Raw genomic sequence first — 45,344 nt, 5'->3', positions numbered from 1 at the left:
CTCTGTGGTAAATCCCCTTTCCTCCCCCCGCGATCTTTTTTATTAAATTCGGGCCGGCCCTGGGGTAGCATGACCACATTTCGGTACGAAACCATGCGCGGCAGTTCTCCGACAACCTCGTTCCCGGTCTGGATCCTCCTCCTCTGTCTGGCCACCACCGTCTTCGGGGTGGCCGGCCACGGGCTCTGGACCCCCGACGAACCCCGGGCGGCCGAACTGGTGAGAAGCATGGCCGCGCCCGGCGCCTCCTGGCTCTACCCGACCCTGGCGGGGAAACCGTTCGTGGAGAAACCCCCGCTGTTCTTCTGGGGCGCCGCCGTCTCCATGAAGAACCTGGGCCCCCTGATCGGAGTGGAAGGGGCGATCCGGGCGGCATCGGCCCTGAGCGCCCTTCTGACCGTGCTCGTGCTCTGGGGGACGGCCCGCTGCTTTCTCGGGAGCGCCCGGGGGGCGGCGGCGGCCGCGGCCCTGGCCACCTCCGCCCTCTTCTTCCAGTCCGGGCACTGGATCGTCTCCGATCCGGTTCTGGCCCTCTTCGTCACCGCCGCGGTCGGCCTGGGCGCGGCCGGGCTGGAGCGGAACCGCGCGGCCCTGATCCTGGCCGCGTACGCCTCGGTCGGCGCGGCTTTTCTGGCCAAGGGCGCCGTCGCCTTCGCCCTCATCGCCCCCCCGGCGGCGGCCCTGTTCTTTCTCTACCGCCGCCGCAGTCCGGGCCGGGGATGGATCCATCCCGCCGGAGCCGTCCTGGCGGCGGCCGTCATTCTGGCCTGGGCAGTCCCCTTCAAACTGACGGGGGGCGCCGAGGCCTGGAAAGCCTGGTTCTGGGACAACCAGGTGGGCCGGTTCCTGGGGCGGACCCCCGAGCTGGGGCACCTGCGCGGCCCCTTCTTTTACCTGGCGCTGCTGCCGGTGGTCTGCCTTCCCTGGACCCCGGTCCTGCTGGGAGCGATCTTCGACCGGGGGAGGCGGAGGGAAACCGCGGCGCCGGGCACCCCGGCGTCCAGGATCCTGATCGTCGCCCTGGCCTGGACCCTCGGGGGGCTCCTCGTCCTTTCGGCGGCCGGAACCAAGCGCGACCTCTACCTCCTGCCCCTGCTCCCGGGCGCGGCCGTCTTCGTCGGCGCCTTCGCCTTCCGCCAGCCCCGGTGGGCCGGGACCTCGCTCCTGGTCCTGGGGTGGATCCTGGTCGCGGCCATGGCCGGGGCCGCGGTCGTCCGCCTGGAATGGACCGGGGTGGGCATGACCGTCGGCGCCGGGTTCGATCCCGTCGCCGCCGCCGGAGCTCTCGCCGCCGCGGCCGTCCTCACCCGGTCCCGCCTGGGAACGATGCCCCGGACGGCGGCGGCGGCCGCCGTCTTCTACATCGTCGCCGCCCTGGTCGCCTTCCCCATCGTCGATCAGGCCAAAAACTACAAACCGGGGATAGAAACCGTCCTGGCGGAACTTCCGGCCGCAGACGCCGCCCGCGTCTGCGCCTGGGACCTGGACGAGACCAGCCGAGGGCTCCTGGGCTTCTACGGCGGCGTCACCCTCTACGACCTTCACGACGAAAACCCGCTCCCCGACCAGATCCCCGCGCTGCGCCGGGCCCTGGCGGGCGAGGACGCGAGGTTCGATCTGATGGTGGCCATGGAAAAACGCGAGCCGTTCCCCCCCGAGGGCGTCGAGCTCGACCCCCGCCGGGTCCGGGCCGAAGGACGCCTGGGGCTGAGGAGACGGCTGCTGGTACTGGATTGCAGACCCGACACCGGGAAAGGACCGCACGATGAGCGCTCAACGCCGTGAATTTCTCCCCTTCTCCCGCCCCTCCATCAACGAGGACGATATCGCCGGGGTGGTGGAATCGCTCCGCTCCGGCTGGATCACGACCGGCCCCAAGACGGCCCGATTCGAGGAGGAATTCCGGGCCTACACCGGGGCCGCCCACGCCTGTTCCCTGGCCTCGGCCACGGCGGGGATGCACCTGGTCCTGCTGGCCCTGGGCATCGGGGAGGGCGACGAGGTGATCACCCCCTCCCTCACCTGGGTGTCCACCGTCAACCTCATCACCCTGCTGGGGGCGCGGCCGGTCTTCGCCGATATCGACCGGGGCACGATGATGATCACCCCCGCCGGCGTCGAGCCCCTGATCACGGAAAAAACCCGGGCGATCGTCCCCGTCCACTACGCGGGGGCGCCGGCCGACCTCGACGGGTTCCGGGCCCTGGCCCGGAACCACGGGGTGCACTTGATCGAGGACGCCGCCCACGCCCTCGGCACCCGTTTCGGGAACGAGCTGATCGGAAGCCGGGGGACCGCCGTCTTCAGCTTCCACCCCATCAAGAACATCACCACCGCCGAGGGGGGGATGGTGGTCGGCGACGACGAGGAACTGATCGAAAAGATCCGGGTGCTCAAGTTCCACGGGCTGGGGAAAGACGCCTGGCAGCGGTACAGCCGGCGCGGCTCGAACCAGGTGGAAGTGGTCGTTCCCGGGTTCAAATACAACATGACCGATCTGCAGGCCTCGCTGGGCCTGACCCAGCTTCCCCGGCTGGAAGGCTTCAACCGCCGCCGGGAGGAGCTGGCGAACCGGTACGACCGCCTGCTCGCGGACGTGGAGGAGATCATCCTCCCTTCCGCCCCCCGCTACCCCCACGTTCACAGCCACCACCTCTACATCGTGTTCCTCGACACCGACAAGGCCGGGATCGGCCGGGACGACTTTCTCACCCGGCTCAAGGAACGCAACATCGGGACCGGGATCCATTTCCGGGCCGCGCACACCCAGCAGTATTACCGGGAACACGGGTTCGGGCCGGGCCTGCTCCCGGAAACGGAATGGGTCTCCGAACGCCTCTTCTCCCTGCCTTTCTTTCCGGAGATGCTCGACTCCGACGTCGACGACGCCGTGGAGGCGATCAAGGACGCCCTGGCCGAAGCCCGGCGGCCCTGAAAAGCCGGGGCGGGCGGAAACTCTGGCTGGGAGCCGGCAACGGTGGTATAACTTTTTCGTGAACGGAACCGACGCAATCTCGGTCAGCGTAGTCGTCCCCGTCTTCAACGAGGAGGCGGTGCTGGAGGAGTTCATCCGGCGGGCGGCGGCCGTCCTGGAAAACCTCGGCTGCCCGGCCGAACTGATCCTGGTCGACGACGGCAGCCGCGACCGTTCCGCCGCCATCGTCGAGGCGGCCGCCGAGAACCACCCCGGGCTGGTGCGCGGGGTCTTCTTCAACCGCAACTACGGCCAGCACATGGCGGTGATGGCGGGCCTGGAAGAGTCCCGCGGGGACGTGGTCATCACCCTGGACGCCGACCTGCAGAACCCTCCGGAGGAGATTCCCCGCCTCCTGGACAAGGCCCGGGAAGGGTACGACGTGGTGGGCTCGGTCCGCCGGGACCGCCGCGATTCCTTCTTCCGCAGGTTCTTCTCCCGGTTGATCAACATCGTCACCGCCCGCGCCACCGGCGTGACCATGACCGACTACGGGTGCATGCTCCGGGCGTACAGCCGCCCGGTGGTCGACGCTCTCGTCAGCTGCCCGGAACGGAGCACGTTCATCCCGGTTCTGGCCAACAGCTTCGCCGACCGGACCACCGAGATCGAAGTCGAGCATTCCCAACGGGCGGGGGGCGATTCCAAGTACGGGGTCTTCAAACTGGTCAACCTCCAGTTCGACCTGGTGGCGGGTATGACCACCTTCCCCCTGCGCCTGCTCACCCTGCTCGGGGTGGCGATAGCGTGCCTGGGGATCGCCTTCGGCCTGGTGCTGCTGGTCATGCGCCTGATCCTGGGGGCGGTCTGGGCCGCCCAGGGGGTTTTCACCCTCTTCGCCCTGCTCTTCATCCTGGTCGGGTTCCAGTTCGTGGGGTTGGGGCTGATCGGGGAGTACATAGGCAGAATCTATAAGGATGTCCGGGCCCGGCCCCGATTTTTCATCCGCCGACGGGTAGGCGTTTCCCGCCTCCCGGAACCGAACGCCGAAACCGGACCGCTACGGGAGCAACGACCATGAGAACCATCGTTTTCGCCTACCACAACCTGGGCCGCACCGGTCTGGCCGCGCTGCTGCGGCACGGCTTCGACGTCCGGGCGGTCTTCACCCACCGGGACGACCCCGGGGAAAACATCTGGTTCGGCTCGGTGGCGGAGGCGGCGGCCGCGGCCGGGATACCGGTCTACGCTCCGGAATCGCTGCGCCACCCCCTCTGGCTCGAACGCATCCGCTCCCTGGATCCGGAGATCCTGTTTTCCTTCTACTATCGGAACCTGATCCCGGCGCCGGTCCTGGCGGCGGCTCCCGGGGGGGGGCTTAACCTGCACGGCTCCCTGCTTCCGCGCTACCGCGGACGCTGCCCGGTCAACTGGGTCCTGGTCAACGGAGAAACCGAAACCGGGGTCACCCTGCACCACATGACCCCGCGGCCCGACGACGGGGACATCGTCGACCGGGAGCGGGTGGAGATCGGGGAAGAAGATACGGCCCTTACCCTCTTCGGCAAGCTGGACCGGGCGGCGCAGAACCTCCTGGACCGGGCGCTGCCGGCGGTCAAGGCCGGCAACGCCGGCCACAGGACCACGAGCTCGCCACCTATTTCGGAGGACGGCGTCCCGCCGACGGCAAGATCGACTGGACCCGAAGCGCGCGGGACATCCACAACCTGGTCCGGGCGGTGACCCGGCCCTACCCCGGGGCCTTCACCGCCGGCGGGGACGCCACGCTCCTGGTCTGGAAATCCCGGACGGCGGAAGGGGTTCCCGGCCGCTCCCCGGGGACCGTGCTCTCCGAGGCGCCTTTCACCGTCGCCTGCGGAGAAGGGGCTCTGGAAATCGTCGAGGCCCAGCCTCAGGAAGGCGTTCCCATGAGCGGGGAACAGGCCGCCCGGGAGTTGGGCCTCGTCGCCGGCGCCCGCCTGGGCGAAACCGCTCTCTCCTTCCCCGAGGCCGCCCCCACCCGGATCCTCATCCTGGGGGTGGGAGGGTTCATCGGAAACGCCCTGGTGGAACGGCTCCTGGCCGCCGGCGGCTACGAGGTCTTCGGGATGGACCTCCACTCCGAGAACATCCGGCGCTTCATCCACGAGCCCTCCTTCCATTTCGTCGAAGGCGACATCGCCATCAACCGGGAATGGATCGAGTACCACGTCCGCAAGTGCGACGTCGTCCTCCCCCTGGTGGCCATCGCCACCCCCATCGAATACGTCCGCAACCCCCTGAGGGTTTTCGAGCTGGACTTCGAGGAGAACCTGCGCATCGTCCGTTACTGCGCCCGGTTCAACAAACGCCTGATCTTCCCCTCGACCTCGGAAGTCTACGGCATGTGCCCGGACGACGAATTCAACGAAAACACCTCCAACCTGGTCACCGGCCCCATCCGGATGCAGCGGTGGATCTATTCCTGCAGCAAGCAGCTCCTGGACCGGGTGATCTGGGCTTTCGGGGCCACCCGGGGTCTGCGGTTCAGCCTCTTCCGCCCCTTCAACTGGATCGGGCCCCGGCTGGACAGCCTCGATTCGGCCCGGATCGGAAGCTCCCGGGCCATTACCCAGCTCATCCTCAACCTGGTGACCGGGACCCCGATCAAGCTGGTCGACGGCGGGACCCAGAAACGCTGCTTCACCGACGTCCGTGACGGGATCGAATGCCTTTTCCGGATCATCGAAAACCGGGGAGGAAAAGCCGACGGGGAGATTTTCAACATCGGCAACCCCGCCAACGAAGCCAGTATCCGGGAACTGGCGGAGATCCTCAGCGACCAGTTCTCCCGCCATCCTCTGAGCGGGATCTTCCCTCCCCCCGCCGGAATGGTCGCGGTGGAATCGAGCAGCTACTACGGAAAGGGCGGCTACCAGGACGTGGTCTTCCGCAAGCCCTCGGTCAGAAACGCCGAAAAGCTGCTGGGGTGGGCCCCCGAAATCGGGATGGAGGAAGCCGTTCATTCCACCCTCGATTTCTTCCTGCGGGAAGCGGCGGAACGCCTCGGCCAGCGCGGCGGCGGCTGAGGCGGGGATGATCGTCGGACTCCGGATCGATCTCGACACCTACAACGGGACCCGCGACGGGCTCCCCTCCCTCCTGGAAGAACTGTCCCGGGTAAAAGCCCGGGGATCGTTTTTTTTCTCCGCGGGCCCGGACAACATGGGGCGCCACCTCTGGCGTTTGCTCAAACCCGCCTTCCTGCGCAAGATGCTCTCCAGCCGGGCGGCTTCCCTCTACGGGCCCGGGATCCTCCTGCGCGGAACCTTCTGGCCGGGCCCCGCGATCGCCGCGGCGCTGGATCCCGATCTCCTGAAACGCGCCCGGAACGACGGGCACGAGATCGGCCTCCACGCCTGGGACCACCGCGCCTGGCAGGCCCGGGCCGACCGGATCGGCGCCGAAGAGGCCGAGGCTCTCCTCCGCCGGGGCCTCGGACTCCTCGCTGCTCTCGCCGGCGGCGACATCGACTGTTTCGCCGCCCCCGCCTGGAAGGGGACGCCGGCCCTGCTCGAGGCGGAAAAAAAACTGGGGCTGCGCTACGCCAGCGACTGCCGGGGGAGCGGATGCTTCCTCCCCCGTCTCGGGGACGGGGCGCCGGGCGTACCCCAGATCCCGGTCAACCTTCCCACGTACGACGAGGTCATCGGGCGCGACGGACTCGGAGACGACGGCTACAACTCCTATCTCCTCGGCCGGATCGAATCTTCGCCCTGGAACGTCCTCACCATCCATGCCGAAGTGGAAGGCGGGGCCCGGCGGCGGCTGTTTTCGGACTTCCTGGCTCGCTCCCGGGACGCCGGGATCGACTTCGTTCCCCTGGGGGAGCTGCTTCCCCCGCCCGGGAACCTCGACGTGCGCCCCGTGGGCCGGGGAACGGTACCCGGCCGCGAAGGCTGGCTGGCCGTGGCGTGACCCCGGGCGCCGCCGTGCCCGGAAAATTTTTCTGTTTTCGAGCTTGACGCCCGCCACCCCCATGTTACTATGTATAGAAACAAAGCCATGAATGCCGGTTCGACAACACGCGGAGGAGCTTTCACCTGGATCTGGCGCGGACCCTAGCCGGGTTCGGCCCGGGCACGCCCCTGGAGCGTCGCCCCGGGGACCCGGCCGGGTCCCCGGGGCTTTTTTCGTAACGACAAGCAAGGAGTTTTTCATGTATTACCCGGACAGAGAACTTTTTCGGCGGAAATGCGGCGAAGGGAACCTGATCCCGGTCTACACCGAGCTGATCGCCGACCTGGAAACCCCGGTTTCGGTCTTCCTCAAACTGGGGGGATCGCCCTACGCCTACCTTCTGGAGAGCGCCGAAGCCGCCAGCGGCCTGGGCCGCTATTCGTTCCTGGGCAGCGACCCGGCCCTGGTCTTCCTCAGCCGCGGAACGGAAGCCGAGATCATCGAAAACGGCGAAACCCGAAAGCTCTCCTCCCCCGACCCCCTGCTCCTGCTGCGGGATATTTTGAAGGGATACCGGCCGGTGCCCGACGAAACCCTCCCCCCCTTCGCCGGGGGCGCCGTGGGTTACTTCAGCTACGACTGCGTCCGTTTCTTCGAGCGCATCCCGGACGGGAACCCGGACGAACTGGAACTGCCCGACCTTTACTTCATGGTCTCCGAGACCCTGGTCGTCTTCGACCGGCTGACCAACAAGATCAAGATCGTCGCCAACGCCCGCGTCGGCGACGACCCCGACGCCGCCTACGACGAGGCGGTCGGCCGCATCGAAACCGTGATCGAGCGCCTGCGGGCCGAGGTTTCGGCTCCCTACTACCAGCCCGCGGAAGTGGACCGCGACGAGCTTCCGGACTCGAACTTCTCCGCCGCCGATTTCGAGGGGGCGGTAAAGCGGGCCCAGGAGTATATCCGCGCCGGGGACATACTGCAGACCGTTCTCTCCCAACGCTTCTGCGCCCCCCTGACCCGGCCCGCGTTCGACTGCTACCGGGCGCTCCGGACGATCAACCCCTCCCCCTACATGTTCTTCCTCAAATTCCGGGACCTGGCGCTGGTGGGCTCCTCCCCCGAAATCAACGTGCAGGTGGTCGACGACCGGGTCCGTGTCCGGCCCATCGCCGGCACCCGACCTCGGGGCGCCTCCCGGCACGAAGACGACCGCCTGGAGCGGGAACTGCTCGACGACCCCAAGGAGCGGGCCGAGCACGTCATGCTCGTGGACCTGGGGCGCAACGACGTCGGGCGCGTCTCGATCCCGGGGTCCGTCCGAGTCGAGGACTTCATGACCGTGGAGCGGTATTCCCACGTGATGCATATCGTCTCCAACGTCGAGGGGACCCTGGCCCCCGGCGAAGACGCTTTTTCCGCCTTCGCCGCCACCTTCCCGGCCGGAACCGTCTCCGGGGCCCCCAAGATCAGGGCCATGGAGATCATCGACGAGCTGGAGCCGGTGCGGCGCGGCCCCTACGCGGGAGCGGTCGGCTACTTCAGCTTCGACGGCAACCTCGATTCCTGCATCACCATCCGCACCATCGTGGTCAAGGACGGCAAGGCCTATATCCAGGCCGGCGCCGGGATCGTGGCCGATTCCGTTCCCGAGCGGGAGTACCGCGAATGCGTCAACAAGGCCCGGGCTCTGTTCCAGGCGGTCCGGCTGGCCCAAGGAGGTCTGAAGTGATCCTGCTCATCGATAATTACGATTCGTTCGTTTACAACCTCAAGCAGTACCTGGCCGAATTGGGGGAAGAAGTGACCGTGCGCCGCAACGACCGGATAACCGGGGCGGAGGCGCTGGAGATGGCCCCGGACCGGATCGTGATCTCGCCCGGGCCGGGGACGCCCGAGGAAGCCGGGAATTCGATCGAGATCATCCGGACCTGCGCCGGGAAGATCCCGGTTCTCGGCGTCTGCCTCGGCCACCAGACGATCGGGGCCGCCTTCGGGGCCCGGATCGTCAGGGCCCGGGAACTCGTCCACGGCAAGACCTCCCCCATCGCCCACGACGGCAAGACCATCTTCGCCGGCCTCGACAACCCCTTTCCCGCCACCCGCTACCACTCCCTGGCGATCGAGGAGGAGTCTCTCCCCGGAGAACTCGCGGTCAGCGCCCGGGCCCCGGACGGAGAGGTGATGGCCGTCCGCCACCGCTCCCTTCCCCTGGAGGGGGTCCAGTTTCACCCCGAATCGATCATCTCGGTCCAGGGCAAGAAGCTGCTCTACAACTTCCTGGCCGGCAAAACCGAACAGATCCCGATCCGGGAGGCGATCGACACCGTCATCAGCGGGCGCAACCTCTCCCGGCGCGAAGCGGCCGACGTCATGGAAACGATCATGAACGGAGACGCCACCGCGGCCCAGATATCGGCCTTCGTCACCGGACTCCGGCTCAAGGGGGAGACGGTGGAGGAGATCAGCGGCTGCGCCGAAATCATGCGGCGCAAAGCCGTGGCCGTGCGCGCCCCCGCAGGCCGTACGGTCGTCGATACCTGCGGGACCGGGGGGGACAAGAGCAACACCTTCAATATCTCCACCGCGGCGGCCCTGATCGCCGCCGGGGCGGGGGTGACCGTGGCCAAGCACGGGAACCGGTCGGTCTCCAGCGCCTGCGGGAGCGCCGACGTTCTCACGGCCCTGGGCGTCGACGTCTCCGCCCCGCCGGCGGTGATGGAAGCCTGCCTGGAGGAGGCCGGGGTCGCCTTTCTCTTCGCCCCCACCCTCCACGGAGCCATGAAGCACGCGATCGGCCCCCGGCGGGAGATCGGGATCAGAACCGTCTTCAACATCCTGGGCCCGCTGGCCAACCCCGCCGGGGCCGACGTCCAGCTCCTGGGGGTCTACGCCGAGGAGCTGACCGAGATCATGGCCCGGGTCCTGGCCTCGCTGGGAAGCCGGCGGGCCTGGGTGGTCCACGGGCTCGACGGCCTCGACGAGATCACCCTCACCCAGGACACCGTCATCTCCCGGCTGGAGGGAGGCAAGGTCAACACCTTCCGCCTGGACCCGGGGCAGTACGGCCTGGATAAGTGCCGCCCCGACGAAATCAAGGGGGGAGCCCCCGAGCGCAACGCCGAGATCGTCCTCGAAATCCTCCGGGGCGAACCCGGGCCCCGGACCGATATCGCCGTTCTCAACGCCGGCGCGGCCATCATGCTGGGGGAAGCCGCCCGGGGTCTGGAGGAAGGGATCGAGATGGCCCGGGATGCCCTGAGGTCGGGAGCCGCCATGCACAAATTGGAAGAACTACGGCGCCTGACCTCCACGGCGGCGAAACCCGGGAAACGACCGTGAACACCGCGGCCGGCTCCTTCCTGGAACGGGTGCGGGGGATCAAGGAAGCGGAGGTGGAACGGCGGCGGGAAGAGCGCTCCACCGCCGAGCTCGCCGCCCGGATCCGGGATCTCCCCCCCTGCCGCGATTTCGCCGGGGCCCTGCGCGCGCCGGGAGTCTCCCTGATCGCCGAAATCAAACGCAGGTCCCCCTCGGCCGGAGCCATCGTTCCCGGAGCCGTCGCCGCCGAAGTCGCCCGCGGCTACGCCGCCGGGGGAGCGGCGGCGATCTCGGTCCTGACCGACGCCGCCGGGTTCGGGGGGAGCCTGGACGACATGAGGGAAGTTCGCGCCGCGGTCGACCTGCCGCTCCTGCGCAAGGATTTCATCGTCGACGGCTACCAGCTTCTGGAAGCGAGGGAAGCGGGGGCCGATGCCGTGCTGCTTATCGCCGAATTGCTCGACGACGGCGAACTCCGGACGCTCTTGGAACGGGCGGCGGACGCCGGCCTCGCCTGCCTGGCCGAAGCCCACGGGCGGGAAGGGTTGGAGCGGGTGGTGGCGGCCGGGGCCGCGGTGGTCGGGATCAACAACCGCAACCTCGCCGATCTCTCCGTGGACCCGGGCACCGCGCTTCGACTCCTGCCGCTGGTCCCGCCCGGACGGGTCCGGGTGGCGGAAAGCGGGATCGACGGGCCCGAACGCGTCCGCGAGGCGGAAGCGGCGGGGGCCGACGCCGTGCTGGTGGGTGAAGCCCTGATGCGGGGGGGCGGAGACGCCGGAGCCGTGAGCCGGCTGCTGGGCGCCGCCCGGAGGAGGTTCGGACCGTGACCCGGATCAAGGTCAAGATCTGCGGACTGACCCGGCCCGAGGACGCCGCGCTGCTGGCGGAAGCGGGCGCGGACCTGGCCGGAATCGTCCTGGTCCCCGCCAGCCCCCGGTTCCCGGGAGAACGGGCGGCGGAGGTGGCGGCGGCGGTCCCCCCCGGCGTACAACGGGTGGGGGTCTTCGTCGACGAGGATCCCGACCGGGTCCGGAGCATGATCCGGGAGTTGTCGCTCGACCTGCTCCAGTTCCACGGCCGGGAGACCCCCGAATACTGCCGCCGGTTCGGCCTCCCCTACTTCAAGGCCTTCCGGGTGCGGCGCACCCTGACGGCGGAGGATCTGCGCGACTACCGCCCCCAGGCGTTTCTGCTCGACGCCTACGTCCCCGGCGCCGCCGGGGGAACCGGCCGCACCTTCGATTGGGAACTGGCCCGCCGGATCGCGGACGAAGGATACCGGGTGCTGCTGGCGGGCGGCCTCACCCCGGAGAACGTGGCGTCCGCGATCGAAAAAGTCGGGCCCTGGGGGGTCGACGTGTCCTCCGGGGTCGAGGTTTCTCCCGGGATCAAGGACCGGGACAAAATCGCGCGTTTCGCGGCGGCGGCGAGGAAAACCGCCGGCGGGTGACGCCGGAAAAGGAAGACCTACCATGCAGACGGGAACCGGATCGGGCCGAAACGGATATTTCGGCGACTACGGGGGACGCTTCGCGGCCGAAACCCTGCAGGAGCCCCTGAGGGAACTGGAACTGGCGTACGGGCGCGCCCGGCGCGATCCGGCCTTCCGCCGGGAACTGGAGGAACTGCTCCGGTCCTACGTGGGGCGCCCCACCCCGCTCTACCACGCCCGCCGGCTCTCGAAAGAAATCGGGGGCGCTGAAATCTACCTGAAACGGGAAGACCTCTGCCATACCGGCGCCCACAAGATCAACAACTGCCTGGGTCAGGCCCTCCTCGCCCGCAAAACGGGAAAGCGGCGGGTGATCGCGGAAACCGGGGCGGGCCAGCACGGGGTGGCCACGGCCACCGCCTGCGCCCTCCTGGACCTGGAGTGCGAGGTCTATATGGGGGAAGTCGACATCCGCCGGCAGGCTCTCAACGTCTTCCGGATGAAGCTGCTGGGCGCGAAGGTGCGGCCGGTCCGTTCCGGGAGCGCGACCCTCAAGGACGCCTGCAGCGAAGCCCTCCGGGACTGGGCGGAAAGCGTCGAAACCACCTTCTACCTGCTGGGCTCGGTGGTGGGGCCCCACCCCTATCCGCTCATGGTCCGGGATTTTCAAGCCGTCATCGGCCGCGAGACCAGGAGGCAGGCCCGGCGCCTCTGGGGCGGACTCCCCGACGCCGTCGTCGCTTGCGTGGGCGGAGGGTCCAACGCCATCGGCATCTTCCACGCTTTCCGCGCCGACCCCGTCCGCCTGGTCGGCGTCGAAGCGGGGGGGGAAGGTCCGGCGACGGGGCGCCACTGCGCCTCCCTGGGGCGGGGGCGGCCCGGCGTCCTTCACGGAAGCTACAGCTACCTGCTCCAGGACCGGAGGGGGCAGGTTCTCGACACCCATTCGGTCTCGGCCGGACTCGACTACCCCGGGGTGGGACCCGAACACAGCTTCCTCAAGGACGAGGGGCGCGCGGAGTACTGTTCGGTCACCGACCGCCGGGCCCTGCGGGCGGCGGTGAAGCTGAGCCGGGTCGAAGGGATCATCCCCGCCCTGGAAAGCGCCCACGCCCTGGCCCGGAGCCAGACCCTGGCCCGGGAGCTGGGTCCCGGGAAAAAACTGATCGTCTGCCTCTCCGGGCGCGGGGACAAGGACCTGGACATCCTCCGCCGGGAAGGGGCGATCGCCGAGGAAGGAAACAAGCCATGACCGCCCTGGAACAGGCATTTTCCCGAAAGCGGAGCCGAGGCGAAAAATCCCTGCTGGCCTACCTCACGGTCGGTTTCCCCGACCTGGAAACCAATTACAGGCAGGCGCTGGAGATGGCCGCCCGGGGAGTGACGGCGGTGGAACTGGGGATTCCCTTCAGCGACCCCACCGCCGACGGCCCCGTCATCCAGGCCGCTTCCCGGCGGGCGTTGGAACGAGGCGCGTCCCTGAACGACGCCCTGGACCTGGCCGCGAAAATCCGGGCGCGCAGTCCCGTCCCCCTGCTCCTGATGGGCTACCTCAACCCCTTTCTCTCCCTGCCGCCGGCCGGGCTTCACCGCCGCCTGGCCGCGGCCGGGATCGACGGGCTGATCGTTCCCGACCTGCCCCCCGAGGAAGCCGGGCGCCTCTTCCCCGCCGAAGGGTCCGCGGAGGTCGACCGGATCTTCCTGACCGCGCCCACCACTCCCCCCCGGCGGATCGCGACCATCGCCCGGGCGGCCAGCGGCTTCATCTACTGCGTGGCCCGGACCGGGGTGACGGGAACCTCCGGGCGCCTCTCCGCCGCCCTGGGAGCCCAGATCGCGCTGATCAGGCGCCACTCCCGGCTCCCCGTCTGCATCGGTTTCGGGATCTCCACGCGCCGCCAGCTCGAGGAGGCGTGGCGGCTGGCCGACGGGGGCATCGTCGGCAGCGCCCTGATCCGCCCTTTCCTGGAGGAGCGGTCCCCCGGGCGGGGGCTGGACCGGTCCCTGAAAATCCTGGAAAAACTCCTGAGCCCCGAATAAGCGGGGACGGCGCGTCCCCAACGGGCCCGCTTCGCTCCCCGGCGATTAGGAAGTTGACTCCCCAAGGTTATTATGAGAATCTTTCTTATTAATTTCATGAAGCTCAAAATCAACATTTTGACCGCCCTGGTTCTGGGGGGCGCGGCCCTGTCGGTCCCGGAGACGTCCTGGGCCTATATCGGCCCCGGGGCCGGGTTTGCCTTCGTCAGCTCCTTCATCTTTATCCTCGGGGCCCTGGCCATGGCGTTCGTGCTCATCCTCACCCTCCCCTTCCGCTCCCTGCTGCGCCTGGCCAGGAAGAAGAAACGCCGGGGGAAGGCCAAGGTCGACCGGGTGGTCATTCTCGGGCTCGACGGCCTCGACCCGGTCCTGGCCGGGGAGTTCATGGACCGCGGCCTCCTTCCCCACCTGGCTCGGCTGAGAGCCGAAGGTTTCTTTTCGCCCCTGGCCACCACCAACCCCCCGATTTCGCCGGTGGCCTGGTCCTCGTTCATGACCGGCACCAACCCCGGCAAGCACAATATCTTCGACTTCCTCCGCCGCGATCCCCGCACCTACCTCCCCTCCCTTTCCTCGGCCGAGATCGGCTCGGGCGGCGCGAAGGGGAAACCCCTGGTCAAGATGCTGCGCAAGGGCGTCCCCTTCTGGAAAATTCTGGGCGAACACGGGATCTTCAGCATCGTGCTCAAGGTTCCGATCACCTTCCCCCCCGAACCGTTCGCCAACGGGATGCTCCTGGCCGGACTATGCACGCCCGATCTGAAAGGCTCCCAGGGCACGTTCACCTACTTCACCACGGCCGCCGCGGACCGAAACCTGACCCAGGGCTACCTCGTCCCCCTCTCCGGGCCGGGACCGGTTTATACCACCGGCATCCCCGGCCCCGCCGATCCCCGCAAAGACCGGGGCGAGCTTTCGGCCCCGCTCACGCTCACCGTCGAGGGCCCCGACACCGTCGTCGCCGAAGTGGGGGGAAAACGGCACGTCCTGAAGAAAGGCAGGCTCTCGCCCTGGATCGAAATTTCCTTCAAGGCGGGCCGGTCCTCGATCCGGGGAATAGCCCAGTTTTTCCTGAAGCAGGCGGAAGGAGACCTCCACCTGTACCTCTCCCCCGTCCAGATCGACCCCGGCCGCCCGGCGATGCCGGTCTCCCATCCCCTGATCTATTCGATCATGCTCAGCAAGATCCACGGGCCCTTCGCTACCCTGGGGCTTCCCCAGGACACCTGGGCGCTGAACGAGGGGGTCCTCACCGACGACGGGTTTCTCCAGCAGACCTACGGCTGCCACCGGACCCTGGAGGATATCTTCTTCAGTTCCCTGCGCCAGGTGAAAAAAGGGCTGGTCTGCTGCGTCTTCGATACCACCGACGTCGTTCAACACGAGTTCTGGCGCTACCTCGAAGACGACCACCCGGCCCTGGCCGGCTCGGCGGAACCTCCACGGCCCGAGGTGATCGAGGAACTCTATAAGAACATGGACGCGATGGTGGGGCGGCTGGCGGGGCGGCTCCGGGAAAAAGACCTGCTCGTCATCTGTTCCGACCACGGGTTCAAGCTCTTCCGCCGCGGGGTCAACATCAACACCTGGCTGCGGGACAACGGCTACCTCGCCCTCAAGGAAGGGAAACGGACGGGGGGAGAATGGTTCGCCGACGTCGACTGGAGCAAGACCCGGGCCTACGCCTTCGGGCTCTCCGGGCTCTATCTCAACCGGGCCGGAAGGGAATCGAGCGGAACCGTGGCCCCCGAGGAAGTCGAACCCCTCAAACGGGAGCTGATCGAGAAGCTCTCCGGCCTGGCCGACCCCGAAACCGGCCAAGAGGCGGTGACCACCCTCTACGACACCGCCGCCGTCTATTCCGGCCCCTTCAAGGGAAACGCCCCCGACCTCATCCTCGGGTTCCGGCCCGGGTTCCGGCATTCCTGGGAATCGGTCTCGGGAAAGGTGGAGGAGACGGTTTTCATCGACAACGACAAAGCCTGGAGCGCCGACCACTGCATCGACCACCGCTTCGTCCCCGGGGTTTTCTTCTGCGACCGCCCGGTCGACTGCGCCTCACCCTCGATCACGGACATCGCCCCCACGGTCCTCGACCTCTTCGGGATCGAACCTCCCCCCAACATGGACGGCCGCGTGCTCGACGTCGCCGTGAACCGGGAGGCGGGGACATGATCCTTTCCCGCCTGCTGACGGCGGCCGTGGCGGCCGGAGTCCTGGGTACGGCGGCGGCGGAGCCGCGGATGATCGTCATCGGTTTCGACGGGATGGACCCGCGCATCGTCCGGGGCATGTGGGAGGAAGGCAAACTGCCCAACCTGAAAAAACTGGCCGACGCCGGCGGGTTTTCCCCCCTCTGGTCGAGTATCCCCCCGCAGAGCCCGGTGGCCTGGTCCAACTTCATCACCGGGATGAACCCCGGAGGCCACGGGATCTTCGATTTCATCCACCGCCGGGCCGATACCTACCAGCCCTACCTGTCCATGTCGGAGACGCTGGCCCCGGAAGGGCTGACCATCCCCCTGGGCAAATACTCCGTCCCCCTGTCGGGAGGAGGAGTGGTCCTCCTGCGCCGGGGGAAGGCTTTCTGGGAATACCTGGAGGACGCGGGGATCCCCGCCACCGTCTTCAAGATGCCTTCCAACTTCCCCCCGGCCGGCGAGAAGACCCTGAGCGTATCCGGAATGGGCACCCCGGACCTGCTCGGCACCTACGGCACCTACCAGTATTTCACCACCGACCCGGCCGACATCCCCGCCGACTACGGGGGGGCGCGCATGGAACTGGTCTTCCCCGAGGGGGACCGGATCGACCAGGCGCTGGAGGGCCCTCCCGACAACTACCTGGAAGGGAACCCCCGGATCATGATCCCGTTCACGGTCTGGATCGACCCCGTCAACCCCGTGGCCCGGATCGATATCTACGACCGCCAGATCATGCTTCCCGCGGGCGACTGGGTGCCCGAAGACCGGCTCGGCCCCCGGGAAGGAGAAGACCCGGAGCAGCGCATCCTCCTCCGTCAGGGGGAATGGAGCGACTGGGTGACCGTCGAGTTCAACCCCCTCCCCCTTCCTTCCATCCCCGGGCTGTACCGCCCGCCCACCGGAATCTGCCGATTCTATCTCAAGGAGGTTCATCCGGAATTCAAGCTTTACGTCTCCCCGATCAACATCGATCCCAAGAACCCGGCCCTGCCCATCGATCTGCCCCGGGGGTTCGCCGCCGAGATCGCCGACGCCGCGGGGGATTTCTACACCCAGGGAATGCCGGAAGAGACCAAGGCCCTGGACAACGGCACCTTCACCACCGAAGAGTTTTACCGTCAGTCCATGATGGTTCTCCACGAACGGCTGCGGCTGTTCGACTATCTCTTCGACCGCTTCGATAAGGGCTTCTTCTTCTTTTATTTTTCCAGCACCGACCAGAACAGCCACATCTTCTGGCACCTGCGCGACCCCCACCACCCCATCTACGACCCGGAGATGCGGGCGAAGCTGGGCGACGTGATCGAAGAGATATACGGAGAAATGGACAAGGTCGTGGGTAAAATCCTGCGGCGCCTGGACGAGAACACCACCCTGGTGATCATGTCCGACCACGGGTTCGGGCCCTTCTACCGCAACTTCCACCTCAACACCTGGCTGAAGGAAAACGGCTACCTGACCGCCGTCGCCGGGGGCGGCATCGACTGGAAGCGGAGCCGGGTCTACGCCCTGGGACTGAACGGGCTCTACCTCAACCTCCGGGGGCGGGAATCGGAGGGGACCGTCAACCCCGGGCCGGAAGCCGACGCCCTCAAGCGGGAACTGAAGGAGAAATTGGAGGCGGTCACCGATCCCGAAAACGGGAAGTCGGTGATCAAGAAGGTGCACATCGCCGACGAAGTCTATTCCGGCGAAAACGTCGACCAGGCGCCGGATCTGCTGGTGGGCTACGACTGGGGCTACCGGACCGGCTACCAGAGCGCCCTGGGAATGGTCACCGACGATATTCTCACCACCAGCACCGAGAAGTGGAGCGGGGACCACTGCGGCGCCACCGAGATCGTCCCGGGCATCCTCTTCTCCAACCGCCCCATCCTCAACCTGAACCCCCACCTCTACGACATCACCCCGGCCATCCTGGAAACGTTCGGGATCCCGGTCCCCGAAACCATGGTGGGAACCAGCATCTTCCGCCCGGCGCCCCCGGCGCGAACGGAGGGCGCGGAGGATCTGCCGTATTTGTAATCCCCAGCAAGGAGGACGGAGCATGGCCAAGAAGATCAAGATCGAAAACGACCTCTACGAGAAACTGAGCGCCTGCGGCCGGGGCGCCGGTTACTCCAGCCCCGAGGAGTTCATCATCCATATCCTGGAAACGACCGCCGCCGAGGTGGCGGACGCCGAAGACGAGGAGAAAGTCAAGGAACGTCTGATGGGCCTGGGCTACCTGGGATAAGCCCGGGCGGGTGTGCGCATGCGCTGGTTGACCGACATCGTAACCGGAATCTTCACGCTCGTCATCGCCCCCCTCCCCGCTCTTCTGGGGTTGGCGATCTGCTCGGCCCTGACCGCCGTCTTCATCCTTCTGGTCTACCGGCTCCTTTCCAACCAGGGGGCCATCAGCAGAAACAAGCAGCGGATCTTCGGGCATTTCCTGGAGATCTACCTCTACCGGGACAGCTCGGCGATGATCGTCAAATCCCTGGGCCGGGTTCTGGGTTCGATCGGCTGCTACCTGGCGTTTTTCCTCCCGCCTCTCCTGGTGGTATTCATTCCCGTTACCTTCATGCTGGCCCAGCTCGACCTCCACTACGGACACGCGCTTCCTCCCGTGGGGACGCCTTTCCTGCTCCGGGCCCAGATCGAGCCCGGCGCCGACCGCTTCCTGGAAACGATCGCCCTGGAAACCGGCGCCGGACTGGAAGCGCTGACCCCGGTTCTGAGGATCGCCGGACTGGGCGAAGCCGACTGGAGAATCGAGCGGACGGGGTCCGGGCCCCAGACCGCGATCCTGCGGGGCAAGGAAGCGGAGATTCGAGCGTCGCTGGATCGGGAGGGGCCCAACTCCCCCATCTATCCGGTCCTGACCAAGGATGTTTTTCCGGAAACCATCCTCCGGCCCGGGCAGGACTACCTCCCCGCCGACGGTCCCGTCGACCGCGTGATCTTCGAGCTTCCCTCCCGGTCCCTGAACTGCGGCCTCTTCTCCCTGCACTGGGCGGCGATCTACTTCGTTCTCACCATCGCCCTGGCCTTCGCTTTCAAGAAAAGCTTCAAGGTCGAATTCTGACCCGGCCCCGGCGCGGCCAGGGCCTTTTCAGTCCGCGGCCAGGGCCCGGGAAAGCACGGCCACGATGCGCTCGGCGGCCCGGCCGTCCCAAAGTTCGGGGACGCGTCCCCGCTTACCCTTCCCGGCCAGGATGGATTCGACTTCGCCCATGATCCGGCGGCCGTCCAGGCCGACCACGATATTGGTCCCCTCCAGGACCGTAACCGGACGCTCGGTCTCCGGGCGCAGGGTCAGGCAGGGAACGCCGAGCACCGTGGTCTCCTCCTGGATGCCCCCGGAATCGGTGAGAACGAGCCGGGCGTCGGCCAACAGCCGAAGAAAATCCAGATACCCCCGGGGCCCGAGCAGGCGGATGCCCGGCGCCGCCAGCAGATCCGGCATGAGCCCGAATTCCTCCAACCGGTTGCGGGTCCGGGGGTGGACCGGGTAGACCACCGGTATTTTCCGGGAGAGGGGGATGAGCGTCGCCGCCAGTGCCTTCAGCGAACCGGGATCGTCGACCAGTTCGGGGCGGTGGAGGGTGAGAACGGCGTAAGGGGCGCCCTCGAGCCCCAGCGTTTCCAAAATCGTCGATTCCCGCCGGGCGCGCGGTTCCAGGCGGCGCAGGGTGTCGATCATGACGTTGCCCACGAAATGGATCTTCTCCTCCCCGATCCCTTCCGCCCGCAGGTTCTCTCCGGCGGCCCGGGATGTGGTAAAGAGAAAGTCGCTGATCCGGTCGGTGAGTATCCGGTTGATCTCCTCGGCCATCTCCCGGTTGCGGCTGCGGAGACCGGCTTCGACGTGGGCCACGCCGATATGCAGTTTGACCGCGGCCAGGGCGCAGGCGATGGTCGAATTCACGTCGCCCACCACCAGGACCAGGTCCGGCGGGGATTCCATGAGGATGCGTTCGAAGCGCTCCAGGATCAGCCCGGTCTGGCGGCCGTGCGGGCCGGAGCCGACATTGAGATCGACCTGGGGGCGGGGCATGCCCAGATCGTCGAAAAACGCCTTGGACATTTCCCGGTCGTAATGCTGGCCGGTATGGATCAGAACCGGTTCGAGGCCGGGCGCCCCGGCCATCGCCTCCAGGATCGGGGCCATCTTCATGAAGTTGGGGCGGGCGCCGACCACGCAGGCGACCCGGGCGGGCTTGGTTTTCATCGCTTCTTCCTTCTCCGGCTCAGTTCGTTCCTGATGGCCCCGGCCACCGCGGCCACGGCTTCGGGGTTGAGGCCTCCCTCCCGGACCACCAGGTCGGCGGACCGGCGCGAAGGCTCGACCAGCAGCTCGTGCATGGGCCGGACGGATTCCAGGTACTGGGCGATCACCGATTCCGCCGAACGCCCCCGCTCCGCCATGTCCCGCAGGACCCGGCGGCCGAGGCGCACGTCCGGTTCCACGTCCACGAAGACCTTGAGGTCGAGCTGCTCGACCAGCTCGGGGGCAGCCAGCAGCAGGATCCCCTCGACGATGACCACATCCCCCGGATGGAGCATCTCGACCCGGGGCAGGCGCAGATGAGCGGAGAAGTCGTAGACCGGCACGGGAGCGGGCAGGCCGGCCCGGAGCAGTCCCAGGTGTTCGGCGAAGAGGGCCCGGTCCAGGCTCTCCAGGCGGTCGAAGTTGATCCGGGCGCGTTGGTGGAGGTCGAGGTGGTCGAGGGGAAGATAGTAGGCGTCGAACTGGATCGCGGCCAGGGCGTATTCCGGCAACAGCGCGCCGAGGTTGCCGGCCAAGGTGGTCTTACCGGCGCAGGTCCCCCCGGCGATGCCGACCATGAGCGGGGAGACCGGATTCGAACCGGAGCGGGGGGTCATCGTTCCCCCAGCAGCGGCGAAGCGGAGAGCAGCACCTGCCCCCCCGGAAGGGGATGGCGGTGCCGGAGGTTCCAACCCTCGGGGAGCCAACCGGAAGCGGTCAGACGCTGCCAGCCCGGGTCGCGCTCGCCCGGATCGTAGTAGGGCCCCAGGTAGAAAGCGGTGATGTAAAACGCTTCCACCGGCGGAACGTAGTAGAGGTTGATCTCCTCGTAATCGCCCACCCGGGCGGGGAGCCAGAGGGAAGAACGGTCCCCGTACCAGGCCACCGCCCAGGGAACGTCGGAAACGATCACCCGGTCGGGAGGAACCGCCGCGGAGATCTCTTCGATCAGGCCGGGGTTGTAGATCGCGACCCGGGGATAGGGAGCGGGGACGAAGCCGCTCCAGGAAGGAAGGAGCACCAGGAAAACGAAGACGGAGAGGGCCGCCGTCCGTCCCCGGGAACCGAAACCGGCGCCCAGGCGCAGGAAAGCGGCGGACACCAGCGCGGTGCCGGCCGGGATGAACGCCCGCAGCCCGCTCTCCCCGGGACGGAAGAGCGTCCAGGCCGCCAGTTCCACGGCGAAAAAGGAGAAGAACAGCCACCGGTAGCGGGCTCGGGGGCCGTCGCCGAAACGGCAGAAGAGGGAGGCCGGGATAAAGACCGAGGCGATATTGCCGGTGAGGAACAGCACCTGTTCCACGCCGTCCCTCAACCCCACCAGGGCCTTGCCCAGCAGGGCCCCCGCCCGGCCCGGGACCAGGAGGCTCCGGCTTCCGAACCCGCGCCAGAGAGTGTGCCCCGGAGAAGCGTCCGTGAACATGTAGACCCGGTACCCGGAGAGGGAAAAGAAGGGATTGCCGACCAGGACCGCGTTCCTGACCAGCCAGGGCAGGGAGACCAGGACCGCCCCGGCCAGGAGCCAGCCGACGCGGGCTCCCCGGCGCCCGGGAGCGAACCGCCAGAGGTAGACTGCGGCCGGAAGCAGCCAGAGACCGAAGGTATAATGCCCCAGGTACCCCAGGCCGACGCAGATCCCGGGAACAAGGGCGGATACCGGGCGGCGCGCGCGGCTCCACTCGGTGAGGACGACCGCTCCCATGACCAACCCCGCCAGAAACGGCGCCGGCGAAGCCGCGGCGGCCTCGTCCAGAAGCGCGGGCGAAACCAGATAGAGAAACAGGGCCAGGGCGGCCTCCCGCTTGCCGAATATCCGCGAGACGGTACACCAGAGAGGAAAAGCCCAGAGCCAGAGGAACACGGCCGAGGTCCCGGCCAGGAGGGCGTCGCTCCGCCCGAAGACCGCCATGGCCGCGGCCAGGACCAGCACGTAGAGCGGAGGGTTGGCGAAATCGGGATGGGCCGTGAAACTGTCGTTGAAACGCAGGCTGACCGGGCGGATGAAACCGGTGGTGAAACCGCGCCCCGACGCCAACCGGGCCGCTTCCTGCCCCAGGTCGAGACCTCCGATCGCTTCGGGGGCGTTCAACCCCACCAGGGGATCGAAAGCCCCGCCGACGGCGGCGGCGGAGATTACGATTCCGGCGACCAGGGCCGCGGCCGTGAGGACGGCGGTTTTCTTCCCGGACGCGGACACGGCCTCAGCCCCCTCCCCCCGCGCCGGCGACGGAGAGAATGACCACGACCGCGCCCACCCAGAGCGCCACCGTCCCCAGCAAAGCCGGATCGGAGAGGAGGACCCGTTCGGGTTCCTCGCCCGCTCCCCGGCACTGCAGCAGAAAGACGTAGCGCAGGAGGCCGTATACCACCAGGGGAAGGGTCAGAAACATCAGGGGACTGACCTCCGCCCGGGTCCTTCCGTCGAGGGTATACAGCGCATAGGCCATGAGGGTGGCGGCGGCGGCGATGGAGATCATCTGGTCGAGAAGGCTCCCGGTGTACAAGGAAAGTTGGGGACGCGTCCCGGAGGCGGCTTCGGGGCGGTCGCCGACCTCACGGCGGCGTTTGCCCAGGGCCAGAAACAGCGCCAGGAGGAAGGTGCAGAGGTAGAGCCAGTTCGAGATCCCGACCCCGACGGCGAGGCCTCCGGCCAGAACCCGGAGAATGAAACCGAGAGCGATGACCAGGACGTCCACGATGGCGATCCGGCTCAGGATCAGGGAGTAGAGCAGCATCAGGACCAGGTAGGCGCTCCCGGCCAGCCCCACCGTCCAAGAGACGAGGAAAGCCCCCGCCAGACCGGCGGCGGCCAGCGGAACCGCGGCCGCCAGGGCGGACGGAACCGGAAGAAGCCCCGAAGCGATGGGGCGCCCCTGCTTGCGGGGGTGGCGGGCGTCGCGCCGGCGGTCGACGACGTCGTTGAAAATATATACCGCCGAGGAGAGGCAGCAAAAAACCGCCATGGTCCAGAGCGCCCGGCCGACTTTGGACGAGTCGACGAAACCGCGGGAAAAGACCAGGGCGGCCAGGACAAAACCGTTTTTCAGCCATTGCCGCGGCCGCATCGAGATGAGGATAACCTTGATCATGAGCACCCCCTCCGCCCTCCCCGCCGGACCGACGGTATTCGGGGCGGTCCCGCCGCCGGGGCGGGTTCGGACCCCGCCCGCGTTGCGCCGCGAAGGAGGCCGAGATGGAGCCGATGGGATTCGAACCCACGACCTGCTGATTGCGAACCAGCCGCTCTCCCAGCTGAGCTACGGCCCCATGTCCCGGTCCAAGACCGGAAACGTTAACGCTTTTTCAGTTCGTCGCCGATCTCGCGCAGGGCGTCGACGAACTCGTCGATATGATCCTCGAAAATAACCAGGCGGATCCGCTGGTGCCGGTCTTCTTCCCGGTCATACTGGGATTCCACGATGTCCACGAACCTGGTCCCGCTTTCCTGCTCCTTGAGGTTGAAAAAGTAGGTGCGTTTCCCGCAGGAGATCCTCTTGCTGTAAATTTCCTCGGTAGCGATGACCCACCTCCTTACGCGGTCTCATTCCGTCTCCCTCCGGACGCCCCGGCCCGCGAGCGCCCGGTCATGAACCTTGCAAGGAAAACACAGATCTCGAATAAAATCAACACCGGAACCGCTAAAATCACCTGGGAGGCAACGTCGGGCGGGGTGAGCAACGCGGCGGCGAGGAGGACTGCCGCCACCACCCAGGGCCGCGCGCGGCGCAGGCGGCGGGCGTCGGTCCATCCCAGGGCGACGGCGCCGAGAACCACGACCGGGAACTCGAAGGCGACTCCGCCGCCCAGGATCAGGGCGGCGGCGAAGGCGACGTACTCCTCCAATGTCCAAGCCGGCTCGATGCCGTAGCCGAGGGCGTAGTCGCGGAGAAAGCGCAGGGAGATCGGGAGCAGCCCGAAGTATACGAAGAACGCGCCCAGAAGAAAGAGGGCGGTGCCCGCGCCCAGGACGGCCGCAGCCGCCTTTTTTTCCCGGGGCTCGAGGCCGGGGGAGACGAAACGCGCCGACATCCAGAGGACGACGGGGAACGCCACGACGAACCCCGCGGCCGCCGACAGCTTCAGGTTCATCACCATCACGCCCGCGGGCGAGAGCGTGCGCAGCGCCGGGGCGCCCGCCGGAGCGAGCCGGGTCAAGGGGAAACGCAGAGCGTCGAGGAGGGAACCGGCGAAAACGAAGCAGCCGGCAGAAGCCGCAACCCAAACAAGCGCCGACCGGAGGATGAGGCCGCGCAGTTCCTCGAGATGCTCGACGAAGGTTTTTTCCTCCACCGGGTTTACTCCGGCTTCTTTTCTTCCTCCGGCGGCGGAGCCTGGTTCTTATCCCCGGAATCCGCCCCCTCGTCCAGGGATCTCTTGAACTCGTTCACCCCCTTGCCCAACGAGCGCATGATCTCGGGAAACTTGCGCGCGCCGAAGATGAGGAAAAGAACGAGCAGCACCAGAGCCAGTTCCCCCCAACCTATTCCGGAAAAAAGCAGTAAGGGCATGGCGGTTTCTCCTTTTGATCCGATTATACCAGCTTCTCCCCCCGAGCAACAGGAGAACGCGGGCCGAGCAAAAGCTTGCGCCGCCGTCGGAGAACTGAAATCATGGGGCGTCCACGAAAACCGCCGCGGGCGGGGAGCGTTACATGAGGATCGGCGCTGTCGATGTCGGGACCAATTCCGTGCGCTACCTGGTGGCGGAGACTTCCCCGGATCGTCCCCCCCGAATCCTGGAGACGGGGATCGAAACTCCGCGGCTGGGGGCCGGTCTGCGCGGGGGAAAGCTGAACCGGGCGGCGGTCGAACGAACCCTGAGCGCCCTCGAAAGCATCGGGGCCGCCCTGGCCCGGAACGGGGTCGAGCGGACGGCGGCGGTGGGGACCGAAGCCCTGCGCCGGGCGGACGGCGCCCGGGAACTGCTGGAGCGGGCGCGGGAGCTGGGCATCGAGGTGGAGGTCGTCGAACCCCGCGAAGAAGCCGTCCTGGCCTGGGAAGGAGCGGTGTCGGGACTGCCGCCGGAGGCGGGGCCGTATCTGGTCGCCGATCCCGGAGGGGGAAGCACCGAACTTATCCGGCCCGGGGTCGCCCCCAAAACCTGGCTCTTCGCCGGGATACCCCTGGGCTGCGTGCGGCTCCGGGACGAAAGCGGCGACGGATACGCTCCGGCGCGGGCGCGGGCGCGCCACCTGGCCCGCCGGCTTCCCCTCGAACTCTTCTCCTCCCCGATATCCCTGGTGGGAGTGGGAGGCACCTTCACCACCCTGGCCGCGGTCAAGCTGGGCCTGGAGACTTACGACGGCGCCCGCGTCCAGGGGACCGAGGTTTTCCTGGAAGAGATCGCCGCCATCGGGCACAGGGTGGCGGCCCTTCCCCTCCGGGACCGGAAAGCGGTGGCGGGACTCCCCGCCGACCGGGCGGACATCTTCCCGGCCGGCTGCGCGGCCGCGGCCGCGATCATGGAGCGCGGAGGCCTGGAGACCGCCGTCGTCAGCGACCGCGGAATCCTCCACGGCCTTCTCCTCCGGGAAGCCGGGGGCGGGATCAGAAATTGATCGCGAGACTGCTGCCGGCGCGCTGATAGTCCGGGATATCGCCGCCGTCGTAATCGGTCCAGATGTAATATCCGCCCAGTTCCAGGGCCGTGGTGATGTTCCAGAACACCCAGAGGTCGAACTCCCGGGTGGAGACGCCGTGGGCGTGGTTCCGGCCGAAGGAGTAGTAGGTCTCGATCCTGAGCGGCTCCAGCTCGACGACGAGGTCGAAGAAGAACTCATCGGCGTCGTTGAGCTCGTCGAGGGGATAGTAGTCGTCGTCCTGCATGGGATCGAACGAATCGAAAACCCCGGCGATAATGTCGCAGCGGTCGTCGGAAAGGTAATACCACCCTCCGCCCAGACAGATCTCCCTCCAGGAAACGGATGCGTGCACCAGCAGTTCCTGAACGTCTTCGTACCCCGGGGCGACGGAATCGGGGAAAAGGTTCCAATGGTAAGCGTAGATGCCGTCGCACCCGATCCTCCAATCGTCCGAGAGCGGGAACCCGAGGATGCCCCGGGCACCGGTCACGGCCATGACGTCGTCCTGGTAGTTGAGGTAGCCGAGCAGGGAGGCATTGTCGGGGATGCTCCAGTTCAACCCGAACGTATAGAACCCGCTCCCCGCCTCCCGGTTGAGATCGCCGACGTCCTCCCACCCCGTGATCCCCTTGTCGTCGAAGCTGGTGCGGTCGTTGTTGATCCACCGGTGGATGGCGGCGCCGTAGAAATCGAGGTTTTCCAGGGGAACCAGGTGGAGCTGGGCGCCTTCATGGGAATCCCCGTCCGTGGAGGGCGCCCGGAAAAGGCCGCGGCGGCCGGCGACGGCCTCCACCCGCGACCCGTCCCCGCCGTAGGAGAGGTACAGTTCGCGCAGGTCCAGTTCGTGGAGGAAAAGCGCGTCGTAATCCCCCTTGTTTTGTTCCCATATCTTCTGGACCCCGAGGGCCCAGACCCCGGCCTGGAAGCCTTCCAGCGACGCGGTCTCGTACTCGAGTTCGACCAGTCCCCAGGCCTCTCCGTAATCGCGGGCGTCGTCCTCGCGGGGCCAGGTCATGTTGAAGGCGGCTCCCACGCGGCCGCCGAGCTCGCCCCGTTTGAGAAAGTCGTAAATAACGTCGCCATCTCCCGCGGCCGGGGGCTCCGGAACCGCCGCCGCCAGGGCTCCCAGGAACACCGCCGACGTCACGCCGATCGTCATGGGTCTCTCCTCCGGGTCCGGGTTGAAACTGGCGCAACCGCCGGTTGCCAACGGCAAGCCGGGTTGCTATCGTCCGATAGTAGCTCCGCGGGGGACGATTGTCCATTCCCCAGGAACCGAACGCGGGGGCAAAGGAGAAAATTCCGGGTCGGCATGAGGAAGATCATCCACATCGACATGGACGCTTTTTTCGCCGCCATCGAACAACGGGACGACCCCCGGCTGCGGGGAAAACCGGTGGCGGTGGGGAGCCCGCGCGGGCGCAGCGTGGTCTGCACCGCCAGCTACGAGGCCCGCCGTTACGGCGTTCATTCCGCCCTCCCCTCCTCCGCCGCCCGGCGGCGATGCCCGTCCCTGATCTTCGTCCCTCCCCGTTTCGAAGCCTACCGGGAAGTTTCGGAAGCGATCAGGGCGATCTTCGCCGCCTATACCGACCTGGTCGAGCCTCTTTCCCTGGACGAGGCATTTCTGGACGTGACCGCCAACCTCAAGGGAATCCCTTCGGCCACCGCCATCGCCCGGGAGATAAAGCTCCGGATCCGCGCCGAAACCGGGCTGACCGGCTCCGCCGGCATTTCGGTGAACAAGTTCCTGGCCAAGGTCGCCTCGGACCTGCGCAAGCCCGACGGACTGACCGTAATCCGTCCGGAAGCGGTGGAGTCGTTCGTCGCCGCCCTGCCCCCGGCCAAGATCCCGGGAATCGGGCCCGCCACCTTGAAGAAGCTGCGGGGACTGGGGGTGAGGACCACGGGAGACATCAGGCTTTTTCCCGTCGAGGAACTCTGCAAACGCCTGGGGTCGTTCGGGCCGACCCTTCACGAACTCGCTTTCGGAATCGACGGGCGGCCGGTCGTGCCCGCCCGGCCGCCCAAATCGATGGGCGCGGAGACGACCTTTCCCCGGGACCTGGCGCGGCTGGGGGAGATGGCCGCGGAGCTGGAGAAACTGGCCGGACGGGTGGGCGAAAGGCTTCGGAGCCGGGGGCGGCGCGGCCGGACCGTCACCGTCAAAATCCGGACCGCCGACTTCCGGACCACCACGCGGAGCCGGACGCTTTCGCGGCCGGTTCAAGGGGGCGAAGAGATCGCCGCGGCGGTTCGGGAACTGCTTCTTTCCCCGCCCCCCGCCGATCCGGTCCGGCTGCTGGGAGTCTGCGTCTCCTCCCTCGACCCCCTCCCCGGAGAGGGCGGGAGCCTTCAGCTCACCCTCTCTTTCTAGCGGACCGGGCCGGCGGAGCTACGCCGGCCCCATGCCCGACCCCAGACCGCTCCCAGGAGGAACCCGGAAACGTGGCCGAGAAAAGCGGTCTCCGGGCCGGCCCCCAGGGAAAGGATCTGAACCAGGAACCAGAGCCCGAGAAAAACCGAAGCGGGAAGGACGGCGGGAGGAAGAAAAAAGGGAACCAGCGGAAGAACGGGCGTAACCCGCCGCCGGGGAAAGAGCGCGAAGAACGCTCCCATGACGCCGGAAACCGCTCCGCTGGCCCCGACCAGGGGCAGGGGCGAACCGGGGTGCGCGAGAGCATGGACCAGAGCCCCGGCGCCCCCGCAGCCCAGGTAAAGGAGGACGAACCTCCAGGCTCCCAGCGCCTCTTCGACGGCGCCCCCGAAGATCCAGAGGAAAAACAGGTTGAGGAGGAGGTGGATGAAGTCCGCGTGGAGGAAGGTCGCCGTGAAGAGCGCGCCGACGCGTCCCGGGATCGGAGGGGGGACCGCCTCGTCCCCGAGGCCGGCGACTTTTTCCGCGGGAAGACGCGACGCCGAGGGGTGGGTCAGGTAATAGGGAACGGAACCGAACCGGGCGACGGCCGCGCCCGGCCCCGTAACGGCCTGGGCCAGGAAAACCAGTGCCGTCGCCAGCACCAGAACGGCGACGGCGGTCGGCCGGCGGATCGTTTTCTCTCCGTCCGGATTCAACGCCTTCCCGGAGACCGCGCCCCCGTTCAGAGTAGGCTCAGGTAACGGTTGTCGTCGTCGACCAGTATGATCCGGGGCCGGATGGGCTCGTCGGTCAATTCGAACCCCATGATGATGACCCGGTCGCCGACCTTGATCCGGTGGGCGGCGGCGCCGTTCATGCAGATCATCCCGGAACCGCGCTCGCCCTTGATCACGTAGGTCTCGATCCGGGCGCCGTTGGTGTTGTCCACGACCAGGACTTTTTCCCCTACCATCAGCCCCGACCGCTCGATCAGGTCCTCGTCTATGGTCACGCTCCCGATATAGTCGACGTTGGCGTCGATCACGGTGGCGTTGTGTATTTTGGAGCGGAGCATCCAGCGCATTTTTTTCTCCAAATCGTTCCGGGGTAGGTAAAATAGCAAACCGCAAGGCGGGCGGTCAACCGGCGAAAACCGGAAAGGAGACGCCATGGACTGGCTGAGCGAGGCCGGGCGGCTGGTGGTGGCCTGGGCGCTGATCCTGGCGGGGCTGGCGGGGAGTTTCATCCCTTCCCTCCCGGGCCCCCCCCTGGTCTTCGCCGGGGTCCTGGTCTACTGCCTGCTCTCCGGGTTCTCTCCCGTCGGGTGGTTGAGCCTGGCGGTCATCGGGGCGATCGGTGCGCTGGCCCAGGTCCTGGATTATCTGGCTTCGGCCGTGGGGGCGAGGAAGTTCGGGGGATCGGCCTGGGGCGCCTGGGGGTCAATCCTGGGGGGGATGGCGGGGATTTTGCTCGGTTCCCTTCCCGGGCTCCTGGTCGGGGTCTTCGCCGGCGCCTTTCTCTTCGAATTTATCTTCGGCGGGCGCGGGGCCCTGCTCTCGCTCAAGGTCGGCGGGGGCAGTCTCCTCGGCTTTCTGGGGGGGACGCTCATGAAGATCGTTTTCAGCCTGGCCATGGCCGGGATATTCCTCTTCGAACTCCTCGCAGGAGGCTCGTAAGCCCGGCGGCGGCATTGCGGGATTGACGGCGGCACCGCCCCTCTATATTATGTCACGGTTGTTTTCCGGCCCCGTAGGACCGCACAGGAACTGAGACAGCCCGGGCTAACCCCGGCGCAGGCAATCCCGCAAAGGAGGACGACGATGGGAAACCTGAAGTATAAAGATTTCATCTGCACCCAGGAATGGGCGAAAGAGGACCTGGACCGGGTCTTGAAACTCGCGTTCGAGATGAAGCAGGACCGCTTCGGCTCCAAATACCTCGACATCCTCTTCCGCAAACAGTTCTTCATGTTCTTCTACAATCCTTCGGTCAGGACCCGGCAGTCCTTCGAGGCCGCCGCCACCGAACTGGGCGCCCACGCTCAGTTTCTGGAACCCAAGAGCATGCGCTTGAAGACGGCCAAGTCCGCGGGAGAAACCGTGGAGGACGCCGCCCAGGTCATGGACCGCTACGCCGCCGGACTGGGAATCCGCATCCTCGAGGATAAGATCGCCGCCTACGGCCAGGGGGACGATCTCCTCCGGGAATACGCCAAATGGGCGAAGATGCCCGTCATTTCCATGGCCCACGACAAGTTTCACCCGTGCCAAGGTTTGGCCGACGTCATGGGCTGGATCGAATGGCTGGCCCCGCAGGGCAAGCTGGCGACCGGTACGCTGGCCACGACCTTCGACCCCGACGCCCTCAAGGGGAAGAAGCTGCTTCTGACCTGGGCCCAGGGGGCTCTCTGCCGTTCCCTCTGCTCGGTTCAGGAAGCCATTCTCATCGGCAGCCGCTACGGCATGGACGTGACCGTGGCCCATCCCGAAGGTTACGATCTCGACCCCGAGGTCGTCGCCGCCGCCAAGATGAACTGCGAAACCAACGACCGGACCTTCGAGGTCACGCACGACTCCGCAGCCGGGTACGACGGGGCGCACGTCGTCTACTCCCGCAACTGGATGAGCCCCGAGGCCTACCGGGACGGAGAGCTTCGGAAGCAGGAAGAGATCGAAAAGGCGCTGGGATATCGGGGCTGGACCTGCACCGCCGAGAAAATGGCCGCGACGGACAACGGCATCTACACCCACCCGATGCCGATCGACCGCGGTTCGGAAGTGACCGACGAGGTCGCCAGCGGGCCCAATTCCTGTATCTACGATGTCGCCGAAAACCGTCTCCACGGGCAGAAAGCGGTCATGGCCGCGACCATGGCCGGTTTCCTCGATTGACGGGCGATCGACCCCTAACCAAGCGGAGAAAGTAAGATGGCAAGAAAAACAGTCGTAGTCGCCCTGGGCGGAAACGCGATCAAACAGGCCGACGAAAAGGGAACCGCGGAAGAACAGCGCCGCAACGTGGCCATCACCTGCGAGCAGCTGGTCAAACTGTTGAAAAAGGGTTACCGCCTGGTCATCACCCACGGGAACGGCCCCCAGGCCGGCAACCTGCTTATCCAGCAGGAAGCGGGCGCGGGGGAAGTCCCGCCCCAGCCTTTGGATATCGTGGGGGCCATGACCCAAGGCCAGATCGGGTATATGTTTCAGCAGACGCTGCAGAACATGCTCTGGCGGGAAAAGCTCCCGATCCCGGTCGCCGCGTTGGTCAACCAGGTGCTGGTCAGCGAAGACGATCCCGATTACCAGGACCCGAGCAAGCCGGTCGGCCCCTTTTACACCAAGGAAGAAGCCGCGAAGATCAAGGCCGAGCGCCCCGACTACATAATCAAGGAAGTCAAACCCGCCAACGTTGAAAAACGTTTCCGGCGGGTGGTGCCGTCGCCCGATCCTCTGAAGAATATCGAATACGACGCCGTGCGGCGGATGGTCAACTCCGGGATCATCGTCGTCTGCTCGGGCGGGGGCGGCGTTCCCGTCATCTATCGGGGCGACGACCTGGAGGGAACCGCGGCCGTGATCGACAAGGACAAGGCCGGGGAAAAACTGGCCGAAGTGGTGGGGGCGGATAAATTCCTCATCCTCACCGACGTCGACCACGCCAAGATCAACTTCGGCTCGCCCGAGGAAAAGAACGTGGAGTGCATCACCTACTCGGCAATGAAGAAGCTCTACGACCAGGGACATTTCAAGGCCGGGAGCATGGGCCCCAAGGTCCTCGCCTGCCTGCGCTTCCTGGCCTGGGGCGGACAGGAATCCATCATCACCAGCCTGGATAAGGCCGTGGACGCCCTGGCCGGCAAGTGCGGGACCAGGATCATCCCGGACCCCGTCTGCTGAGCCGGGTACCCGGCGGCTTTCGCCCCGGCGGCCCGGGCTCGGCCCGGGCCGCCGGGGACAACCTCCAGCCCATTTCACCACGGAACGCAGCGATGAGCTTTGCAATCGGTTTGACATGTATTTCCTGCGGCAGGACCCAGAAGATCGAAGGCATGCAGTACGTCTGTCCGGACTGCGGAGGGAACCTGGACGTCGAGTACGACTACGAGGCCGTCGCCCGCCGGCTCACCCGGGAAAGCCTGGCCCGCGACGACGACCGTTCGGTCTGGCGGTATTGGGACCTGCTCCCCCTCCGCGACCGCTCCCACGTTATGCCCATCCAGATCGGCTGGACCCCGCTTTACCCCGTCCGCCGGCTCGGCCGGAAGCTGGGGATGGAGAAACTCTATCTCAAGGACGACGGCCGCAACCCCAGCGCCTCCTTCAAGGACCGGGCCAGCTCCGTCGCCGTCGGCAAGGCCCTGGAACTGGGTTTCTCCGTGATCGCCGGGGCCTCGACCGGCAACGCCGCCTCCTCCACCGCCTGTCTCTGCGCCAGCCTGGGGATCTCCCCCACCATCTTCGTTCCCAAGGCGGCGCCCAAGGCCAAGATCGCTCAGTTGCTGGTTTTCGGGGCCCGGGTGTTCGCGGTCGACGGCAGCTACGACGACGCTTTCGATCTCTGCACCGAAGTCTGCCGGGAGTACGGATGGTATAACCGCAACACCGGGTACAACCCCTACACCCGGGAGGGTAAAAAAACCGTCTCCTACGAGATCTGCGAACAACTGGGATGGAACCCTCCCGACGCCGTGCTGGTCCCGGTCGGGGACGGCAACATCATCAGCGGCGTCTGGAAAGGTTTCAAGGACCTGCTGGCGGTGGGGCTGATCGACCGTCTTCCCCGGATCATCGCGGTGCAGTCGGAAAAAAGCGGGGCCATCGTCGACGCCCTCCCCGCCGGGCGCGAAATCCGGCCGGTCGCCGCCACCACCATCGCCGACAGCATCTCCGTCGATCTCCCCCGCGACGGAGCGGCGGCCGTGCGCGCGGTCCGGGAATCGGGGGGGACGGGCGTCCTGGTCGGCGATGAATCCATTCTGGAGGCCATCGTCGAAATCGCCCGGGGCGCGGGAGTTTTCGCCGAGCCCGCCGGGGCCACCGCCTACGCCGGCTTGAAGAAACTCCGGGAAACCGGCGGCGTCGGGCCCGGAGAAACCGTGGTTTTTCTCGTCACCGGCAACGGACTCAAGGACGTGCAGTCGGCGATGAAGGCCGTCGGCGAACCGACGCCGATGGCCCCCAGCCTGGAACGGTTCAAGGAGTACATGAGCAAGGAAGGATGAGATGCGCAAGGATTTGATCAGCATCGCGGATTTTTCCCGCGAGGATATCTGCCGGTTTTTCAGCTTGGCGGCCGTCCTTAAAAAACAGCGCCGGGACGGGGTCCGGCATCCCCTCCTGGAGGGCAAGGTCATGGCCATGATCTTCGAAAAGCCTTCCCTGCGCACCCGGGTGACCTTCGAAACCGGAATGTTCGATCTGGGGGGGACCGCGATCTATCTCTCCCCTTCCGACATCGGACTGGGAAAGCGCGAATCGGTCAAAGATACTGCCGAAAACCTGGAGCGCTGGGTCCACCTGATCATGGCCCGGACCTTTTCCCACCGCGCGGTGGAAGAACTGGCGGACTCCTGCTCGATCCCGGTTATCAACGCCCTCACCGATCTGCTTCATCCCTGCCAGGTCCTGGCCGACCTGTTGACCGTGATCGAACATTTCGATCTCGACCCCGCCGACCCCGACTTCGGAGGCATCGATTTCGCCTTCATCAGCGACGGGAACAACGTGGCCAATTCCTGGATCAACGCCGCCGGCGTTCTCGGTTTTTCCTTCACCATTTCCTGTCCGGAAGGATACGACCCCGACCCCGGGATCTGGGCCGAGGCCGAAAAACGGGGAGCCGCCCTGGCGTCCGTCCGGGACCCCCGGGCGGCGGCGGCGGGCAAGCGGGTCATCTATACCGACACCTGGGCGAGCATGGGACAGGAGGCGGAGGCCGAGAAACGGCGGAGAGTGTTCATGCCCTATCAGGTGAACGGGGAACTGCTGGCCCTGGCGGACCCCGGGGTGAAGGTTCTTCATTGCCAGCCCGCCCACCGGGGTTGGGAGATCACATCGGAGGTGATGGACGGCCCCCATTCGATCATCCTGGACGAAGCCGAAAACCGGCTCCATATCCAGAAAGCCATCATGGTCGAATTAGCCAAGGCGGCCGGGGTCGCCTGATCAGGACCCCGAACCGGGGGCGGGGGCCGGAGGCGGAGTTTCCCGGGTCCGGGTCTCGATGATCTTGACCGGCGTTCCCTCGCGGAGATTGTCGAGAAAGGTCAGGATGACCAGGTCCCCGGAAACGACTCCGGAAAAAATCTCGCGGCCGTCGCCGACCAGGGGGCCCGCCCTGACCCGCTGCAGGTGAGCCCGTCCCTCCCGGGCCACCCAAACCCGATCGTCCCCGGACCGAACCCCCTCCACCACGGCCCGGGCGGGAACCACAAAAGCGGCTCCGCGGCCCGGGGCCGAGAGGAAGGTCACCGAAAACGCCCCTTCCCAGGCGCTCTCCGTTTTCATCCCCTCCGGGCGGACCTTGACTTCGAGTTCCCCATCGGCGCCGGGAATGGGGGCGGCGGAGACCACGGTTCCGGCCAGTACCCGGCTTTCGGCGGCGCCGGTTCGGACGAGCGCTTGAGAACCGGGGCCGATCCATTCGGCTGCGGACGCCGGCAGGTTCAAAACCAGGACCGAACCCGCGGGAGAGGCTACCCGCAGCACCATTTCCCCGGGCGAAACCCGGTCCCCCCGCTGAACCGGACGGGAAACCACCAGGCCGGCGAAGGGGGCCCGGATCCGGCAGTCTTCAAGTTGCCGGAGGAGCGGGCTTCGATCCGGCGAACCCTCTTCCACCCCCGAAGCATCCAGGGCCTCGAGCTTCAGGCGGATCGGGTAGGAATCGAGGGAAGCCAGCTCCTCCCCCTCCTCCACCCGGGCGCCCATATCGACCCGGATATCCTCGATCCGGCCGCCCAGGGGAAATGAGAGATCGGAAACGCGCCCCCACTCCCACCGCGCCGGGTAGGTCCTCCCCGAAACCGCCCCGGAAGGAACCCGGAAGACTCTTACCGGCAGCGCTTCCGCGGCGCTTTTTTCCCCCCTTCCGCAGCCGAACACCACGGGCAGGAAAAGCAGTACCGCCGCCCGGCCGACGACCGGTGCCGAAGGGCGCATAAGCGTCGATATCAATCGAGCTGGCGCAGAACCCGCACTTCGTGGGTGCCGACGATCTCGAAACTGGGGGCGTACTGGTTGTTGTTGCGGTAGCCTTTAAAGGTGGCGGTGTATTTCTTGCCTCCCATTTCGATGAGATAATCGGCGCCGACCCGGCAGTTTTCGTGCAGGATTTCCTGGGCGGTGTGCATGGTTCCCTCCTTCCCCTTCGGGGGACGATCTCCCGTATCTTCTTCCCGTTCCTTATTCCAATTCCAGTCTCAGCTGACGTTCCAGCCCGCAGACTTCTTCGCCCAGCGCGGTCAGGCGAATTCCCCGGGCCACCCGTTTTTCCTTGGCCAGGTATCCCTTTTTCTCCAGGGCCTGTATGGCCTTGTGAACGGTGCCGGGGTTGGGGATATCCAGCGCCTCCTGGATCTCCTTGACGGTGGGCGGATAGAGGTTGCCATGGATAAACTCGAAAGCGAACGCCAGCACCCGATTCTGCAAATCGGTCAGAGGAAGCCTGATCTCAATACCCATGGCTACGGTATCTCCTTGCCGTTATGTTACCAATTTATTGCCCGCAGAGGCCGGGGTCAACCGTTTTTTAACTATTTTTTTCCCGAAAAGATCGCCGCGGGAGGCGTCCGGAAAAAAGTCTGCTCTGGCGGGAAGCGGGAGTTTCGACTATAATTCGCCCGTCAACCAACAAAGGGAGCGCGCGCCCGTGAAGGAACACACCGGTTCCGGCAATATCGTCGCCTATTGCCTTCTCTTCATCAGTTTCATCCTTCTCCTGGGGATATTCTACATCGCCCGCTCCATTCTCATTCCCTTCGCCATCGCCGGGCTCCTGGCCTACATCCTCTACCCCGCCATCGCTTTCATCCACCAGATCAAGCTTCCCGGGATCAAAAAACGGATTCCCTATTCCATCTCCGTCTTTCTGGTCATCGCCATCCTCCTGGCCATGATCGGCACCCTGGGGTTCTTCCTGGTCGGTCAGGCCAACAGTTTCGCCAATTCCCTTCCCGGCTACCTTTCCCGCCTTCAGGGATACATCCACGACTTTTCCCAAACCTACGACCGGCTGACCCAGCGGTTGAGCGAAATCATCCCCGGCTTGACTTTTTCCGGCAACGAACCGGTCAGTTTCTCCAGGCTGATCAGCGGGCTGATCAGCCGGCTCTTCAATACCATTCTTTCCCTGATCGGGATCTTCTCCAATATCCTCATCGTCCTCTTCATGCTGGTCCTGATCCTGGTGGACGCCCCGAATTTCAAGGAAAAGCTGATCAACGCCTGGGGAATCGGGAACCGGAGGCAGGCGGGAAAACTCGTCGTCGAACTGACCCGGAGCATCCGGGATTTCCTGCGCATCCGGACTCTGATCAATCTGGGCCTGGCCGTGGTCATGACCGGGGTGTTGCTCCTGCTGGGCGTGGATTACGCCTATATCTGGGGGCCGCTGACCGGGTTGCTCAACTACATCCCCTACATCGGCGCGGTCGTGGCCGCCCTCCCTCCGATCCTGGTGACCCTGGCCACGCACGACACCCTGACCATGCCCATCGTCGTCGCCCTATGCTATCTCGTCATTCAGAACATCGAGGGGAACTACCTCAGTCCCCGCATGATCGGGGACAAGGTCGATCTCAACAGTTTGACCGTCCTGCTCAGCCTGATCGTCTGGGGGTTCATCTGGGGGCCGATCGGAATGATTCTCTCCACCCCCCTGACCACCTGCTTCAAGATCATCTGCGACCACGTGGAGCTGCTGAAGCCGATCGGCGTGCTCCTGGGGGGGACCAGGGCCGGCCCGGGGACGGAGTACGGGAGCTGATGGGACGCACTCCCGGCAGCGGCGCCGTCATCGCCGGCCTTACCGTCGGCATCTCCGCGGCCTACTATCTGGCCTCCCTTCTCCCCGGCATTCCCCAGCCGGGCGCGGCGGTATACCAGTTCATCCTGGCGCTGGTCCTGATGTTCGCCGTTCCCGCCGCCATCATCCGCCGGACCGGAATGGGGAACCTGGCCGATTACGGATGGAAAAAACCGGTGCGCGGACGCGAACTCGCCTGGCTGGCGGTCGGGGTTCCGGCGGTTCTGACGATCTCCTGGTTTTCGGCGGATCAAGCCGATTTCCGCGGCTTCTATCCCCTCTTCGGCAAGGAATTCCCGCTCAGCGGAGCCAATATCCTCCTGGTCGTGCTCCTGGAGATTTCCTACCTGCTCTATTATATCGGTTGGGAATTTCTCTACCGCGGATTCGCCCTCTTCGGGCTCAAACGCGCCTGGGGCCTGGTCCCGGCCATGGTTTTTCAAGCCGCGGTGTCGGGAGCGATGCATCTGCATAAGCCCGCGGCCGAACTGGCGGCGTCGTTCCCGGCGGGGGTTGTCTTCGGCCTGGCGGCACTGCACTGCCGTTCCCTGAGGCCGGTGATCGTCTGTCACTGGCTGCTGGGGGCTTCGCTCGATCTCTTCATCCTTCTGCGGCCCTGAAATCCGTCCGCCGGGAGGGGAGAAGGCGCCGGTTCCGGGAAATCAGGCCTCCCCTCCGGCCTCCGTCTCCAGCCCGGCGCGGGGAAGGGTCAGGCGCCCCGCCAGAATCACCAGTCCGGCCAAAGCCATCCCGGCCAGGACGTCGACCACGTAGTGGTAGCGGAGGTAGACCGTGGAACAGATCAGAAGCATGACGACGGGCAGGTAGGCGCGGGCCAGGGGGCGAAACCAGCGGAAGGCCAGCCAGAGGGTGACCAGCGGGATCTCGGTGTGCCCGGAGGGGAAGCAGTCCCGGGGACAGGCCTCCATGAAATAAATCGCGGAGGCGAGCCGCTCCCGGCACCAGATGCCGCAGAGAGGAACATCGTGAACGACGGTGAAGCGGGGGCCGACGGCGGGGACGGCGAAATATCCCAGATAGGACAGCACGTAGCCGAGGGCGATCACCCAGACCGCGTGCTGAAAGGCGAGGCGGCGGCGCTGGAGGAAGAGAACGAGCAGGAGGACGACGGGGAGGAAGTAATTGGTGGCATACACGATCTGCATGAATTCGGTCAGACCCGGAACGGTGATCCGCTGCAGCCAGACGGTGGGATCGGTGCCGAACAGGAAACGATCGGCGGCGATCAGCCAGCCGTCGCGGTCGACCAAAAAACCGGGGTTGCGGTCGGAGTTGACCAGGAAATGAACCATATGGTAGCCGAAAAGAACGAGCGGGAGGGGTAGCCAGTTTCGAACCGTCCTCAGCACCCCGGACCCGGGGAAGCGTTCCTGGAGGAGGACCGTCGCGGCCAGAAAAGCGAGGGCGGACGTCACCGCCCCTTCCAGGGGAAGCCAGCCGGGGATCCGCTCGTGAAAGTAAAGGATGAACAGGAAGAGGTAGACCAGGTAGCCGGTCATGGCGGCTTCGGCGTAGCGGGTGTACTCCGACGGTTTCATCCGCGTTCCGGATGAGGGAGGACGGATACGGGGACGGCGGTCATTCTATGAACAGCGGAAGGGCGGGGTCGAACTCCTGCGCCCGGATCGAATATCCCGATTCGCCGTCCGCGACCCGGACGGCGGGGACCGGCTTCCCCTCCTCCTGCCATGCCCGCAGCGGGGGTTCGCGGAAGACGCCGAAGGCGGTTTCCAGGTTCAAAGCGCCGTCCGCGTCCACCGAAACGCTTTTCACGCCGGCGAAATCGAAGGCCGCCGCCGCCGGGTCGGCGCCGGGCGAGATTTCCAGCCGCGGTCGCGGACTGCCTTCGCGGAAGACATACCGGAGGTCGACCCCGGGCCAGATCCGGCGGTAAACCACTTCTTCGTACGTGGGGATGCCGGTCCTCCACTCCGTCTGCGGGCCGATGAAGTAATTGATCTTTCCGGGCAGCTCCTTTTCCCCCGCGGCCGACGCCGCCGGATCGGCGCCCCGGAGACGAAGCCGGAAAACCAGCCGTTCGAAGCTCGGCGGAGCCGTACCGTCTTTTCCCGGGAGGGCGTCGGTTTCCTCCCCGGGTTCGGTGGGGGCAACCTCCCGGATGAAATCGTAGACCATTCCTTCCCCGGTCAGGAAAACGTTTCCCCGGCGCCCCTTGAAATAAAAATCCACGTCCTCGGGGTATTGGCCGGTGTTGCGGATGAAGAAGGGCTTCACGTTCCCCAGCGACTGCCGAGCCGCCGCTTCCGAAAGGACCGGGGCCGGAGTCGGGACGGGTCCGGCGGCAGGGGACCCGGCCAGAAGGGGAACCAGCCAGAGCCACGCGCTCCCGATCACCGTCCCGCCCTCCTCACAGGCCCTGGATTTCCCGGTCCTTGGGGTAGGACACGGAATACTTGTAGGAGATCTCCCGGGAAGCTCCCGGGGGAACGTCCAGGCTCCATTTCATCAGCCCCGGGCCCTTCCCCTCCCATTCCGGCAGGGGCCGGGGCTCGACCTCGTCCATCTCCACCTTGATTTCGGCCGTCTGGGAGACCGGTACCTGGTCGACGACGTCGATCCGGGCGGAGGCGCGGGTGAAGTTTTCGACCTTGATCAGATACGCGTATTCCCGGTAAGCGGTGTCTCCCCGGAAGAGCCCTCCCTGGCGGGTTTCCTCGGAAGAAAGCGTGCGTTCGACCTTGACCCGGTCGTCGACCCCGAGGTCGAGCCGGCTCTCCTGGCCCGGGGTCGCCCCCTCGAACCGGGATTTGCCGATGAAGTCGTCGCCGTTGAAGACGTTGATTTCCCCGGGCAGGTAGGGAGCGTCCCCGTCGTTGACGAAACGGGCCTGCAGGTACACCGATTCCGAGAGCCGGGGAACGGCCAGGTAGGAGAACGTCCCCGGGAAAACGCGCCGGGCCAGCATCATCCCGTGGAACTGCCCGTCGGAAGGGATGTCCTGGGCGCGGGGCACCTGGAAAGAGACGGCGGCGCCGGTCTCGACCGCGACCGCGTCCTCGAAATCGGCCGCGGCTTCCTCCAACTCCGCCCCGGCGAAAGCTTCCTTGGCCATGAGTGCCCTGCCCTCGGACCTACGGTACATGGCTCCGGGAGCGGCCGAAACCTGGGGTTGAAGGAAGCGGATATACCAGGGCCGGGGCTCGGGCGGGGTTCCCCCCACCAGGGGCCGGGCGGTGGAGAGGGCCAGGTCCACCCCTTCCCAGTTCTCCCCGCTCGACTGCCGGACTTCGGCGCGGCAGTCGAGCGCCACCCGCCCCGCGGCCAGATCGGCGCGGGCGTCGTACACGGGCCGCCACAGGGCGCCCGGCACCATGTAGAGGAGCTCGAGTTTGAAGAGCCCGGGGGCGTCGGCTTCGATCGAAACCGTCACCGTCTTTTCCCGGCGCGAAGCCGCAGCCGGCCCCTGGATCTGGCGCAGTTCTTCCTCGACCGCGGCGATCTCCTTCCCGATCTTCTCCCGGTCCCGCTCCACGGCGACCGTTTTCTCCCCGATCGAGCCGGCCGACGAGCCGATGAATTCCAGCACCCCTTGCAACTGTTCCGGGGACGGAAGGGCCGCCGCCTTCTCCCCGGGGCGGACGGTGGCGAGAAAGGCGAGCTGAAGGGCCAGGGCGTCGAGCTGTTTTTTCAGCTCTTCCCGACGGTTCCGCAGGACTTCCAGCCTGGTTTCCAGTTTTTCCACCTCCTGGCGGCGGGGATTTTCCAGGAAAACGTTCTCGACGGCGATGCCGGTGATGGTAGTTTTCCCGGCGCCCAGCCCCCGGACTTGAACCGAATCGTCCATCAACGAGGGGGAGAGTCCCCGCAGGCGCAGTTCGGACGCCCCGGCGGGCACGGAAATTTCGGCATGGCGGGTAACCATGGCCGCCTGGCCGTAGACCGTGACCCGGGCGATGGGCGCGTCGACTTCCATCGGAAAGGCCGCCTCCGAAGCCGCCGCCAGCAGCATTGAAAACCCGATAACCGCCGCCGTTTTCATCCGCGCAACTCCTGTCTTGGTTGAGGTGACAACTAGTGTATAGTATACACGACCTTGCGGCGCCGGAGCCACCAATGAAATGGAGAGACCATAAACGGATCGCGGCCGAAATGGCGGAAAGTTTCGGCCTGAGCTATTTCGAACCGGAGATGGTCGAAGGGTCGGTGGAACCGGACAAGCGCCGAACCGTGGTGCACGTCTGGAAGCGCGCGCGGAAAACCACGCGGCACCGGATGTACCAGGCCCGGCGGGCCTATCTGAAGAACAACCTTTCCCGGTGCGCCCGGTTTCTCGGGATCGTCTCCCATTTCATCACCGACGGGATGGTTCACGGAAACATGGACCGGTTTTCCCATTCCGAGGACCACTCCACGGTCGAAGGGGACATCGGGGCCCGTTCCGATTTCACCGCCAAGCCCGCCGACACGATCGGGGAAGGGATTATCGACGGGGAGTTCGCTTTCCAGGAAATCGACGCTTTGGTCAAGGAAGGGCTTTCCCCGCTCACGCTCAACCGGGCCCTTTCCGTCCTGGGGGGGGCGGTCTTGAGCCCGGCCGCGCCGCCGCCCCAGGTGGTCAAAAGCAACGCCAACTTCACGGCCCGGATCCGCGGTCCTTTCTTCCGCGCCGCCGGCGGTGCGGCCCTGCTGGCCGCGGCCGGAGGAGGAGCCTACTTCAGCGACCCTCTCTGGGCGGTCCTGGCTCCTTTCGGCCTGCTGGCGGCGGGGAACGCGTTCTGCTTCCGCATATTAGCCTCCTGGGGGTGGGCCGCCGCGGGGGCGGCCGCCCTGGGTTTCGTCTATACCCTGGACGAGGCCCCGCAATGGAGCCGCCTGCTCCTCACCGGGCTGGGAGCCGCGCTCTGGCTGCGCCTGCGCTTCACCCCCGACCTGGCCCGGTGGGCGGTGCGGTGGTATAACATGCCCGAAACGGCGGGAAAACCGGGAAAGGGGGCCGAGGGGTGAAACGACGAAGCCTGGACATCCTCAGGGAACGGGGCGCGGTCGTACCCCTCCCCGAAAGCGTCGAAATCGCGCCCGAGGTCGACCTCGACCGGATCGACGCAGCCGGGCTGGTCATCCACCCCGGCTGCCGCCTCCGCGGCGCCCGGACCGCGATCGGCCCCGGGGCCCGGCTCGGCCAAGACGGTCCGGTTACCCTTCTCGACTGCCGGCTGGACCGGAACGTCACCCTGGAAGGCGGATCGTTTTCGGGTGCGGTCTTCCTCGAAGGCGCGCTGGTGGGCCCCGGAGCCCATGTCCGCCCGGGAACGCTCCTGGAAGAAGGCTCCCGCGCCGGACACGCGGTGGGCATGAAACAGACCGTTCTCTTCCCCTTCGTCACCCTGGGCAGCCTGATCAATTTCTGCGACGTCCTCATGGCGGGAGGAACCGGGAGCGGAAACCACAGCGAAGTCGGCTCCTCCTACATTCATTTCAACTTTACCCCCGCCCAGGACAAGGCCACTCCCTCCCTGCTCGGGGACGTCCCCCGGGGCGTGATGCTGAATCAGGCGCCGATCTTTCTCGGCGGCCAGGGGGGGCTGGTCGGGCCGGTGAGGATCGGCTTCGGCACGACCATAGCGGCCGGGGTCGTCCGGCGCCGGGATTTCCTTCCCGGCGGAAAACTGCTTTTCGGAGGATCGAGGGCCGGAGGGGAAAAGGATTTCGACCCCGCGGTTATGGGGGACATTCTCGCCCGGGTCCGGAAAAACCTCCACTACCTGGCCAACCTTTTCGCCCTGCGGCGGTGGTACCTGGACGTGCGCATCCCCCGTTTCGGGGCCGACCCCCGGACGCGAGCGGCCCTGGCGGGAGCGGTCGAACTCCTCGACTCCGCAATCGCGGAACGGACCAAGCGGCTGGGGGAACTGGCCGATAAATGCTCTCTTTCGGCCGCCCGGATCGAAGACCGCGATTCCCCGGCCCGCAAGGGTCAACTGTCGTTTTGTTCCAACTGGGGGCGGATCCGGGATATCCTGGCGGGCCAGGCTTCTCGGGAAGGCGATCCGCGCGCCCGGGACGCCTTCCTCGCCGAATTCGAAGGCGCTCCCGTCGCGGCCGGCTACGTCGCGGCCGTCCAGGCGCTCTCCCCGGCCGCGGCCGCGGCCGGAACCGCCTGGCTGCAGGGAATCGTCGAAACCGTCGAGATCGAGGCCGCCGCCCCCCTGGAAAGCTGATTCCGGGGACCGGCAGGGGGGAGTGGAACGGGAGGGGAGCCGGCCCGGGCCGTCAACGCATGAGAAACGGCGGAAGTTCGACCGGGCGTCCCCGGCCGGGAACGGGGAGAGCCTGGGGATCGTGGGGGATACGAAGACCGCGTTCCCCGCGGCGGTCCCGGTAGAGATAAAGATAGCCGTCCTCCCCCACCTCCAACCGCAGCCAGGGCAACGGATCCCGGGCCGCTCCCAGCACGGGATTGCCCTCGAGGTCGTAGAGGGAATGGCAGCGGCGGCAGACGAAGGCGCCCCGTTCGTCCTTGGCCGGGTAGAACGTGGGCCCCCCGCGCAGCGTGCAGATGGAGGAGATGGCGTAGATGCCTTCTTCGTCGGAGACCAGGAAAGCGTCGTAGAAGATCAGGTGGCGGACGGTTCCCGGAGGGTAATCCGCCGGCCGCCCCAGCTTGAAGACGGGAGGCCGGGCGAAACCGGGCGGGGCGGCCAAGAATATTCCCGCCAAGACCGCGGCCGGCAGCGCTTTTTTCATCCCCCCTTCAGACCCGGGCCAGGTATTTATGGAAATCGAGGGCCAGCGCCTCCGTGGGTCGGCCGTCCCGTTCCACCTCGAGAAGACGTCCGCGGTCGAAGGCCACCGTTTCCCCCCGGCGGTATTCCCCCCGGATGGAACCGTCGTAGCAGATCAGGCGCAGGTGCCCCCGGGTTTCACCGCCGGCGAAGACGACGTCTTCCAGGTCCAGCACGATGGGGAGATAGCAGGAGTGGGAATCGTCGGCGACCGTTCCCCGCCCCTCCACCCCGTCCCGAACCAGGCGGACCCGGTCGCGGCCGCCGAGCGGAGCGTCGGCGACGTTTTCGTACACGAAGAAGGGGCAGATCAGGAAACCTTCGTGGTAGGTCCGAATCGGCCAGTACTTCCCGAACTCGAAAACCTGCCGGGAAGGGTCGCGGACCAGTTCGCGGATACGCTCGATCACCCGGGCGTTTTCTTCCATGGAGCCGGCGAAGATGACGTCGAAATCCATGTCCGCTTCCTCGATTTTCCCGTAGGCGAGGGAGCCGGTCACCCCCATCTTCTCCCGGGGGAAATCGAAGAGAGCCGAGGTTTTTTCCACCCACTCCCCCACCACCGGGTGCAGGGCGGTGCATTCGATCAGGGAATGGTGGGGATCGAAGTATCCGAGAAACTCCTCGAGGGGAAACTCCAGGGTGAAATCGGCCACCAGCGGTCGGGGCCGGGAAGGGTCGAGCCGGGGGTCGATTTCGTAATGTTTGACGATCTGGACGTCGTTGAGAATGGCGACATGCTCCCCTCCCACCCAGGCCTTGTGCATGGCCTCGTATCTGCGCCCCCAGATATCGGCGGTGCCCTCGGGGGTGGGATAGTAGATGATCTTGCCGATGAACTCCCCGGGGTGGGGATGGTAGTACCCATGGGAAAAAACGAAGCAGCCGTCGCGGCGCAGGAAGTAGACCGAATCCTTGACTCCCCCCGTCAGCGTTTCCAGGGGGACCAGAAACTTATTCATCATCGTATCGAAGGTGTCCGTCATCTTCGTACTCCTTCATGACCGTTCGCACATCAGGCCGGGGGGCCGTCGGTTCGTTCGCCGATCTTGCGGATGTTGTCCCAGAGAGTGACCAGGGCCGCCGTATACCGCGCCCCGGCGGCGGGCTTGATTTCCACCATCCGGGCGTTCATCCGCAGAATGTCGCCGTTGAAATATTCTCCGCGGAGGGCGCCGTCGTAAATGACGAGGGGAAGCCGCTCCCGGCTCTCCGGGCCCACCCGGACGTCCGCCATTTCCAACAGCGGCGGCATATACACGGTGTGGGTATCGTCGGCCACTACTCCTTCCACCTCGACGCCGTCGCGCAGCACCTCGACGGCGAAATCGGCCAAGGGGGCCTCGGCGGGATCGGCGTAGGTGAAAAAGGGGCAGATAAGGACGTCGGCTTCGTAAAACCGCATCGGCCACCACCGTCCGAACTCGACCACCATTCTTTCGGGAAGCGACGAAAGCGACCGGATCGTGCGGTAGACCCGGAGGTTGTCGGCCACGCTGCCCCGG

Annotated in this window: 44 protein-coding genes, 1 tRNA gene and 1 pseudogene; 26 read left to right on the top strand and 20 right to left on the bottom strand. The window is 66.4% G+C overall.

Annotated features, from left to right (window positions below):
• Nucleotides 1-69 precede the first annotated feature (69 nt).
• The 15 genes and pseudogenes from PLZ73_09935 to PLZ73_09865 all read left to right on the top strand — a co-directional run bounded on the left by PLZ73_09935 (nt 70) and on the right by PLZ73_09865 (nt 18,926).
• Nucleotides 70-1,785, top strand: coding sequence for a glycosyltransferase family 39 protein (locus tag PLZ73_09935; GenBank protein ID HOO78194.1), 1,716 nt, complete (start codon nt 70-72; stop codon nt 1,783-1,785).
• Nucleotides 1,766-2,935 carry a DegT/DnrJ/EryC1/StrS family aminotransferase gene (locus tag PLZ73_09930; GenBank protein HOO78193.1) on the top strand — a complete coding sequence of 390 codons (1,170 nt, stop codon included), beginning with the start codon at nt 1,766-1,768 and terminating at the stop codon, nt 2,933-2,935. The genes PLZ73_09935 and PLZ73_09930 overlap by 20 nt, the downstream gene beginning before the upstream one ends.
• Before the next feature lie 58 nt (nt 2,936-2,993).
• Entirely contained in the window at nt 2,994-3,995 is a 1,002-nt protein-coding gene (locus tag PLZ73_09925) for a glycosyltransferase (protein HOO78192.1), read from the top strand.
• Nucleotides 3,992-5,982: pseudogene (gene arnA, locus PLZ73_09920) on the top strand (bifunctional UDP-4-amino-4-deoxy-L-arabinose formyltransferase/UDP-glucuronic acid oxidase ArnA). The gene PLZ73_09925 and the pseudogene arnA overlap by 4 nt, the downstream one beginning before the upstream one ends.
• Before the next feature lie 7 nt (nt 5,983-5,989).
• Complete coding sequence (locus PLZ73_09915; protein HOO78191.1) at nt 5,990-6,871, top strand: polysaccharide deacetylase family protein; 882 nt, start codon at nt 5,990-5,992, stop codon at nt 6,869-6,871.
• A gap of 241 nt (nt 6,872-7,112) precedes the next feature.
• Nucleotides 7,113-8,588, top strand: coding sequence for an anthranilate synthase component I (trpE, locus tag PLZ73_09910; protein ID HOO78190.1), 1,476 nt, complete (start codon nt 7,113-7,115; stop codon nt 8,586-8,588).
• Nucleotides 8,585-10,198 (top strand): bifunctional anthranilate synthase component II/anthranilate phosphoribosyltransferase, encoded by a 1,614-nt coding sequence (locus PLZ73_09905; protein ID HOO78189.1) that lies wholly within the window; start codon nt 8,585-8,587, stop codon nt 10,196-10,198. Before trpE ends, PLZ73_09905 begins: the two co-directional genes overlap by 4 nt.
• Entirely contained in the window at nt 10,195-11,007 is an 813-nt protein-coding gene (gene trpC / locus PLZ73_09900) for an indole-3-glycerol phosphate synthase TrpC (protein ID HOO78188.1), read from the top strand. Before PLZ73_09905 ends, trpC begins: the two co-directional genes overlap by 4 nt.
• A complete protein-coding gene (locus PLZ73_09895) occupies nt 11,004-11,630 on the top strand; it encodes a phosphoribosylanthranilate isomerase (GenBank protein ID HOO78187.1) in 627 nt (208 codons plus the stop codon). The genes trpC and PLZ73_09895 overlap by 4 nt, the downstream gene beginning before the upstream one ends.
• 22 nt (nt 11,631-11,652) lie before the next feature.
• On the top strand, nt 11,653-12,864 hold the full coding sequence (gene trpB / locus PLZ73_09890; protein ID HOO78186.1) for a tryptophan synthase subunit beta: 1,212 nt from the start codon (nt 11,653-11,655) through the stop codon (nt 12,862-12,864).
• The gene (gene trpA / locus PLZ73_09885; GenBank protein ID HOO78185.1) at nt 12,861-13,652 is read left to right on the top strand and encodes a tryptophan synthase subunit alpha; all 792 of its coding nucleotides are present in this window, start codon (nt 12,861-12,863) and stop codon (nt 13,650-13,652) included. The genes trpB and trpA overlap by 4 nt, the downstream gene beginning before the upstream one ends.
• Before the next feature lie 72 nt (nt 13,653-13,724).
• Nucleotides 13,725-15,827, top strand: a complete 2,103-nt coding sequence (locus PLZ73_09880) for an alkaline phosphatase family protein (GenBank protein HOO78184.1) — start codon at nt 13,725-13,727, stop codon at nt 15,825-15,827.
• Entirely contained in the window at nt 15,824-17,881 is a 2,058-nt protein-coding gene (locus PLZ73_09875) for an alkaline phosphatase family protein (protein ID HOO78183.1), read from the top strand. The genes PLZ73_09880 and PLZ73_09875 overlap by 4 nt, the downstream gene beginning before the upstream one ends.
• Nucleotides 17,882-17,903: 22 nt before the next feature.
• On the top strand, nt 17,904-18,092 hold the full coding sequence (locus PLZ73_09870; GenBank protein ID HOO78182.1) for a hypothetical protein: 189 nt from the start codon (nt 17,904-17,906) through the stop codon (nt 18,090-18,092).
• Nucleotides 18,093-18,110: 18 nt separating this feature from the next.
• Nucleotides 18,111-18,926 (top strand): hypothetical protein, encoded by an 816-nt coding sequence (locus tag PLZ73_09865; protein HOO78181.1) that lies wholly within the window; start codon nt 18,111-18,113, stop codon nt 18,924-18,926.
• A 27-nt stretch (nt 18,927-18,953) separates the two neighbouring features.
• On the opposite strand, the gene wecB is transcribed toward PLZ73_09865, so the two are convergent.
• The 8 genes from wecB to PLZ73_09825 all read right to left on the bottom strand — a co-directional run bounded on the left by wecB (nt 18,954) and on the right by PLZ73_09825 (nt 24,619).
• A complete protein-coding gene (wecB, locus tag PLZ73_09860; protein ID HOO78180.1) occupies nt 18,954-20,072 on the bottom strand; it encodes a UDP-N-acetylglucosamine 2-epimerase (non-hydrolyzing) in 1,119 nt (372 codons plus the stop codon).
• Nucleotides 20,069-20,728, bottom strand: a complete 660-nt coding sequence (gene udk / locus PLZ73_09855; GenBank protein ID HOO78179.1) for a uridine kinase — start codon at nt 20,726-20,728, stop codon at nt 20,069-20,071. Before udk ends, wecB begins: the two co-directional genes overlap by 4 nt.
• Complete coding sequence (locus PLZ73_09850; GenBank protein ID HOO78178.1) at nt 20,725-22,308, bottom strand: glycosyltransferase family 39 protein; 1,584 nt, start codon at nt 22,306-22,308, stop codon at nt 20,725-20,727. The genes udk and PLZ73_09850 overlap by 4 nt, the downstream gene beginning before the upstream one ends.
• Nucleotides 22,309-22,312: 4 nt before the next feature.
• Nucleotides 22,313-23,200 carry a decaprenyl-phosphate phosphoribosyltransferase gene (locus PLZ73_09845; GenBank protein ID HOO78177.1) on the bottom strand — a complete coding sequence of 296 codons (888 nt, stop codon included), beginning with the start codon at nt 23,198-23,200 and terminating at the stop codon, nt 22,313-22,315.
• Between the two features lie 105 nt (nt 23,201-23,305).
• Nucleotides 23,306-23,378 (bottom strand) — tRNA-Ala (locus tag PLZ73_09840).
• Nucleotides 23,379-23,403: 25 nt separating this feature from the next.
• Nucleotides 23,404-23,616, bottom strand: a complete 213-nt coding sequence (locus PLZ73_09835) for a DUF3276 family protein (protein ID HOO78176.1) — start codon at nt 23,614-23,616, stop codon at nt 23,404-23,406.
• A 26-nt stretch (nt 23,617-23,642) separates the two neighbouring features.
• Entirely contained in the window at nt 23,643-24,401 is a 759-nt protein-coding gene (gene tatC, locus PLZ73_09830; GenBank protein ID HOO78175.1) for a twin-arginine translocase subunit TatC, read from the bottom strand.
• Nucleotides 24,402-24,406: 5 nt separating this feature from the next.
• Nucleotides 24,407-24,619: a twin-arginine translocase TatA/TatE family subunit gene (locus tag PLZ73_09825; protein HOO78174.1), complete on the bottom strand. Its 213-nt coding sequence runs from the start codon at nt 24,617-24,619 to the stop codon at nt 24,407-24,409.
• A 143-nt stretch (nt 24,620-24,762) separates the two neighbouring features.
• Here PLZ73_09825 and PLZ73_09820 point away from each other — a divergent pair, with 143 nt between their 5' ends.
• A complete protein-coding gene (locus tag PLZ73_09820) occupies nt 24,763-25,668 on the top strand; it encodes a hypothetical protein (GenBank protein ID HOO78173.1) in 906 nt (301 codons plus the stop codon).
• On the opposite strand, the gene PLZ73_09815 is transcribed toward PLZ73_09820, so the two are convergent.
• The gene (locus PLZ73_09815; protein ID HOO78172.1) at nt 25,658-26,851 is read right to left on the bottom strand and encodes a hypothetical protein; all 1,194 of its coding nucleotides are present in this window, start codon (nt 26,849-26,851) and stop codon (nt 25,658-25,660) included. The genes PLZ73_09820 and PLZ73_09815 overlap by 11 nt on opposite strands.
• A 153-nt stretch (nt 26,852-27,004) precedes the next feature.
• On the opposite strand from PLZ73_09815, the gene dinB reads away from it, so the two are divergent.
• Nucleotides 27,005-28,069 carry a DNA polymerase IV gene (gene dinB, locus PLZ73_09810; protein ID HOO78171.1) on the top strand — a complete coding sequence of 355 codons (1,065 nt, stop codon included), beginning with the start codon at nt 27,005-27,007 and terminating at the stop codon, nt 28,067-28,069.
• On the opposite strand, the gene PLZ73_09805 is transcribed toward dinB, so the two are convergent.
• Nucleotides 28,066-28,767 (bottom strand): rhomboid family intramembrane serine protease, encoded by a 702-nt coding sequence (locus PLZ73_09805; GenBank protein HOO78170.1) that lies wholly within the window; start codon nt 28,765-28,767, stop codon nt 28,066-28,068. The two genes, dinB and PLZ73_09805, sit on opposite strands and share 4 nt — an antisense overlap.
• A gap of 26 nt (nt 28,768-28,793) precedes the next feature.
• Nucleotides 28,794-29,135 (bottom strand): aspartate 1-decarboxylase, encoded by a 342-nt coding sequence (locus tag PLZ73_09800; GenBank protein ID HOO78169.1) that lies wholly within the window; start codon nt 29,133-29,135, stop codon nt 28,794-28,796.
• Between the two features lie 85 nt (nt 29,136-29,220).
• On the opposite strand from PLZ73_09800, the gene PLZ73_09795 reads away from it, so the two are divergent.
• The 5 genes from PLZ73_09795 to argF all read left to right on the top strand — a co-directional run bounded on the left by PLZ73_09795 (nt 29,221) and on the right by argF (nt 34,215).
• A complete protein-coding gene (locus tag PLZ73_09795) occupies nt 29,221-29,727 on the top strand; it encodes a DUF456 domain-containing protein (GenBank protein HOO78168.1) in 507 nt (168 codons plus the stop codon).
• Between the two features lie 144 nt (nt 29,728-29,871).
• Nucleotides 29,872-30,942: an ornithine carbamoyltransferase gene (locus PLZ73_09790; GenBank protein HOO78167.1), complete on the top strand. Its 1,071-nt coding sequence runs from the start codon at nt 29,872-29,874 to the stop codon at nt 30,940-30,942.
• A gap of 36 nt (nt 30,943-30,978) precedes the next feature.
• The gene (gene arcC / locus PLZ73_09785) at nt 30,979-31,947 is read left to right on the top strand and encodes a carbamate kinase (protein HOO78166.1); all 969 of its coding nucleotides are present in this window, start codon (nt 30,979-30,981) and stop codon (nt 31,945-31,947) included.
• A gap of 92 nt (nt 31,948-32,039) precedes the next feature.
• Entirely contained in the window at nt 32,040-33,272 is a 1,233-nt protein-coding gene (locus tag PLZ73_09780) for a threonine synthase (protein HOO78165.1), read from the top strand.
• A gap of 1 nt (nt 33,273) precedes the next feature.
• A complete protein-coding gene (gene argF, locus PLZ73_09775; protein ID HOO78164.1) occupies nt 33,274-34,215 on the top strand; it encodes an ornithine carbamoyltransferase in 942 nt (313 codons plus the stop codon).
• Here the strand turns inward: argF and PLZ73_09770 are convergent, their stop codons facing one another.
• From PLZ73_09770 to PLZ73_09760, 3 genes are read right to left on the bottom strand one after another with little or no spacing between them, the layout of a single operon-like run.
• Nucleotides 34,216-35,211, bottom strand: a complete 996-nt coding sequence (locus PLZ73_09770; GenBank protein HOO78163.1) for an HlyD family efflux transporter periplasmic adaptor subunit — start codon at nt 35,209-35,211, stop codon at nt 34,216-34,218.
• An 11-nt stretch (nt 35,212-35,222) separates the two neighbouring features.
• Complete coding sequence (locus PLZ73_09765; GenBank protein ID HOO78162.1) at nt 35,223-35,402, bottom strand: hypothetical protein; 180 nt, start codon at nt 35,400-35,402, stop codon at nt 35,223-35,225.
• A 52-nt stretch (nt 35,403-35,454) separates the two neighbouring features.
• Complete coding sequence (locus PLZ73_09760; protein HOO78161.1) at nt 35,455-35,733, bottom strand: hypothetical protein; 279 nt, start codon at nt 35,731-35,733, stop codon at nt 35,455-35,457.
• A 187-nt stretch (nt 35,734-35,920) separates the two neighbouring features.
• On the opposite strand from PLZ73_09760, the gene PLZ73_09755 reads away from it, so the two are divergent.
• Both PLZ73_09755 and PLZ73_09750 read left to right on the top strand, forming a co-directional pair.
• Nucleotides 35,921-37,036 carry an AI-2E family transporter gene (locus PLZ73_09755; protein ID HOO78160.1) on the top strand — a complete coding sequence of 372 codons (1,116 nt, stop codon included), beginning with the start codon at nt 35,921-35,923 and terminating at the stop codon, nt 37,034-37,036.
• Nucleotides 37,036-37,695: a CPBP family intramembrane metalloprotease gene (locus PLZ73_09750; GenBank protein HOO78159.1), complete on the top strand. Its 660-nt coding sequence runs from the start codon at nt 37,036-37,038 to the stop codon at nt 37,693-37,695. The genes PLZ73_09755 and PLZ73_09750 overlap by 1 nt, the downstream gene beginning before the upstream one ends.
• Nucleotides 37,696-37,737: 42 nt before the next feature.
• On the opposite strand, the gene PLZ73_09745 is transcribed toward PLZ73_09750, so the two are convergent.
• The 3 genes from PLZ73_09745 to PLZ73_09735 are packed head-to-tail and all read right to left on the bottom strand — an operon-like array spanning nt 37,738 to nt 41,096.
• Nucleotides 37,738-38,634, bottom strand: coding sequence for a phosphatase PAP2 family protein (locus PLZ73_09745; GenBank protein HOO78158.1), 897 nt, complete (start codon nt 38,632-38,634; stop codon nt 37,738-37,740).
• Between the two features lie 40 nt (nt 38,635-38,674).
• Entirely contained in the window at nt 38,675-39,451 is a 777-nt protein-coding gene (locus PLZ73_09740; protein ID HOO78157.1) for a hypothetical protein, read from the bottom strand.
• 13 nt (nt 39,452-39,464) lie between these two features.
• Nucleotides 39,465-41,096, bottom strand: coding sequence for a mucoidy inhibitor MuiA family protein (locus PLZ73_09735; GenBank protein HOO78156.1), 1,632 nt, complete (start codon nt 41,094-41,096; stop codon nt 39,465-39,467).
• Between the two features lie 74 nt (nt 41,097-41,170).
• Between PLZ73_09735 and PLZ73_09730 the strand changes: the two genes are divergently transcribed.
• Entirely contained in the window at nt 41,171-42,061 is an 891-nt protein-coding gene (locus PLZ73_09730; GenBank protein ID HOO78155.1) for a zinc dependent phospholipase C family protein, read from the top strand.
• Nucleotides 42,058-43,275, top strand: a complete 1,218-nt coding sequence (locus PLZ73_09725) for a UDP-N-acetylglucosamine pyrophosphorylase (protein ID HOO78154.1) — start codon at nt 42,058-42,060, stop codon at nt 43,273-43,275. The genes PLZ73_09730 and PLZ73_09725 overlap by 4 nt, the downstream gene beginning before the upstream one ends.
• Nucleotides 43,276-43,327: 52 nt before the next feature.
• Here the strand turns inward: PLZ73_09725 and PLZ73_09720 are convergent, their stop codons facing one another.
• The 3 genes from PLZ73_09720 to PLZ73_09710 all read right to left on the bottom strand — a co-directional run.
• The gene (locus PLZ73_09720) at nt 43,328-43,801 is read right to left on the bottom strand and encodes a hypothetical protein (GenBank protein ID HOO78153.1); all 474 of its coding nucleotides are present in this window, start codon (nt 43,799-43,801) and stop codon (nt 43,328-43,330) included.
• 7 nt (nt 43,802-43,808) lie between these two features.
• Nucleotides 43,809-44,825 carry a hypothetical protein gene (locus tag PLZ73_09715; protein HOO78152.1) on the bottom strand — a complete coding sequence of 339 codons (1,017 nt, stop codon included), beginning with the start codon at nt 44,823-44,825 and terminating at the stop codon, nt 43,809-43,811.
• 29 nt (nt 44,826-44,854) lie between these two features.
• Nucleotides 44,855-45,344 (bottom strand): hypothetical protein (locus PLZ73_09710; protein ID HOO78151.1); only part of this gene is annotated, 490 nt, incomplete at its 5' end.

It is taken from the genome of bacterium (assembly GCA_035380285.1).
Taxonomy (GTDB): Bacteria; Auribacterota; Erginobacteria; order Erginobacterales; family DAOSXE01; genus DAOSXE01.
The sequence above is the reverse complement of the archived record's forward strand: the minus strand, read 5'-3'. Positions and strand labels throughout refer to the sequence as shown.

What these genes read in the sequence shown, in the direction of transcription:
- PLZ73_09780 (HOO78165.1), top strand. Translation starts at nt 32,040, where the DNA reads ATGAGCTTTGCAATCGGTTTGACATGTATTTCCTGCGGCAGGACCCAG.
- PLZ73_09930 (HOO78193.1), top strand. Translation starts at nt 1,766, where the DNA reads ATGAGCGCTCAACGCCGTGAATTTCTCCCCTTCTCCCGCCCCTCCATC.
- udk (HOO78179.1), bottom strand. Translation starts at nt 20,728, where the DNA reads ATGACCCCCCGCTCCGGTTCGAATCCGGTCTCCCCGCTCATGGTCGGC.
- PLZ73_09745 (HOO78158.1), bottom strand. Translation starts at nt 38,634, where the DNA reads ATGAAACCGTCGGAGTACACCCGCTACGCCGAAGCCGCCATGACCGGC.
- PLZ73_09815 (HOO78172.1), bottom strand. Translation starts at nt 26,851, where the DNA reads ATGACGATCGGCGTGACGTCGGCGGTGTTCCTGGGAGCCCTGGCGGCG.
- PLZ73_09760 (HOO78161.1), bottom strand. Translation starts at nt 35,733, where the DNA reads ATGGGTATTGAGATCAGGCTTCCTCTGACCGATTTGCAGAATCGGGTG.
- PLZ73_09870 (HOO78182.1), top strand. Translation starts at nt 17,904, where the DNA reads ATGGCCAAGAAGATCAAGATCGAAAACGACCTCTACGAGAAACTGAGC.
- PLZ73_09825 (HOO78174.1), bottom strand. Translation starts at nt 24,619, where the DNA reads ATGCCCTTACTGCTTTTTTCCGGAATAGGTTGGGGGGAACTGGCTCTG.
- PLZ73_09865 (HOO78181.1), top strand. Translation starts at nt 18,111, where the DNA reads ATGCGCTGGTTGACCGACATCGTAACCGGAATCTTCACGCTCGTCATC.
- PLZ73_09795 (HOO78168.1), top strand. Translation starts at nt 29,221, where the DNA reads ATGGACTGGCTGAGCGAGGCCGGGCGGCTGGTGGTGGCCTGGGCGCTG.
- PLZ73_09935 (HOO78194.1), top strand. Translation starts at nt 70, where the DNA reads ATGACCACATTTCGGTACGAAACCATGCGCGGCAGTTCTCCGACAACC.
- PLZ73_09915 (HOO78191.1), top strand. Translation starts at nt 5,990, where the DNA reads ATGATCGTCGGACTCCGGATCGATCTCGACACCTACAACGGGACCCGC.
- wecB (HOO78180.1), bottom strand. Translation starts at nt 20,072, where the DNA reads ATGAAAACCAAGCCCGCCCGGGTCGCCTGCGTGGTCGGCGCCCGCCCC.
- PLZ73_09720 (HOO78153.1), bottom strand. Translation starts at nt 43,801, where the DNA reads ATGAAAAAAGCGCTGCCGGCCGCGGTCTTGGCGGGAATATTCTTGGCC.
- PLZ73_09715 (HOO78152.1), bottom strand. Translation starts at nt 44,825, where the DNA reads ATGACGGACACCTTCGATACGATGATGAATAAGTTTCTGGTCCCCCTG.
- argF (HOO78164.1), top strand. Translation starts at nt 33,274, where the DNA reads ATGCGCAAGGATTTGATCAGCATCGCGGATTTTTCCCGCGAGGATATC.
- PLZ73_09820 (HOO78173.1), top strand. Translation starts at nt 24,763, where the DNA reads ATGAGGATCGGCGCTGTCGATGTCGGGACCAATTCCGTGCGCTACCTG.
- PLZ73_09790 (HOO78167.1), top strand. Translation starts at nt 29,872, where the DNA reads ATGGGAAACCTGAAGTATAAAGATTTCATCTGCACCCAGGAATGGGCG.
- PLZ73_09735 (HOO78156.1), bottom strand. Translation starts at nt 41,096, where the DNA reads ATGAAAACGGCGGCGGTTATCGGGTTTTCAATGCTGCTGGCGGCGGCT.
- PLZ73_09770 (HOO78163.1), bottom strand. Translation starts at nt 35,211, where the DNA reads ATGCGCCCTTCGGCACCGGTCGTCGGCCGGGCGGCGGTACTGCTTTTC.
- PLZ73_09845 (HOO78177.1), bottom strand. Translation starts at nt 23,200, where the DNA reads ATGATCAAGGTTATCCTCATCTCGATGCGGCCGCGGCAATGGCTGAAA.
- dinB (HOO78171.1), top strand. Translation starts at nt 27,005, where the DNA reads ATGAGGAAGATCATCCACATCGACATGGACGCTTTTTTCGCCGCCATC.
- PLZ73_09880 (HOO78184.1), top strand. Translation starts at nt 13,725, where the DNA reads ATGAGAATCTTTCTTATTAATTTCATGAAGCTCAAAATCAACATTTTG.
- trpB (HOO78186.1), top strand. Translation starts at nt 11,653, where the DNA reads ATGCAGACGGGAACCGGATCGGGCCGAAACGGATATTTCGGCGACTAC.
- trpE (HOO78190.1), top strand. Translation starts at nt 7,113, where the DNA reads ATGTATTACCCGGACAGAGAACTTTTTCGGCGGAAATGCGGCGAAGGG.
- arcC (HOO78166.1), top strand. Translation starts at nt 30,979, where the DNA reads ATGGCAAGAAAAACAGTCGTAGTCGCCCTGGGCGGAAACGCGATCAAA.
- PLZ73_09765 (HOO78162.1), bottom strand. Translation starts at nt 35,402, where the DNA reads ATGCACACCGCCCAGGAAATCCTGCACGAAAACTGCCGGGTCGGCGCC.
- trpA (HOO78185.1), top strand. Translation starts at nt 12,861, where the DNA reads ATGACCGCCCTGGAACAGGCATTTTCCCGAAAGCGGAGCCGAGGCGAA.
- PLZ73_09875 (HOO78183.1), top strand. Translation starts at nt 15,824, where the DNA reads ATGATCCTTTCCCGCCTGCTGACGGCGGCCGTGGCGGCCGGAGTCCTG.
- PLZ73_09730 (HOO78155.1), top strand. Translation starts at nt 41,171, where the DNA reads ATGAAATGGAGAGACCATAAACGGATCGCGGCCGAAATGGCGGAAAGT.
- PLZ73_09750 (HOO78159.1), top strand. Translation starts at nt 37,036, where the DNA reads ATGGGACGCACTCCCGGCAGCGGCGCCGTCATCGCCGGCCTTACCGTC.
- PLZ73_09800 (HOO78169.1), bottom strand. Translation starts at nt 29,135, where the DNA reads ATGCGCTGGATGCTCCGCTCCAAAATACACAACGCCACCGTGATCGAC.